50 protein-coding genes and 3 tRNA genes (1 of these 53 running past the window's edge) are annotated in these 56,798 nt (G+C 73.2%); 33 read left to right on the top strand and 20 right to left on the bottom strand.

Annotation, left to right across the window (positions count from 1 at the left end; genetic code table 11):
* From dnaA to ACTWQH_RS09125, 10 genes are all read left to right on the top strand, one after another.
* Positions 1-1,527, top strand: partial view of a chromosomal replication initiator protein DnaA gene (gene dnaA / locus ACTWQH_RS09170; RefSeq protein ID WP_443285892.1) — the 3' portion only. It extends 237 nt beyond the left edge of the window; the window shows 1,527 of its 1,764 coding nt (coding positions 238-1,764); its start codon lies beyond the left edge, outside the window; the stop codon is at positions 1,525-1,527.
* Positions 1,528-2,327: 800 nt separating this feature from the next.
* The gene (gene dnaN, locus ACTWQH_RS09165; protein WP_443285891.1) at positions 2,328-3,467 is read left to right on the top strand and encodes a DNA polymerase III subunit beta; all 1,140 of its coding nucleotides are present in this window, start codon (positions 2,328-2,330) and stop codon (positions 3,465-3,467) included.
* 130 nt (positions 3,468-3,597) lie between these two features.
* Positions 3,598-4,485, top strand: a complete 888-nt coding sequence (gnd, locus tag ACTWQH_RS09160) for a phosphogluconate dehydrogenase (NAD(+)-dependent, decarboxylating) (protein WP_443285890.1) — start codon at positions 3,598-3,600, stop codon at positions 4,483-4,485.
* A 21-nt stretch (positions 4,486-4,506) separates the two neighbouring features.
* Entirely contained in the window at positions 4,507-5,664 is a 1,158-nt protein-coding gene (gene recF, locus ACTWQH_RS09155) for a DNA replication/repair protein RecF (RefSeq protein ID WP_443285889.1), read from the top strand.
* A complete protein-coding gene (locus tag ACTWQH_RS09150; RefSeq protein WP_443285888.1) occupies positions 5,657-6,244 on the top strand; it encodes a DUF721 domain-containing protein in 588 nt (195 codons plus the stop codon). Before recF ends, ACTWQH_RS09150 begins: the two co-directional genes overlap by 8 nt.
* Before the next feature lie 306 nt (positions 6,245-6,550).
* Entirely contained in the window at positions 6,551-8,698 is a 2,148-nt protein-coding gene (gene gyrB, locus ACTWQH_RS09145; protein WP_443285887.1) for a DNA topoisomerase (ATP-hydrolyzing) subunit B, read from the top strand.
* A gap of 45 nt (positions 8,699-8,743) precedes the next feature.
* Positions 8,744-11,368 carry a DNA gyrase subunit A gene (gene gyrA / locus ACTWQH_RS09140; protein ID WP_443285886.1) on the top strand — a complete coding sequence of 875 codons (2,625 nt, stop codon included), beginning with the start codon at positions 8,744-8,746 and terminating at the stop codon, positions 11,366-11,368.
* A 42-nt stretch (positions 11,369-11,410) separates the two neighbouring features.
* Positions 11,411-12,106: a DUF3566 domain-containing protein gene (locus ACTWQH_RS09135; protein WP_443285885.1), complete on the top strand. Its 696-nt coding sequence runs from the start codon at positions 11,411-11,413 to the stop codon at positions 12,104-12,106.
* Positions 12,107-12,175: 69 nt separating this feature from the next.
* Positions 12,176-12,252 (top strand) — tRNA-Ile (locus ACTWQH_RS09130).
* Between the two features lie 127 nt (positions 12,253-12,379).
* Positions 12,380-12,523, top strand: coding sequence for a DLW-39 family protein (locus ACTWQH_RS09125; RefSeq protein ID WP_443285884.1), 144 nt, complete (start codon positions 12,380-12,382; stop codon positions 12,521-12,523).
* Positions 12,524-12,602: 79 nt separating this feature from the next.
* On the opposite strand, the gene ACTWQH_RS09120 is transcribed toward ACTWQH_RS09125, so the two are convergent.
* The gene (locus tag ACTWQH_RS09120) at positions 12,603-13,163 is read right to left on the bottom strand and encodes a helix-turn-helix domain-containing protein (RefSeq protein WP_443285883.1); all 561 of its coding nucleotides are present in this window, start codon (positions 13,161-13,163) and stop codon (positions 12,603-12,605) included.
* A gap of 153 nt (positions 13,164-13,316) precedes the next feature.
* On the opposite strand from ACTWQH_RS09120, the gene ACTWQH_RS09115 reads away from it, so the two are divergent.
* From ACTWQH_RS09115 to ACTWQH_RS09075, 9 genes are all read left to right on the top strand, one after another.
* Positions 13,317-13,389 (top strand) — tRNA-Ala (locus tag ACTWQH_RS09115).
* Between the two features lie 190 nt (positions 13,390-13,579).
* Complete coding sequence (locus ACTWQH_RS09110; protein WP_443285882.1) at positions 13,580-14,260, top strand: Crp/Fnr family transcriptional regulator; 681 nt, start codon at positions 13,580-13,582, stop codon at positions 14,258-14,260.
* A gap of 252 nt (positions 14,261-14,512) precedes the next feature.
* Positions 14,513-16,234 carry a hypothetical protein gene (locus ACTWQH_RS09105; RefSeq protein ID WP_443285881.1) on the top strand — a complete coding sequence of 574 codons (1,722 nt, stop codon included), beginning with the start codon at positions 14,513-14,515 and terminating at the stop codon, positions 16,232-16,234.
* An 82-nt stretch (positions 16,235-16,316) separates the two neighbouring features.
* Positions 16,317-16,712 (top strand): hypothetical protein, encoded by a 396-nt coding sequence (locus tag ACTWQH_RS09100; protein WP_443285880.1) that lies wholly within the window; start codon positions 16,317-16,319, stop codon positions 16,710-16,712.
* Positions 16,690-19,203: an Hsp70 family protein gene (locus tag ACTWQH_RS09095; protein ID WP_443285879.1), complete on the top strand. Its 2,514-nt coding sequence runs from the start codon at positions 16,690-16,692 to the stop codon at positions 19,201-19,203. Before ACTWQH_RS09100 ends, ACTWQH_RS09095 begins: the two co-directional genes overlap by 23 nt.
* A gap of 56 nt (positions 19,204-19,259) precedes the next feature.
* Positions 19,260-20,192 carry a right-handed parallel beta-helix repeat-containing protein gene (locus ACTWQH_RS09090; protein WP_443285878.1) on the top strand — a complete coding sequence of 311 codons (933 nt, stop codon included), beginning with the start codon at positions 19,260-19,262 and terminating at the stop codon, positions 20,190-20,192.
* A 43-nt stretch (positions 20,193-20,235) separates the two neighbouring features.
* A complete protein-coding gene (locus ACTWQH_RS09085; RefSeq protein ID WP_443285877.1) occupies positions 20,236-21,288 on the top strand; it encodes a right-handed parallel beta-helix repeat-containing protein in 1,053 nt (350 codons plus the stop codon).
* Between the two features lie 144 nt (positions 21,289-21,432).
* Positions 21,433-23,415 (top strand): protein kinase domain-containing protein, encoded by a 1,983-nt coding sequence (locus ACTWQH_RS09080; RefSeq protein WP_443285876.1) that lies wholly within the window; start codon positions 21,433-21,435, stop codon positions 23,413-23,415.
* Between the two features lie 98 nt (positions 23,416-23,513).
* A complete protein-coding gene (locus ACTWQH_RS09075) occupies positions 23,514-24,287 on the top strand; it encodes an FHA domain-containing protein (protein ID WP_443285875.1) in 774 nt (257 codons plus the stop codon).
* A gap of 14 nt (positions 24,288-24,301) precedes the next feature.
* On the opposite strand, the gene ACTWQH_RS09070 is transcribed toward ACTWQH_RS09075, so the two are convergent.
* Entirely contained in the window at positions 24,302-24,883 is a 582-nt protein-coding gene (locus ACTWQH_RS09070) for a hypothetical protein (protein ID WP_443285874.1), read from the bottom strand.
* A 90-nt stretch (positions 24,884-24,973) separates the two neighbouring features.
* Here ACTWQH_RS09070 and ACTWQH_RS09065 point away from each other — a divergent pair, with 90 nt between their 5' ends.
* Entirely contained in the window at positions 24,974-25,747 is a 774-nt protein-coding gene (locus ACTWQH_RS09065) for an FHA domain-containing protein (RefSeq protein ID WP_443285873.1), read from the top strand.
* 74 nt (positions 25,748-25,821) lie between these two features.
* Here ACTWQH_RS09065 and ACTWQH_RS09060 read toward each other — a convergent pair whose 3' ends face one another.
* From ACTWQH_RS09060 to ACTWQH_RS09045, 4 genes are read right to left on the bottom strand one after another with little or no spacing between them, the layout of a single operon-like run.
* Entirely contained in the window at positions 25,822-26,595 is a 774-nt protein-coding gene (locus ACTWQH_RS09060) for a class E sortase (protein WP_443285872.1), read from the bottom strand.
* A 35-nt stretch (positions 26,596-26,630) separates the two neighbouring features.
* Positions 26,631-28,442 (bottom strand): class E sortase, encoded by a 1,812-nt coding sequence (locus ACTWQH_RS09055; protein WP_443285871.1) that lies wholly within the window; start codon positions 28,440-28,442, stop codon positions 26,631-26,633.
* Complete coding sequence (locus tag ACTWQH_RS09050; protein ID WP_443285870.1) at positions 28,439-29,119, bottom strand: aminodeoxychorismate/anthranilate synthase component II; 681 nt, start codon at positions 29,117-29,119, stop codon at positions 28,439-28,441. Before ACTWQH_RS09050 ends, ACTWQH_RS09055 begins: the two co-directional genes overlap by 4 nt.
* A 53-nt stretch (positions 29,120-29,172) precedes the next feature.
* Positions 29,173-29,331, bottom strand: coding sequence for a hypothetical protein (locus ACTWQH_RS09045; RefSeq protein ID WP_443285869.1), 159 nt, complete (start codon positions 29,329-29,331; stop codon positions 29,173-29,175).
* Positions 29,332-29,541: 210 nt separating this feature from the next.
* On the opposite strand from ACTWQH_RS09045, the gene crgA reads away from it, so the two are divergent.
* Positions 29,542-29,808: a cell division protein CrgA gene (gene crgA / locus ACTWQH_RS09040; protein WP_443285868.1), complete on the top strand. Its 267-nt coding sequence runs from the start codon at positions 29,542-29,544 to the stop codon at positions 29,806-29,808.
* A 199-nt stretch (positions 29,809-30,007) separates the two neighbouring features.
* Here the strand turns inward: crgA and ACTWQH_RS09035 are convergent, their stop codons facing one another.
* The gene (locus ACTWQH_RS09035; RefSeq protein WP_443285867.1) at positions 30,008-30,892 is read right to left on the bottom strand and encodes a rhomboid family intramembrane serine protease; all 885 of its coding nucleotides are present in this window, start codon (positions 30,890-30,892) and stop codon (positions 30,008-30,010) included.
* Positions 30,893-31,022: 130 nt separating this feature from the next.
* Positions 31,023-31,571 carry a peptidylprolyl isomerase gene (locus ACTWQH_RS09030; RefSeq protein ID WP_443285866.1) on the bottom strand — a complete coding sequence of 183 codons (549 nt, stop codon included), beginning with the start codon at positions 31,569-31,571 and terminating at the stop codon, positions 31,023-31,025.
* 194 nt (positions 31,572-31,765) lie between these two features.
* Between ACTWQH_RS09030 and ACTWQH_RS09025 the strand changes: the two genes are divergently transcribed.
* The gene (locus tag ACTWQH_RS09025) at positions 31,766-32,317 is read left to right on the top strand and encodes a DUF5324 family protein (RefSeq protein WP_443285865.1); all 552 of its coding nucleotides are present in this window, start codon (positions 31,766-31,768) and stop codon (positions 32,315-32,317) included.
* 69 nt (positions 32,318-32,386) lie between these two features.
* Here the strand turns inward: ACTWQH_RS09025 and pknB are convergent, their stop codons facing one another.
* The 6 genes from pknB to ACTWQH_RS08995 form a co-directional block, all read right to left on the bottom strand.
* Entirely contained in the window at positions 32,387-34,435 is a 2,049-nt protein-coding gene (pknB, locus tag ACTWQH_RS09020) for a Stk1 family PASTA domain-containing Ser/Thr kinase (protein ID WP_443285864.1), read from the bottom strand.
* Between the two features lie 273 nt (positions 34,436-34,708).
* Complete coding sequence (locus ACTWQH_RS09015) at positions 34,709-36,199, bottom strand: peptidoglycan D,D-transpeptidase FtsI family protein (RefSeq protein WP_443285863.1); 1,491 nt, start codon at positions 36,197-36,199, stop codon at positions 34,709-34,711.
* A gap of 36 nt (positions 36,200-36,235) precedes the next feature.
* Complete coding sequence (locus ACTWQH_RS09010) at positions 36,236-37,633, bottom strand: FtsW/RodA/SpoVE family cell cycle protein (RefSeq protein WP_443285862.1); 1,398 nt, start codon at positions 37,631-37,633, stop codon at positions 36,236-36,238.
* Between the two features lie 25 nt (positions 37,634-37,658).
* The gene (locus ACTWQH_RS09005) at positions 37,659-39,200 is read right to left on the bottom strand and encodes a PP2C family protein-serine/threonine phosphatase (protein ID WP_443285861.1); all 1,542 of its coding nucleotides are present in this window, start codon (positions 39,198-39,200) and stop codon (positions 37,659-37,661) included.
* A 57-nt stretch (positions 39,201-39,257) separates the two neighbouring features.
* Entirely contained in the window at positions 39,258-39,767 is a 510-nt protein-coding gene (locus ACTWQH_RS09000; RefSeq protein ID WP_443285860.1) for an FHA domain-containing protein FhaB/FipA, read from the bottom strand.
* Between the two features lie 10 nt (positions 39,768-39,777).
* A complete protein-coding gene (locus tag ACTWQH_RS08995) occupies positions 39,778-40,638 on the bottom strand; it encodes an FhaA domain-containing protein (protein ID WP_443285859.1) in 861 nt (286 codons plus the stop codon).
* Between the two features lie 336 nt (positions 40,639-40,974).
* On the opposite strand from ACTWQH_RS08995, the gene ACTWQH_RS08990 reads away from it, so the two are divergent.
* Positions 40,975-41,058: transfer RNA gene (locus ACTWQH_RS08990), tRNA-Leu, on the top strand.
* Positions 41,059-41,235: 177 nt separating this feature from the next.
* Here ACTWQH_RS08990 and ACTWQH_RS08985 read toward each other — a convergent pair.
* Together ACTWQH_RS08985 and ACTWQH_RS08980 are read right to left on the bottom strand one after the other, a co-directional pair.
* Positions 41,236-41,667: an NUDIX hydrolase gene (locus ACTWQH_RS08985; RefSeq protein WP_443285858.1), complete on the bottom strand. Its 432-nt coding sequence runs from the start codon at positions 41,665-41,667 to the stop codon at positions 41,236-41,238.
* Complete coding sequence (locus ACTWQH_RS08980; RefSeq protein WP_443285966.1) at positions 41,646-41,822, bottom strand: DUF397 domain-containing protein; 177 nt, start codon at positions 41,820-41,822, stop codon at positions 41,646-41,648. The genes ACTWQH_RS08985 and ACTWQH_RS08980 overlap by 22 nt, the downstream gene beginning before the upstream one ends.
* A 32-nt stretch (positions 41,823-41,854) precedes the next feature.
* Here ACTWQH_RS08980 and ACTWQH_RS08975 point away from each other — a divergent pair, with 32 nt between their 5' ends.
* Positions 41,855-42,724 carry an alpha/beta fold hydrolase gene (locus ACTWQH_RS08975; protein WP_443285857.1) on the top strand — a complete coding sequence of 290 codons (870 nt, stop codon included), beginning with the start codon at positions 41,855-41,857 and terminating at the stop codon, positions 42,722-42,724.
* 87 nt (positions 42,725-42,811) lie between these two features.
* Here the strand turns inward: ACTWQH_RS08975 and ACTWQH_RS08970 are convergent, their stop codons facing one another.
* The 3 genes from ACTWQH_RS08970 to ACTWQH_RS08960 form a co-directional block, all read right to left on the bottom strand.
* Positions 42,812-43,936: an FAD-dependent oxidoreductase gene (locus ACTWQH_RS08970; RefSeq protein ID WP_443285856.1), complete on the bottom strand. Its 1,125-nt coding sequence runs from the start codon at positions 43,934-43,936 to the stop codon at positions 42,812-42,814.
* Positions 43,933-44,070 carry a hypothetical protein gene (locus ACTWQH_RS08965; protein ID WP_443285855.1) on the bottom strand — a complete coding sequence of 46 codons (138 nt, stop codon included), beginning with the start codon at positions 44,068-44,070 and terminating at the stop codon, positions 43,933-43,935. Before ACTWQH_RS08965 ends, ACTWQH_RS08970 begins: the two co-directional genes overlap by 4 nt.
* 176 nt (positions 44,071-44,246) lie before the next feature.
* Positions 44,247-44,831, bottom strand: coding sequence for a GNAT family N-acetyltransferase (locus ACTWQH_RS08960; protein WP_443285854.1), 585 nt, complete (start codon positions 44,829-44,831; stop codon positions 44,247-44,249).
* Between the two features lie 170 nt (positions 44,832-45,001).
* Between ACTWQH_RS08960 and ACTWQH_RS08955 the strand changes: the two genes are divergently transcribed.
* From ACTWQH_RS08955 to ACTWQH_RS08920, 8 genes are all read left to right on the top strand, one after another.
* Positions 45,002-46,150 carry a DUF3344 domain-containing protein gene (locus ACTWQH_RS08955; RefSeq protein WP_443285853.1) on the top strand — a complete coding sequence of 383 codons (1,149 nt, stop codon included), beginning with the start codon at positions 45,002-45,004 and terminating at the stop codon, positions 46,148-46,150.
* Positions 46,147-47,508, top strand: a complete 1,362-nt coding sequence (locus ACTWQH_RS08950) for a glycosyltransferase (RefSeq protein ID WP_443285852.1) — start codon at positions 46,147-46,149, stop codon at positions 47,506-47,508. Before ACTWQH_RS08955 ends, ACTWQH_RS08950 begins: the two co-directional genes overlap by 4 nt.
* Before the next feature lie 173 nt (positions 47,509-47,681).
* Positions 47,682-49,115 (top strand): exopolysaccharide biosynthesis polyprenyl glycosylphosphotransferase, encoded by a 1,434-nt coding sequence (locus ACTWQH_RS08945; protein ID WP_443285851.1) that lies wholly within the window; start codon positions 47,682-47,684, stop codon positions 49,113-49,115.
* Complete coding sequence (locus tag ACTWQH_RS08940) at positions 49,115-50,545, top strand: O-antigen ligase family protein (protein ID WP_443285850.1); 1,431 nt, start codon at positions 49,115-49,117, stop codon at positions 50,543-50,545. Before ACTWQH_RS08945 ends, ACTWQH_RS08940 begins: the two co-directional genes overlap by 1 nt.
* 164 nt (positions 50,546-50,709) lie before the next feature.
* The gene (gene murJ, locus ACTWQH_RS08935; RefSeq protein WP_443285965.1) at positions 50,710-52,710 is read left to right on the top strand and encodes a murein biosynthesis integral membrane protein MurJ; all 2,001 of its coding nucleotides are present in this window, start codon (positions 50,710-50,712) and stop codon (positions 52,708-52,710) included.
* Positions 52,673-53,515 carry a polysaccharide deacetylase family protein gene (locus ACTWQH_RS08930; protein ID WP_443285849.1) on the top strand — a complete coding sequence of 281 codons (843 nt, stop codon included), beginning with the start codon at positions 52,673-52,675 and terminating at the stop codon, positions 53,513-53,515. The genes murJ and ACTWQH_RS08930 overlap by 38 nt, the downstream gene beginning before the upstream one ends.
* Positions 53,512-54,639: a glycosyltransferase gene (locus tag ACTWQH_RS08925; RefSeq protein WP_443285848.1), complete on the top strand. Its 1,128-nt coding sequence runs from the start codon at positions 53,512-53,514 to the stop codon at positions 54,637-54,639. Before ACTWQH_RS08930 ends, ACTWQH_RS08925 begins: the two co-directional genes overlap by 4 nt.
* A gap of 92 nt (positions 54,640-54,731) precedes the next feature.
* Positions 54,732-55,391: a hypothetical protein gene (locus ACTWQH_RS08920; RefSeq protein WP_443285847.1), complete on the top strand. Its 660-nt coding sequence runs from the start codon at positions 54,732-54,734 to the stop codon at positions 55,389-55,391.
* Between the two features lie 186 nt (positions 55,392-55,577).
* Here ACTWQH_RS08920 and ACTWQH_RS08915 read toward each other — a convergent pair whose 3' ends face one another.
* The gene (locus ACTWQH_RS08915) at positions 55,578-56,399 is read right to left on the bottom strand and encodes a methyltransferase domain-containing protein (RefSeq protein ID WP_443285846.1); all 822 of its coding nucleotides are present in this window, start codon (positions 56,397-56,399) and stop codon (positions 55,578-55,580) included.
* A 28-nt stretch (positions 56,400-56,427) separates the two neighbouring features.
* On the opposite strand from ACTWQH_RS08915, the gene ACTWQH_RS08910 reads away from it, so the two are divergent.
* On the top strand, positions 56,428-56,798 hold a 371-nt coding region (locus tag ACTWQH_RS08910), incomplete at its 3' end, for a GntR family transcriptional regulator (RefSeq protein ID WP_443285845.1).

The raw sequence follows: 56,798 nt of genomic DNA, 5'->3' as shown, positions 1-56,798 counted from the left end.
GTCCGCCTGGCCATCACCGTCACCGCGCCCCCCGCCCCGGCGCCGCCCGAGCCGGCCCCCGCCCCCGCCGAGCAGCGGCGGCCCGGCGACGACGCCCGGGACGAGCCCGGCGCGCACGGCTCCCACGGCTCCCACGGCAGCCATGGCGCGCACCCCCGGCACAACGGCCACGAGCTGCCCACCGCCCGGCCCGCCTACCCCGACCACCCCCGCGCCCCGGCCCCCGTGCCGCCCATGAGCTGGCAGCAGCCGGCGTACGACCAGCAGCACTACGAGCAGCCCTCGTACGAACCGTCCTCGTACGAACAGCAGGGGTACGAACAGCAAGGTTATGAGCAGCAGGGCTATGAGCAGCGGTACGAGCAGCCCTACGAGCCTCCCCCCTACCGCCGGCAGCCCTACGGCCGCCAGGACGGCGCGCAGCTCCCCGTCCCCAGCGGCGCCCCGGGCCCGCTCGCCGCCCAGCCCGCGCCCGCCACCGGCCCCGGCGAGCCCACCGCCCGCCTCAACCCCAAGTACCTCTTCGACACCTTCGTCATCGGCGCCTCCAACCGCTTCGCCCACGCCGCCGCCGTGGCCGTCGCCGAGGCCCCCGCCAAGGCGTACAACCCCCTCTTCATCTACGGCGAGTCCGGCCTCGGCAAGACGCACCTGCTGCACGCCATCGGCCACTACGCGCGCAGCCTCTACCCCGGCACCCGGGTGCGGTACGTGAGCTCCGAGGAGTTCACCAACGAGTTCATCAACTCCATCCGCGACGGCAAGGCCGACGCGTTCCGCAAGCGCTACCGCGACATGGACATCCTCCTCGTCGACGACGTCCAGTTCCTGGCCAGCAAGGAGTCGACGCAGGAGGAGTTCTTCCACACCTTCAACACGCTCCACAACGCCAACAAGCAGATCGTGCTCTCCTCCGACCGGCCGCCCAAGCAGCTGATCACCCTGGAGGACCGGCTGCGCAACCGCTTCGAGTGGGGCCTGATCACCGACGTCCAGCCGCCGGAGCTGGAGACGCGCATCGCGATCCTTCGCAAGAAGGCCGTGCAGGAGCAGCTCAACGCCCCTCCCGAGGTGCTGGAGTTCATCGCCTCCCGCATCTCGCGCAACATCCGGGAGCTGGAGGGCGCCCTCATCCGGGTCACGGCGTTCGCCAGCCTCAACCGGCAGCCCGTCGACCTCGGGCTCACCGAGATCGTGCTGAAGGACCTCATCCCCGGCGGCCAGGAGACGGCGCCGGAGATCACCGCGGAGGCCATCAGCGCCGCCGTCGCCGACTACTTCGGGCTCACCGTGGAGGACCTCCAGGGCGCCTCCCGCAGCCGGATCCTCGTCACCGCCCGGCAGATCGCCATGTACCTGTGCCGGGAGCTCACGGACCTCTCCCTGCCCAAGATCGGCCAGCACTTCGGCGGCCGCGACCACACCACCGTCATGCACGCCGACCGCAAGGTCCGCGCGATGATGGCCGAGCGCAGGTCCATCTACAACCAGGTCACCGAGCTCACCAACCGCATCAAGAACGGCTGAGCCGACCGGACCCGCCGCACGCCGCCCACAGCGCCCCCGAGCCAGGATCGGGGGCGCTGTTCGATTTCCGGGTGGAAACGGCAGCTTGTCCACAGATCCGGCCGGGTTTCCTCGTCCACACCCTGTGGGCGGCTCACGCAACGCACAATTCTGTCCACAGCTTCGGCCGGGAAACGCCGCTCCCCCAGGTCAGGGGCTTGTGGAATTGGGGATTCGCTGCGTCCACAGCCTGTGGACACCGCGTCGCCGGGCGGCGGGGCACGCTGCGCTGTCCACCGGATACCGCAAGGTACCCACAGGGAAAGGCATGTTGTGCACATGCGGTCCACAGCGTTGTCCACCGTTCGACAACACAACGCGCCGTCTCACCGTCGCGAGTGAATCAGGTCACACGACGCCGCACCGGGGCCTGTTGAGAACTCGGCCGAACCTGTGGGTGGAGCTGTTGAGAAGTCGGCTCGCCCTGGGGATGGGGTGTGGAAGCAGCGGCGGCGTCCACAGGGACCCCCTGTTCGTCCACCGGTCCGCCCACAGGGGCCGTGGATAAAAAAGGGTGGGTGAGCTGGGCAAACTCGCTTATCCACCGTTTCCACAGGCCCTACTACTACGACTACAGATATAGACCGGCGAACTCGTTTGGAAGTGGGTGCTGTGCACAACGGGGGCCGTGCTCGGTCTACCCCGCCCAGGTCGATTTGACTCACACCAGCCTCTAGTGTCAGTGCCGTGCGTCAGACTGGTCTCCCCGTAGGACCCGTTGGCGAAGCGACGCAGGACGCAAGACGCAGGAGGCGGCTGAAGTGAAGATCCGGGTGGAACGCGATGTGCTCGCGGAGGCGGTGGCATGGGCCGCCCGTAGCCTGCCGGCCCGACCGCCGGTGCCGGTTCTCGCGGGCCTGTTGCTGAAGGCGGAGGAGGGCGAGGAGGGGACGCTGAGCCTCTCCGGCTTCGACTACGAGGTCTCGGCCCGCGTCGCCGTCGAGGTCGACGTGGAGGAGGAGGGCACGGTCCTGGTCTCGGGGCGGCTGCTCGCCGACATCTGCCGTTCGCTGCCGAACCGGCCGGTGGAGATCTCCTCGGACGGCGTGCGCGTCAGCGTCCTGTGCGGCTCCTCGCGATTCACACTCCACACCCTGCCTGTGGAGGAGTATCCGGCGTTGCCCGAGATGCCGACGGCGACGGGCACGGTGTCGGCGGAGGTGTTCGCGGCCGCCGTCGCCCAGGTCGCCATCGCCGCCGGGCGCGACGACACGCTGCCGGTGCTGACGGGCGTGCGGATCGAGATCGAGGGCGACCTGGTGACGCTGGCCTCGACCGACCGGTACCGGTTCGCGGTGCGGGAGTTCCTGTGGAAGCCGGAGGCGGCGGACGCCAAGGCGGTGGCGCTGGTGCCGGCGAAGACGCTGCTGGACACGGCGAAGTCGCTCAGCGGCGGGGACACGGTGGCGCTGGCGCTGTCCGGGTCGGGCGCGGGCGAGGGCCTGATCGGCTTCGAGGGCGCGGGGCGGCGTACGACGACCCGGCTGCTGGAGGGCGACCTGCCGAAGTACCGGACGCTGTTCCCGACGGAGTTCAACTCCGTTGCGGTGATCGAGACGGCGCCGTTCGTGGAGGCGGTCAAGCGCGTGGCGCTGGTGGCCGAGCGGAACACGCCGGTGCGGCTGAGCTTCGAGCAGGGGGTGGTGACGCTGGAGGCGGGGTCGAGCGACGATGCACAGGCTGTGGAGCGGGTGGACGCGCGGCTGGAGGGGGACGACATCTCGATCGCGTTCAACCCGGGCTTCCTGCTGGAGGGGCTGAGCGCCATCGACTCGCCGTGGGCGCAGCTGTCGTTCACGACCTCGACCAAGCCCGCGCTGCTGAGCGGCAGGGCGGCGTCGGACGCGGAGGCGGACGAGGCGTACAAGTACCTGATCATGCCGGTGCGGCTGAGCGGCTGAGCGGCTCGGCCGCTGAGGCCTCGACCGCTGAGGGCCCCGGGCGCCGGGGACTCGGCGGGAGGCGCGGGACTTCCCGGCGTAGGCTCGGGTTTCAGGTCATAACGCGATCAAACGCGATGAAGGAGTCCTGATGGAGCTCGGTCTCGTCGGCCTCGGCAAGATGGGTAGGAACATGCGGGAGCGTCTCCGCCGTGCCGGGCATACGGTGGTGGGGTATTCGCTCGAGCCGGCGGTCTCCGATGTCCACAGCCTGAAGGAGATGGTGGACAGGCTGGCCGCGCCCCGGGTGGTGTGGGTGATGGTCCCGGCGGGCGCGGCGACGCAGTCGACGATCGACCAGCTGGCGGAGCTGCTGTCGCCCGGCGACATCGTGGTGGACGGCGGGAACTCGCGGTGGACCGACGATCAGCGGCATGCCGAGGAGCTGGGGGCGAAGGGGATCGGCTTCCTGGACTGCGGGGTCTCCGGCGGCGTGTGGGGGCTCGAGGAGGGCTACGCGCTGATGTACGGCGGGGAAGCGGAGCTGGTGGCGCGGGTGCAGCCGGTCTTCGACGCGCTGAAGCCGGAGGGGTCCTCGGGCGCGGTGCACGCGGGGAAGGTGGGCGCGGGGCACTTCGCGAAGATGGTGCACAACGGCATCGAGTACGGGATGATGCAGGCTTTCGCCGAGGGGTGGGAGCTGCTGGAGAGCGTCGATGCGGTGACGGACGTGCGGGAGGTGTTCCGGTCCTGGCAGCGGGGGACGGTGATCCGGTCGTGGCTGCTGGACCTGGCGGTGCGGGCGCTGGAGGAGGACGAGCACCTGGACCGGCTGCGGGGGTATGCGGAGGATTCGGGCGAGGGCCGGTGGACGGTGGAGGCGGCGGTGGAGCACGGGGTTCCGTTGCCGGTGATCACGGCGTCGCTGTTCGCGCGGTTCTCCTCGCGTCAGGAGGATTCGCCGCAGATGAAGATGGTGGCCGCGTTGCGCAACCAGTTCGGCGGGCACGCGGTGGAGGCCGTGGAGGCCAAGGAGTGAGGCGGGGACGGGGGTTGCTCGGTGCATGTGACGCATCTGTCGCTGGCTGACTTCCGGTCGTACGCCCGGGCCGAGGTGCCGCTCGGTCCGGGCGTTTCGACCTTCGTCGGGCCGAATGGCCAGGGCAAGACGAACCTGGTGGAGGCGGTGGGCTATCTGGCGACGCTGGGGAGTCACCGGGTGGCCTCCGACGCGCCGCTGGTGCGGGTGGGTGCGGATCGTGCGGTGGTGCGGGCGGCGGTGACGGAGGGGGATCGGAGTCAGCTGGTGGAGCTGGAGCTGAATCCGGGGCGGGCGAATCGGGCGCGGCTGAACCGGTCGGGGCCGGTGCGGCCGCGTGAGGTGCTGGGGGTGGTGCGGTCGGTGTCGTTCGCGCCGGAGGATCTGGAGCTGGTGAAGGGGGATCCGGGGGGCCGGAGGCGTTTTCTGGATGAGCTGGTGGTGGCGCGGGTGCCGCGGCTGGCGGGGGTGCGGTCGGACTACGAGCGGGTGCTGAAGCAGCGGAACTCGCTGCTGAAGTCGGCGGCGATGGCGCGGCGGCATGGGGGGCGCGGGGCGGATCTGTCGACGCTGGATGTGTGGGATCAGCATCTGGCGCGGGTGGGTGCGGAGTTGCTGCGGGAGCGGCTGGCGCTGGTGGTGGCGTTGCGTCCGCTGGCGGACAAGGCGTATGAGCAGGTGGCGCCGGGGGGTGGGCCGGTGGGGCTTGAGTATCGGTGCTCGCTGCCGGAAGGGGTGCCGGAGGGGGTGTCGGTGCCGGGGGATGGGGGTGTGGCGTCGCGGGACGAGTTGTTCGGGGCGTTGCTGGAGGCGTTGGGCGGGGTGCGGGGGTCGGAGATCGAGCGGGGGGTGACGCTGGTGGGGCCGCATCGGGATGACCTGGTGCTGCGGCTGGGGGAGTTGCCGGCGCGGGGGTTCGCGAGTCATGGGGAGTCGTGGTCGTTGGCGTTGGCGTTGCGGCTGGCGTCGTACGGGTTGCTGAAGGAGGAGGGGCCGGAGCCGGTGCTGGTGCTGGATGACGTGTTCGCGGAGTTGGACGCGCGGCGGCGGGAGCGGCTGGCGGAGCTGGTGGCGCCGGGGGAGCAGGTGCTGGTGACGGCGGCGGTGTCGGAGGATGTGCCGGAGGTGCTGGCGGGGGTGCGGTTCGCGGTGTCGGAGGGGAGGGTGGGCCGTGAGTGAGGATGCGAACGCCGTGGGTGACGGCGGTGACGGCGGTGACGGGGATGCTGTGAGGGGCGTCACGGGGGCGGCTGCCGCGGGGGTGTCGGGAGTGGATCTGGCGCGGGTGGCGTTGCGGGCGGCGAAGGAGCGGGCGCGGGAGCGGGGTGCGGTGTCGCAGCAGCGTCGGCAGGCGCGGCGTGGAGGGCTGCGGTCGGGTGCGCGGCCGGGGGGGCGTGATCCGCTGCCGTTGGGGGCGGCGGTGGAGCGGTTGTCGGCGGAGCGGGGGTGGGAGATGCCGTTGGCGGTGGGGGGTGTGCTGGGGCGGTGGCGGGAGTTGGTGGGGGTGGATGTGGCGCAGCACTGTGTGCCGGAGGGGTATGACGAGGGGGAGCGGGTGTTGACGGTGCGGTGTGATTCGACGGCGTGGGCGACGCAGTTGCGGTTGTTGTCGTCGCAGTTGGTGGCGCGGGTGAACGCGGAGGTGGGGGCGGGGTCGGTGCGGATGATCCGGGTGCTGGGTCCGGCGGGGGCGTCGGGTGGTGGCCGGGGTGGGTGGCGGGTGCCGGGGAGCCGGGGTCCTGGGGATACGTACGGCTGAGTGCGGCTGAGCGCGGCTGAGTGCGGTCTGCGGGTGCGGGGGCCTGGGTGTGCGGGAGTGACGTGGGTCACGTCGCGGAAGGTTGACGGCTGGAAGCGCTGAGCGGCGCTGTGAGCCTGTTGAGGGCCTGGCCCGCATATAGGGAGTCACCGGATGCGGGTTGAGGGCGGCACATGACGCCTGGCGGCCCGGGAAACGCCCATTACGGTGGGCGCTGCGGGTAGACTGAAGCCACCCGCCCCGTTGCGGGCCATGTCGAATGATCGCAGCCGCTCTCCTGTACTTGGTGTACTCGAAGGCTGGCTCGTGCTGTGCCAGAAAGGGCGCTTCGTGGCCGATTCCGGCGATTCCAAGAAGAACACACCGGTTCCCGAGGGGGCTCCTCGCGAGGAGGCTGAGGAGTCTCCCGCTGTGCTGCCCGAGGGGGCCGCGGAAGCCGCAGAAGCAGCGGAGACCGCGGATGCCGGGGCACCGGAGGGCGTGCCGTCGTATGACGCGAGCGCGATCACGGTGCTGGAGGGTCTGGACGCGGTTCGTAAGCGGCCGGGTATGTACATCGGGTCGACGGGCGAGCGTGGTCTGCATCACCTCGTGACCGAGGTGGTGGACAACTCGGTCGACGAGGCGCTGGCGGGCCATGCGGACCGGATCGACGTGACGCTGCTGGCGGACGGCGGGGTCCGGGTCGTGGACAACGGGCGTGGCATCCCGGTGGACGTGATCCCGTCGGAGGGCAAGCCGGCGCTGGAGGTCGTGATGACCGTGCTGCACGCCGGCGGGAAGTTCGGCGGCGGCGGGTACGCGGTCTCCGGTGGTCTGCACGGCGTGGGCGTCTCGGTGGTGAACGCGCTGTCGACGAAGGTGGCCGTGGAGGTGCGCCGGGACGGGTACCGGTGGACGCAGGACTACAAGCTGGGGGTGCCGACGGCGCCGTTGGCGCGTCTGGAGCCGACCGAGGAGACGGGGACGTCGACGACGTTCTGGGCGGACGGCGACATCTTCGAGACGACGGACTACTCCTTCGAGACGCTGTCGCGCCGCTTCCAGGAGATGGCGTTCCTGAACAAGGGGCTGACGATCTCGCTGACGGACGAGCGGGCGGCGGCGATCCAGACGGCGGGTGCGGACACGGCGTCCGCGGATGGTGACTACGAGCCGCGCTCGGTGACGTACCACTACGACGGCGGCATCGCGGACTTCGTGCGGCATCTGAACTCGCGCAAGGGCGAGCCGGTGCATCCGTCGGTGATCGGGTTCGAGTCGGAGGACGTCGAGCGGCGGATCTCCCTCGAGATCGCGATGCAGTGGAACACCCAGTACAGCGAGGGCGTGTACTCCTTCGCGAACACGATCCACACGCACGAGGGCGGCACGCACGAGGAGGGCTTCCGGGCGGCGTTGACGAACCTGGTCAACCGGTACGCGCGGGACAAGAAGCTGCTGCGGGAGAAGGACGACAACCTCGCCGGTGAGGACATCCGAGAGGGCCTGACGGCGATCATCTCGGTGAAGCTGGGCGAGCCGCAGTTCGAGGGCCAGACGAAGACGAAGCTGGGCAACACCGAGGCGAAGACGTTCGTCCAGAAGGTGGCGTACGAGCAGCTGGCGGACTGGCTGGACCGGAACCCGAACGAGGCGGCCGACATCATCCGCAAGGCGATCCAGGCGGCGACGGCGCGGGTGGCGGCGCGGAAGGCGCGGGACCTGACCCGCCGCAAGGGACTGCTGGAGACGGCGTCGCTGCCGGGCAAGCTCAGCGACTGCCAGTCCAACGACGCCGCCAAGTGCGAGATCTTCATCGTGGAGGGCGACTCGGCCGGCGGCAGCGCCAAGTCCGGCCGTGACCCGCAGTACCAGGCGATCCTCCCGATCCGCGGCAAGATCCTGAACGTCGAGAAGGCCCGGATCGACAAGGTGCTGCAGAACACCGAGGTGCAGGCGTTGATCTCGGCGTTCGGCACCGGCATCCACGAGGACTTCGACATCTCCAGGCTCCGCTACCACAAGATCATCCTGATGGCGGACGCGGACGTGGACGGGCAGCACATCAACACGCTGCTGCTGACGCTGCTGTTCCGCTTCATGCGCCCGCTGGTGGAGGCGGGGCACGTGTTCCTCTCCCAGCCGCCGCTGTACAAGATCAAGTGGGGGCGGGACGAGTTCGAGTACGCCTACTCGGACCGGGAGCGCGACAGCCTGATCACGCTGGGCCGGGAGCAGGGCCGCCGCATCCGGGAGGACGCCATCCAGCGGTTCAAGGGCCTGGGCGAGATGAACGCCGAGGAGCTGCGGGTGACGACGATGGACATCGCCCACCGGGTGCTGCGCCAGGTGACGCTGGACGACGCGGCGGCGGCCGACGACCTGTTCTCGATCCTGATGGGCGAGGACGTGGAGGCGCGGCGGTCGTTCATCCAGCGCAACGCCAAGGACGTCCGTTTCCTGGACATCTGATCCCCCCAGCCCTGAATGGCGTGAAAGGAATGCGGACGAAGACCGATGGCTGACGACATCACTCCCCCCACCACCAACTCCTCAGGCCAGCTGCGCATCGAGCCGGTCACGCTCGAGACGGAGATGCAGCGCTCGTATCTCGACTACGCGATGAGCGTGATCGTCTCCCGGGCGCTGCCCGACGTGCGGGACGGGCTGAAGCCGGTGCATCGCCGCGTGCTGTACGCGATGTACGACGGCGGGTACCGCCCGGAGCGGGGCTACTACAAGTGCGCGCGCGTCGTCGGTGACGTGATGGGCACCTACCACCCGCACGGCGACACGTCGATCTACGACGCGCTGGTGCGGCTGGCGCAGCCGTGGTCGATGCGGATGCCGCTGGTGGACTCCAACGGCAACTTCGGCTCTCCGGGCAACGACCCGGCGGCGGCCATGCGGTACACGGAGTGCCGGATGGCGCCGCTGGCGATGGAGATGCTGCGGGACATCGACGAGGAGACCGTCGACTTCCAGGACAACTACGACGGCCGCAACCAGGAGCCGACGGTCCTGCCGTCCCGCTTCCCGAACCTGCTGATCAACGGGTCGGCGGGCATCGCGGTGGGCATGGCGACGAACATCCCGCCGCACAACCTGCGGGAGGTGGCGGCCGGGGCGCAGTGGTTCCTGGAGCACCCGGACGCCAGCAGCGAGGAGCTGCTGCAGGCGCTGATCGAGCGGATCAAGGGCCCCGACTTCCCGACCGGGGCGCTGATCGTGGGCCGCAAGGGCATCGAGGAGGCGTACCGCACGGGGCGCGGCTCGATCCCGATGCGGGCGGTGGTGGAGGTCGAGGAGATCCAGGGGCGGCAGTGCCTGGTGGTGACCGAGCTGCCGTACCAGGTGAATCCGGACAATCTCGCGCTGAAGATCGCGGAGCTGGTGAAGGACGGCCGGGTCTCGGGGATCGCGGACGTGCGGGACGAGACGTCCTCGCGGACCGGTCAGCGCCTGGTGATCGTGCTGAAGCGGGACGCGGTCGCGAAGGTGGTGCTGAACAACCTCTACAAGCACACCGATCTGCAGACGAACTTCGGCGCGAACATGCTGGCGCTGGTGGACGGGGTGCCGCGCACGCTGTCGCTGGACGCGTTCATCCGGAATTGGGTGGGCCACCAGATCGACGTGGTGGTGCGGCGTACGCGCTACCGGCTGCGGAAGGCGGAGGAGCGGGCGCACATCCTGCGGGGCCTGCTGGCGGCGCTGGACGCGATCGACGAGGTGATCGCGCTGATCCGGCGGAGCGCCACGGTGGAGGTGGCGCGCCAGGGCCTGATCGGGCTGCTGTCGATCGACGAGATCCAGGCGAACGCGATCCTGGAGATGCAGCTGCGGCGGCTGGCGGCGCTGGAGCGGCAGAAGATCACCGCGGAGCACGACGAGCTGCAGGCGAAGATCACGGAGTACGAGGCGATCCTGGCCTCGCCGGTGCGGCAGCGCGGCATCATCAGCGCCGAGCTGGCGGCGATCGTGGAGAAGTTCGGCGACGACCGGCGCACGGCGCTGGTGCCCTACGACGGCGACATGTCGATCGAGGACCTGATCGCCGAGGAGGACATCGTCGTCACGATCACGCGCGGCGGCTATGTGAAGCGGACCAAGACCGACGACTACCGGGCGCAGAAGCGCGGCGGGAAGGGCGTGCGGGGCACGAAGCTGCGCGAGGACGACATCGTCGACCACTTCTTCGTCTCCACCACGCACCACTGGCTGCTGTTCTTCACCAACAAGGGCCGGGTGTACCGGGCGAAGGCGTACGAGCTGCCGGACGGCGGCCGGGACTCGCGCGGGCAGCACGTGGCGAACCTGCTGGCGTTCCAGCCGGACGAGCGGATCGCGGAGATCCTGGCGATCCGGGACTACGAGGCCGCGCCGTACCTGGTGCTGGCGACGAAGTCGGGGCTGGTGAAGAAGACGCCGCTGAAGGACTACGACTCGCCGCGCTCGGGCGGGGTGATCGCGATCAACCTGCGGCAGATGGAGGACGGCCGGGACGACGAGCTGATCGGGGCGGAGCTGGTGAGCCCGGCGGACGACCTGCTGCTGATCAGCCGGAAGGCGCAGTCGATCCGGTTCACGGCGACGGACGAGGCGCTGCGGCCGATGGGGCGGGCGACATCGGGCGTGAAGGGCATGAGCTTCCGCGAGGGCGACGAGCTGCTGTCGATGAACGTGGTCCGGGAGGGCACGTTCGTGTTCACGGCGACGGACGGCGGGTACGCCAAGCGGACGCCGGTGGACGAGTACCGGGTGCAGGGGCGCGGCGGCCTGGGCATCAAGGCGGCGAAGATCGTGGAGGACCGCGGCTCGCTGGTGGGGGCGCTGGTGGTGGAGTCTGGGGATGAGATCCTGGCCATCACCCTGGGCGGCGGGGTGATCCGCACGCGGGTCAACGAGGTCCGCGAGACCGGCCGTGACACCATGGGCGTTCAGCTGATCAACCTGGGGAAGCGGGATGCCGTCGTGGGCATCGCCCGCAACGCCGAGGCGGGTCGGGAGGCCGAGGAGGTTGAGGCCGATGCCACCACTGCCGACGAAGGCGCCGGTGAGGACGCCGGTGAGAGGTCCGAGGGCGGTTCCGCCGGACAGATTCCTGCCACGGGTTCGGGCCAGAGCGACGACGAGGAGTAGCGTGGGCACGTCGGGCCGCCGCTGTCTGCCTAGGGGACCACGATGACCAGTGCCAGATCCGTGGATCCGTCCGGGCAGGGCGCGGGCTACGCGCAGCAGGACGCCCGGTACCACCCGCCGCAGGCGTACCCGGCGCCGCCGTCGTCGCCGCCGCCCACGCCGCCCACGCCCACGCCGGCCGCGTCCACGCCGTCTGCGCCGACGCCGCCGCCCGGGGCCGAGGGCGGGGCCACGCCTCCGCCGGGCCGTGGCGGCGGGGGGCATCGGTCGTCCGGGCAGGGCCCCAGACGCGGGCAGGGCCAGGGACAGAGCCAAGGGCCGGGGCAGGCGGTGCGGCGGCCGCGTACGGGCGCCCGCACGGTGCCGCGGACGCGGAAGGCGCGGCTGCGGGTGGCGAAGGCCGACCCGTGGTCGGTGATGAAGGTCAGCTTCCTGCTGTCGATAGCGCTGGGTATCTGCACGATCATCGCGGTGGCCCTGCTGTGGATGGTGATGGACGCGATGGGCGTGTTCTCCACCATCGGGGAGACGATCAGCGAGGCCACGGAGACGGACAACGAGAGCGGCTTCGACCTGGAGGCGTTCCTGTCGCTGCCGAGGGTGATGATCTTCACCAGTGTGATCGCCGTGATCGACGTGGTGCTGGCGACGGCGCTGGCCACGCTGGGGGCGTTCATGTACAACCTGTCGGCGGGCTTCGTCGGCGGCATCGAGGTGACGCTGGCGGAGGACGAATAGCCTCGCTGGGACCTCGTCCAAACGATTTGGGCGGGGGCGCGACGATGCGCTAGCCTTTCCCCTGCGTACGGGGCTATAGCTCAGATGGTTAGAGCGCATCCCTGATAAGGATGAGGCCACAGGTTCAAGTCCTGTTAGCCCCACCAGCGCATGGACGCCCCCCGGCCGATCCGCGGCCGGGGGGCGTTCTGCGAAGGAAACGTTTGGGTATCATCGGGCGCCAGATGTTCCCATCACCTTGCACATAACGCTGAAGAAGGACGAGGTAGCGCGGTGAAGAAGCTCCTCCTGCTCGCACTGGCCGTCATCGGCGGCCTGCTCGTCTACCGCCAGATCCAGGCGGACAAGGCCGAGCAGGACCTGTGGACGGAGGCGACCGACTCCGTGCCGTCCGGTACTCCCGCCACGGGTGCCTGAGAACGAACGAGACGACCCCGCTGTGGGCCCTGGGCCGCCGAGCTTCCGGTGGCCGGGGCCCACACGTGTGTGATCGGGGTCAGCCCTGGTGGCTCTCGTAGTGCTCGATCGCCTCGCGGGTGCGGGCCACGCCGTAGATCCGCAGGAACTCGGCCAGCTCGGGGTGGCTGTCGGCCAGCAGCCGGGAGGCGCTCTGGATCTCGGTGGCGTCGGCGACGGCGCGCAGCAGCGCCTGGATCTCGCGCACCACGCGCTTGCTGGGGTTGGCCGGGACGCCCAGCGGACTCGACCTGGGAGTGCTGGAGTTCGGGTTGAGGACGTTGCCGCCGGCGGTGCGGCGGATCTCGTCCATGGCGGCGGTGGCCTCGGCGGCGCTGACGCGGCCCGCGCGGACCTCGCCGGCCAGGTCCTGCAGGGAGCGGACGCGCTGCACCACGGCCGGGTTGCCGATCTTGGCGCGCTGCCCGCTCATGAGCTGCGACAGCATGGGGGCGGACAGGCCGAGGACGACGGCGAGGCGGGCCTGGTTGAGGCCCAGGTCGGCGATGAGTCTGCGAAAGAGAGCCCCCAGGGGTTCCCCGTACCACGTGGTCTGCTGCTCCCGGGCCTTCTCGGTGGCCTCCTGGTGGCTAACGTCCATGGTTTCTCCCCTGTTCTCCCCTGCTTCCCCTGGCAGCTTCACGTGAGCGAAGTTGCGCGTCATCCTACGGACGGGGCGCCTGCCGCGGCGATACCCGGTCGGAATCCGGCCTGAAGATTGGGTACCCTGGGCCGCGGCCCACACCGGGCCGACGGGCCCTTAGCTCAGTTGGTAGAGCGCCGTCTTTGCATGGCGGATGTCAGGAGTTCGACTCTCCTAGGGTCCACTCCCCCATTTTCCTGGGCCCCTGGGCCTGCCCGCGCGGGTCGGCGCGGGCGGCGTGGGCCGGTTGCGCCGCGCTTGAGTGCGGCCTGTGAAAAATCCTCGTCTGCTGGGCCGAACCCGGGACGGGCCCCCGACGCCGACCATACGTTGGATAGCCGTCCAGAAGATTGGCTGAGGGGGGCGGCTTTGCCATGTCCGTCGGGGACTTCGGGCCGGAGCAGATGCGGCTGCTGCGCGAGCACGGGCGCGAGCAGACCTGGGAGCGCGGCCGCGTACTGATGCGGCAGGGGGAGACGGCCGACCGGGCGGTGCTGCTGGAGGGGGGCCTGGTGAAGGTCTCCGCGGACGCCCGGGTCGGCTACACGGGGGTGCTGGCGTTCCGCGGCGCGGGGGAACTCGTCGGCGAGCTGGGCTGCATCGACCGCAGGCCGCGCTCGGCGACGGTCACCGTGATGCGCGACGCCCGGGGCGTCGCCCTCACGGCGGAACGGTTCCTCCAGCTCCTGGAGCGGGAGCCGTCGCTGGCCTCGCAGGTGCTGCGCAGCGTCTCGCTGCGGCAGCGGGACTCCGACGAGCGGCGGCTGCGGATGGCGGCGCTGACGACCGAGGCACGGCTGGTCGCGGAGCTGCTGGACCTGGTCGTGCGGCACGGCCGGCCGGTGGGCGGGCGGCGCGCGGACGCCTGCCGGGTGGTGGAGGTGACGCAGCAGGAGCTGGCCAGCGCGTGCGGGGTGTCGCGGGAGTCGGCGGTGCGGACGCTGCGGGTGCTGCAGCGGGAGAGCCTGGTGGAGCGGGGGCGCGGCGAGATGCGGGTGCCGAGCCTGCCGCTGCTGGCGGAGCGGGCGCGGCGCATGGAGCGGGAGGGGGCGTAGCGTGCCGCTCTCGCCGCCGCCCCGGGCGGCGGCGGGACGGCGGCTGGCCGGCGCCGCCCGGCCCGGCGGAGGCCGCCGGGAGACGGGACCCCTCCCGACGGTCTGGGGCTACGGTTTCGCACATGAGGGAGCCGGACGCGGACGCGACCCAGGGCTGGGGCAAGCTCATTCTGTACGGGGTCGGCGCCCATGGGACCCGAGCGACGCCGGGCGCGGCCTGAACTCCGGCTGAGGGAGGGGAGTGACGGGTGGATGGTGCGTGAGGGGTTCGGGGTGCCGCCGTGGCTGGCCGGGGTCGTGGAGGCCGATCCGGAGCTGTACCGGCGTAACGCCTTCCGTGTCGGCGGGCTGCCGGTGACGGCGACGGCGCGTCAGGTGCGGCGGCGCGGCGAGGAGGTGCGGGCCGCGGAGGCGCTGGGGGTGGAGGTGCCGGCGGGGGCGGCGCCGTGGCTGCCGCTGCGCCCGCCGCCGGACCACGCGGCGGTGCGGGAGGCGTTGCGGCGGCTGGACGACCCGGTGGCGCGGGTGGTGGACGAGTTCTTCTGGATCTGGCCGCTGCCCGACGCCCCCGGGGACGGCGAGGGCGACCCGGTGCTGTGGGAGCGGCTGGCGCACTCCCCCGCCGACGAGCGGTGCGGCATCGCCGTCCACAACCTCGCCGTGCTGCGCCACGCCGAGCTGCTGGACGGCCGCCGCCCCGTCGTCGGCTCGGCGCAGCGGCACCGGCAGTGGCGCCGAGCGTACCGCCACTGGCGGGGGGTGCTGCGCGACGACGGCTGCTGGCGCTGGCTCGAGCGGCGGATCGCGGCGCTGGGCGACCCGCGGCTGCGTGCGGTGAGCGCGTCGGCGCTGCGCGCGGCGTTGCCGGCGCTGCTGCTGGCGGTCCACGCGCGGCTGGCGGTCGGCGCGGCCGAGGGCGGCGCCGAGACGGTGGCGCGGCAGCACGTGGCGCTGATGCGGGAGTTCGACCCGGACGGCGGCGCCGGCGCGGACGCGGCGCTGCGCGAGGCCACCGCGCCGATCGCCACCCGGATCCGGCTGCGCACCGAGGCCGGGGCGCGCCCCCCCGACGCCGCCCCCGCGGCGCTGGACCGGGCGGGGGCCACGCTGCTGGCCGAGTCCGCCCCCGAGCTGCGGCTGCTGGGCGCCGTGCTGGGCGAGACGCACCCCGTCGCCGCGGGCGCGGCCGACGCCGTCGCCGCCACCGCGCTGTCCTGCGTCGTCACCGCCGCGAACGCGCCCCGGCCCGCCGACGCCGAGCCGCCCGCGCCGCGGCTGAGGGAGCTGACCGGCCAGCTGCGCGCCGCCCGCGAGATCGCCGCCACGCCGCACGCCCGCGCGCCCATCGAGCGGAACCTGGCGGTGCTGCTGGCGAACGTCGTGGGCCTGAGCTGCCAGCAGGTGATCGAGGAGGGCGAGCGCGCCCCGGCCGGCGGCGCGGCGAACGCCGAACGCATGCTGGAGGAGGCCGCGCCGCTGCTGCGCGAGCTGCGCGGCCTGGACGTGCCCGAGCCGGGCGCGGCGGAGATCGACGAGATCCACGACGCGGTGGCCGCGGCGGCCTGCCAGCTGCTGACGGTCTACTTCAACGCCACGCACGACACCCCGCGAACCCTCGCCGGGTTCCGGAAGACGCTGCCGGTAGCGGTCGGCGCGGAGGGACGGTCGGTGATCCAGCAGAACATCGACGTCCTCGCCGAGATCGCGACCGGACCGGGACCGGGGCCGGGCCGAGTGCCGGGGCACCCGGCTGCCCCGCCCCCGCACTCGCCCCCGCCCCCTTACCCGCACTCGCCCTCGGCGCCCGCGCCGACGCCTTCCGCCGCGGCCCGGCCGGTCCGGGTCTCGCGGGTGCGCGGCACGGCGGCGCGCCGCACGCCGCGCTCCCCCTCGCCCCGCGGGACCGAACCCGGCTCGGAGCCGAGCCCCGGGGACCCCCACCGGCGGCGGCCGGCACCGCTGAGGGCCGGCTGATGGCATGCGAGCCGCGCTCATGAACCCGTTGAACGCGATGAACCCAATGAACCCAATGAACCCTGCGAACCCCCTGAATCCAATGGACCGAACGAACCAGAACACCCACCCCGCCGCCCTCGACCCCGCCGCGCTCGCCGAGGTCGCCACCGCCGTGTGGCGGCTCGCCGCCCGCGTCGAGGCGCACGCCGACGCGACCCCCGCCGCCGTGCGGCGGCACGCGCAGGGCGTGGCGGACGCGCTCGCCGAGGCGGGGTTCACCATGCGCGGCTTCGAGGGCACGGCGTTCGACCCCGGGATGCGGCTGCGCGTGCTGGCGTACCAGCCGACGCCGGGGCTCGCCCGCGAGGAGGTCATCGAGACCGTCCGCCCGGCGGTCTACCTGCACGGCGAGGCCCTGGCCAGGGGCGAGGTCATCGTCGGCATACCCCTTGACGAGGAGAAGGACAAGGACAGTGAGAAGCAGGACGACGATTGACGTCGGGATCGACCTCGGCACCACCAACAGCGCCGTCGCCGTCCTGAACGGCGTCAGCACCGAGGTGATCAAGAACAACGAGGGGCAGGAGACGACGCCGTCGGCCGTGTGGATCGACCGCCGCGAGCGGCTGTTCGTCGGCGCCCCCGCGCGCGAACGCGGCGAGTCCGACCCGGGCAACGCCTGCACCGAGTTCAAGCTGCGCATGGGCACCGCCGGGCAGGACAAGCGCTTCGCCGACTCCGGCCGCACCATGACCCCCGAGGAACTGTCCGCCGAGGTGCTCAAGTCGCTGCGCGCGGACGCCGCCGCCCGCCTCGGCGAGGAGGTCCGCGCCGCCGTGATCACCGTGCCGGCGGCGTTCGACCTCAGCGCCTGCGAGGCGACCGAGCGCGCCGCGCGCCTGGCGGGCCTGGACCACACCCCGCTGCTCCAGGAGCCCGCCGCCGCCGCGCACGCCTACGGCTTCCAGGCCACCGAGGAGAACGCCACCTGGCTGGTGTACGACCTGGGCGGCGGCACCTTCGACGCCGCCGTGATCCGGCTGCGCGACGGCGAGTTCTCCGTCGTCGGCCACGGCGGCGACAACTACCTGGGCGGCAAGCTCATCGACTGGCAGATCGTGGAGGAGCTGCTGATCCCCGCCGCCGTCCGCCAGGTGCCCCAGCTGGCAGGGCTCGCGCGCGGCAACCCGCGCTGGAACGCGGCCGTCGCCAAGCTCAAGCAGGCCGCCGAGACCGCCAAGATCCGGCTCTCCCGCGCCGAGACCGCCGACGTCTTCGTCGAACTGCCCGACGCAGAACGCCGCCGCTACGACGTCGACGTCGAGCTGCGCCGCTCGGACGTCGAACGCCTCGCCGAGCCGCTCGTCACCCGCTCCGTCAACCTCTGCCGCGCCGCCCTGGGCGAGCTGGGCATCGGCCCGGACGACGTCGAGAAGGTGCTGATGGCCGGCGGCCAGACCGCCATGCCCTACCTGCGCCAGCGGCTGGCCGACCCCCGCGAGGGCCTGGGCATCCCGCTGGACTTCGCCCACGACCCCATGACGGTCGTGGCGCGCGGCGCCGCGATCTTCGCCGGGGCGCAGGCCCTGCCCGAACGGCACGCGGCGGCGGGCGCCCCGGCCGCGCCCCCGGGGGCGTACGCCGTGCGCTGCGAGTACCCGCGCGTGAGCCCCGACCTGGACCCGGTGGTGGTCGGCAGGGTGCGCACCGCCGAGCGGCAGGACCCTCCGCCCGGCATGTCGGTCGAGCTGGTCTCCCAGGAGTGGCGCTCGGGCCGCATCGCGCTCACCGAGCGCGGGGCGTTCACCTGCACGCTGCGCGCCGAGCCCGGCCGCCGCAACGTCTACGACATCCACCTCACCGACGCCACCGGCACCCGGCAGCCCATCACGCCCGGCCACCTCACCTACACCGTCGGCTCGGTGGAGACCGACCCGATGCTCACCCACGCCATCGGCGTCGGCCTCGCGGGGAACGCCGTCCGCCCGCTCGTCGAACGCGGCGCCCGCCTCCCGGTGCGCCGCACCGCGCCGCTGCGCACCACCGTCAGCGTGGACCGGGGCAGCGGCGGCGGCCTGATCCGCATCCCGGTGCTGGAGGGCGAACGCCCGCGCGCCGACCGCAACCGCGTGATCGGCCGCATCGAGGTCGGCGCCGACCTGGTGCACCGCACCGTGCCGGCCGGCAGCGAGGTGAAGCTCACCATCGAGATCGACGCCTCCCGTCTCGTGAAGGTCAGCGCCTTCGTGCCGCTGCTGGACGAGGCGTTCGAGACCACCCTGAGCCTGCTGAGCGAGCCCGTCATCGACCACGAGCGGCTGGCGGCGGACGCGGACGCCGAACGCGCCCGCCTCGCCGCGCTGCGCGCCCGCCACCGCGCGGCGCCCTCCGACAGCCCCGTCGCCGACATGCAGCTGGCGCGCGTGGAGGACGAGGACCTGGTCGGCGAGCTGGACCGGGCCGTGGCGGCGGCCCGCGCCGACGCGGGCGAGGCGGCGCGGGCCCACGCCTGCCTGCTGACGCTGTGCCTGGCGCTGGACGAGGTGGAGGACGAGCTGGCCTGGCCTGCGCTGGTGCGCGAGGCCGAGTCGGTGATGACCGAGGCCCGCGACCTGGTCATCGCCCACGGCAGCGCGCGCGACCGCGAGGATCTGCCGATCTACGAGCGGGAGATCGCCGAGGCGATCGAGGCGCGCGATCCGGACCTGCTGCGGCAGCGCACGGGGCGGCTGCGCGAGCACGCCATGCGGGTGCTGGACCGGGCGGGCGTGCTCCAGCCGCTCGTCTTCGACAGCCTGGCGCGCAGCCGGGACCAGATGCGGCACCCGGCCCGCGCCGACCGCCTCATCGCCGAGGGCCGCCGGGCGCGGGACGCCGACCAGCAGGAGCGGCTGCGTTCGATCAACATGGAGCTCCAGGGCATGATGCCCGAGCCCCTGCCGCCGCCCGACCTCGGCGACATCAGCACGGTCCAGTCGGCGGGCTAGCCTGCGGGCCCCGGGGCATGGGAAGGGTCCCGCCCCGCGCGGCTAGCGTCGGTGCCATGCACGCGACACGAAGCATCGTCCTCGGCTGCGCCGCCCTCGCGGGCGTACTCGCCTGCGCCTGGCAGGCGTTAGGCGCGTCCAGCGCGGCCAGCGCCGCGGAGGCCGCGGACACCCAGGACGCGGCAGCAGCGTCCGGCGCCCCGGACTGCACCCTCCTCGTCGACACACCGGACGAGGCGTCCGCCGCCGCCCCCGGCGACGTCGTCTGCTTCGCGGGCGACCTCGCCGGCGAACGCCTCGTCATCACCCACGGCGGCACCGCCGCCGATCCCGTCACCTACCGCGGCCGCAACGGCGCCGTCCGCGGCATCGACATCGAGGCCGACCACGTCGTCGTCCGCGGCTTCGTCCTCGACGAACCCGAGGCGCCCGGCGTATGGATGGAGGGCACCGGCATCACCCTGCGGGACACCACCATCACCAGCCCTCAGGGCGGCGACGGCGACGGCATCCGCTTCTTCGGCAGCGACCTGACGATCCTCAACAACACCATCACCGGCACCGACAACAGCACCGGCGCCCACGCCGACTGCATGCAGACCTACGCCAGCGACTCCCCGCCCAGCCGCGACGTCCTCATCCAGGGCAACCGTTGCGAGGAGATCGACAACATGGGCCTGATGGCCGAGGGCCCCAACGACGGCGAGGGCGACGGCGAGGGCACCACCTCCGACCTCACCATCCGCGACAACTACTTCGAGACGCTCGACGCCTCCCAGGCCCTGATGTTCGAGGACGTGCGGAACGTCACCATCAGCGGCAACACCTTCGCCGCCCCCACACACCACGCCATCGGCCTGGCCATCGGCTCCACCGGCGCCCGCGTGACGGACGACAACGCCTACGACCCGGGCATCGGCTACTGGGTCGGCATCGACGACTCCTCCCTCCCCGGCTACGAGGGCCCCGAGCCCGGCGGCCAGCCCTGAGACACCCACAAGGACCACACACCCACAAGGACCAAGGAGCAGCGTGACCACGCGCACCCACCGACCCGTCATCCTCCTCGCCGCCGTCGCGGCGGCCACCGCCGGCACCGCCGCGCTCGCGGCCCCGTTCGCGACGGGCGCCGAGGCGGCGCGCACCATCGAGGTCGGCACCGCCGACGAGCTGTCCCAGGCCCTGGACGACGCCGAGCCCGGCGACACGATCAGCCTCGCCCCCGGCGACTACGAGGGCGACGAGCGAGACTTCGCCCCCACCGCCTCCGGCACCGCCGACGCGCCCCTCACCCTCACCGGCCCCCGCGACGCCGTCCTGTCCAACGGCGACGGCTACGGCCTCCACCTCGACGGCGCCGACCACTGGAACCTCACCGGCTTCACCGTCGCCGACGCCTCCAAGGGCATCGTGCTCGACGAGGCCGACCACGTCACCATCGACGACGTCGAGGTGTACGACGTGGCCGCCGAGGCGGTCCACTTCCGCACCTCCAGCTCCGACAACGTCATCCAGAACTCCGTCATCCACGACACCGGCCTCGAACAGCCCCAGTACGGCGAGGGCATCTACTTCGGCTCCGCGGAGAGCAACTGGGAGGACTTCGGCGAGAACGGCGGCGAGGGCCCCGACCGCAGCGACCGCAACCAGGCGTTGAACAACACCATCGGCCCGAACGTCACCGCCGAGCACATCGACATCAAGGAGGGCACCGAGGACGGCGTCGTCAGCGGCAACACCTTCGACGGCGACGGCATATCCGGCGAGAACTACGCCGACTCCTGGATGGACGTCAAGGGCCTCCACTACCTCATCGAGGGCAACACCGGCACCTTCGGCGGCGACGGCGAGCTGAAGGACGGCTTCCAGACGCACATCATCGTCGAGGGCTACGGCTGCGGCAACGTCTTCCGCGCCAACGACTCCGACCTCGGCGGCGCCGAGGGCTACGCCATCAACATCGAGGACCCCGAGGACTGCGGCGACAACCCGAACCTCGTCCACGCCGACAACACGGTCAGCAACGCCGGCAGCGGCCTGACGAACGTCGAACCGACGCGGGAGGCGGAGGCAGCAGGGCGGTAGGGCCTCCACACGTCGCCCACGCGCGTGGGCCTGATGTAAATGGACGCCTCCGCAGGTGCTTATTCCTCCCCGCAAGCCCGCGTCGATCCCCTCACCCACTATGTTCCTGCCATCAACGGTGAGTGAGGGGAAGGGGCCAGGCCGGTGCGACCTGGAGAAGTCGTCGAGGGCCGGTACGACCGGTACGAACTCATCCGAGTCGTCGGCGAGGGCCGCAGCGGGGAGGTGTGGCTCGCCCACCAGAAGGCCAAGGGACGCCAGGTGGTCCTCAAGCCCACCCCGGACGTCGGCGCCGAGTCGCGGGCCGTGGCCGGGATCGACAGCCCGCACGTGGTCACCCTCTTCCACGACGAGGCGTTCGGCGGATCCGACTGGCTCGTCCTCGAGTTCGTCAGGGGCGGCAGCCTCGACCAGCGCACGATGCCCCCGGGACGGGCCGCGCGCGTCGGCGCGCAGATAGCGGACGCGCTGACCACCCTCCACAAGGCGGGCCTGGTCCATTGCGACGTCAAGCCCGCCAACATCGGTCTCACCGAGCGGGGCGACGCCAAGCTGCTCGACTTCGGCGCCGCGTTCCGCATGGAGAGCCGGGACACCCGGAACGGGCCGCTGAGCTTCACCGTCCCGTTCGCGCCCCCCGAACTCCTCCTCGGCCGCGCGCCGTTGCCCGCCTCGGACATCTTCACCCTGGGAACGACGCTCCACGCGCTGGTCACCGGATCGCCCCCGCGCGACCCCGTCGAGCGCGACGACGGCGACGACGGCGACGACGGCAGCGACGGTAGCGACGGCAGCGACGGCAGCGACGGTGGGGAAGACAGCGGCGAGGAGCCGGACGGGGAGCGCGCGGAGCGCTTCGCGGCCTGGCGGGCCGAGCACGGCGTCGTCCACATCGACGACAGGGTCGGGCCGCTGCGCCAGGCGCTCGACGCGATGCTGCGGCCCGACCCGGCGCGGCGGCCCGACGCCGCCGCGGCCAAGGCACTCCTGGAGGCCATCGCGGACCGCACGGCGCCGCCGCCACGCCGCTCCGCCCTCCCCGCCCGAACGCCACAGGCGCCGGAGTCGCCACGGGCGCCGGAGTCGCCGAAGCCGCCGGAGGAGGACCCCGGCCACGACTCCCCCGCCAACGCGCCCGCGGGCGAACGCCGCCCCTGGTGGCGCCGCCGCCGGACGCACCTGACTGCCGCAGCCCTGGCCCTGGTGCTCGTCGCCGCGGGGGCCGCGGCCCTCAAGCTCCGCGACGACGACCCCGGGACGCCCGTCTCCGTCCTCGGCGACCCGCACACGGCCGACCCCTGCTCCCTCCTCGACGCCGTCCCGCTCGCCCGCTTCGGCAGCACCCAGATCGACCCGGCGTACGGCCAGTTCGAGCGGTGCGACCTCCTCGTCTACCCGGAGGGCAACGAGGACGACACCTCCATCGACCTCCAGGCCTACTTCGACGAGGGCTCGCTCGGGGAGGGGCCAGCACAGGCACGCACCCTCCACGGCATCGACGTGGTGGCGCACCCGGAGGAGGCGGAGGAGTGCGTCCGGGGGCTGACGCTGCCGAGCCCGGTCCGCGACACCGTGGTCTGGATCGTCGCCGACGCGAGCGAGCCGGAGCCCGCGCTGTGCGACATCGCCGACACCGCGACCGAGTCGGCCGCCGCCGCCATCGCCGAGGCCCGGGACGCCGGGCGCGAGCTCGACCGGCGTTCCCTCGCGCCGGACTCGCTGGCCAGACGGGACGCCTGCACGCTGCTCACCGGCCGGGACCTGGCCGCCGTCATCCCCGGCGTCGACGTGACCGACCCCGAGGTCGGCTACGGCAACTGGGAGTGCGAATGGGGAAGCACCAGCCACGATCTGCTGGTGAACCTCCGGTTCGACCAGGGGGGCTCGCTGTACTACGGCGAGGGCACGCCCACCCGCCTCGCCGGCCGCGACGCCGTCGTCATGCCGGAGGGGGACGGCCCGGGAACGTGCATGGTGCGGGTGGAACACCGTTCCTACGAGAGCTCGGGGGGCCACGACGTCGTCGAGATGGTGCAGCTGGTGGTGGACGGCGAGGAGCCGGCAAGCCGCCTGTGCGAGACGGCCTCCACCCTCGCCGCGGCCGCCAGCGCGGCGGCGTCATCGTAACGGAGCGTGGCGGGAAGCGTACAAGAGAGGGATCCCCGCGGCCACGGCGCAGTCTGGAGCGACCGCGACGAGGAACCGCGAACGTTGGGAGAACAGCGATGACACGCAGCCTGGCCCACCTCACCGACGCCGAGTACGGGCCGCCCGGCACGCTCCACGCGCGGTCGCTGGCCGGGGGCCTGAAGGTCCCGCCCATCCCCGGCCGGACCGTACGCTTCGGGCGCGCCGAGGAGACCCGCGCGGACTTCGTGCCCGTCTGCCGCGACGACCTGGGGGTCAGCCGCGCCCACGGCGCCGTCCGCTACGACGCCCGCAGCTGGTGGCTGCGCAACGACGGAGACCGGCTGCTGCGACTGCCCTCCGGCCGCAAGATGCACGCCACCACGGACCCCATACCGCTCTCCCCCGGCTACACGGCCGTCTTCGTCCAGGGCACCGGCTACCGGGAGCACGTCCTGGAGCTGTACGTCACCGACCACGAGCACGACGGCCCCGGATCCCGGGCCGGGGCCCCGACCATCAAGCCGAGCCGGTGGCACCTCGAGGAGGAGGAACGCCATGTCCTCGTCGTCCTCGGCCAGGACTACATCCGCTACGAGCCGGACGCGCGCCCGCTGCCGCGACGGCGCGTGGTGGAGCAGCTGAACATCCTCTTCCCCGACGCGGAGCGGCCGTGGACCACACGCCGGGTCGACGACATCCTCTACGCGGTGCGCAAGCGCCTCCACGAGAGCGGCAGGGTGCGCCGCCCGCTGGTGCCGGACACGGACAACGGCCGCGCCTACGACAACACCCTCATGCACAACCTCCTGACCGAACTGGTCGATTCCACCACCCTCGTCCCGCCGGACCTCGCGGAACTCGACCTGTGACGGCGGGCTGATACTCAGGGAGTGAAGGACAGGGCTACCCTGTCGGCGCCGATCACCTCGAAGTCGACCTGGACGCCGTTCATTCCGCAGCTTCCGGGCGACGAGCCCCCGCATCCCAGGCCGATGCCGGGACCGGTGGCCTCGATGGTCACGTCCTCCGGGCTGACGCTCGCGACGGTGACCAGCGTGATCCCGTACGTGCCGTCGGCGGGAATGTCCGTGCCCTCCGTCACGGTGATCTCGCAGTCCAGGTCATAGCAGGCATCTACGCCCCCGCCGCCCCCGCCGCCCCCGCCGCCGCCGTCGTTGGACGGCTCCGGCTCCGGCTCGGGTTCGGGCTCCTCCTCGGGCGGCGGCTCCTCGGAGGTCTCCTCCTCGGACGGCGACGGCGGCTGTTTCGCCGGCTCCCGCGCCTCGTCCCCCTCTGCCTCCGTCTCTTCCGGCCCGGCCGCGCCGTTCCCCGACCCGTCCCGCGACCCGTCCCCCGACCCGTCCTCGGAGCCGCAGCCGGACAGCGCCAGCGCCAGCGCCAGCCCCACGCCCGCGGCGGCGGCCAGCCTCGTCCCCGTCGTCCTCTGCTTCGCAGTCGTCTTCATGACGCCGTTGTATCCGGGGCGTCCGGTGAGGGGTCCCGAGAACGCCCGGGAGAGTGGGGTGGGAACGACCCATCCGGAAGGAGACCGGCGATGAGACGACGCGACAGCCTGGCCCACGGTGCCCCACCCTCGCGGCCCGGCACGCTCCACGCGCGCTCCCTGTCGGGCGGCATCAGGATCGCCCCCCAGCACGGCCGCGTCATCCGCTTCGGCCGCGGCGAGCAGCCCGAGGTGGACCTCCCCGTCGGCGAGGACGACCTGCGCGTCAGCCGCCGCCACGGCGAGCTGGCGTACCGCGACAGCCACTGGTGGCTGCGGAACACCGGGCAGCAGCTCGTCCGCCTGCCGCGCGGCCAGATGATGCACGCCGCCACCGAGCCGATCCCCCTCGACGCCGGCTACACGCCCGTCTTCGTGCGCGGCTCCGGCTACCGCGAGCACCTGGTCGAGCTGTACGTCACCGACCACGACGAGCCCGGCCCCGGCTCGCGTCGCAGCGCCCGCACCGTGCCGCCCAAGCGGTGGCACCTGGAGGACGACGAACGCCTCCTCCTGGTCGTCCTCGGCCAGCACTACCTGCTGTACGAGGCGCAGCCCCGCCCGCTGTCGTACCGCCAGGCCGCCGAGCAGCTCCGCTACCTCCAGCCGGAGGGCCGGTGGACCGAACCGAGGATCGCCCACCGGATCGAGGACGTCCGCAACCGCCTGGAGCGAAGCGGGGACTTTCCCTACGACCTGCGCGAGAACCACCCGCGCGGCGCCTCCGACAACACCCTCAAGCACAACCTCCTGAAGGGACTCGTCGAGTCGACGACCCTCGTGCCGCCCGACCTCGCGCTGCTCGATGACGACCTGGACGCCTGACCGCCCGCGACGCCGCGTCAACATGCCGCTGCTGAGGCGTTACGCCGAAGACGGCCCGCCGCCCGTCGCGCAGGTCACTCCTCCCCGCGCAGCTCCGGCGGCGGCGTGCGCTTGGGGCCCATCGGCTCGACGCGCTCCAGCTCCCCCCAGACCACGTACCGGTAGTCGGAGCTCAGGATCGGCGTGCAGGTGGTGAGGGTGATGTAGTTGCCCGCCTCGGTGCGGCCGGACTCCTCGGGGACGGGGGCCAGCACGCCGGTGTTGTACTTCGAGGTCTCCGGGAGGATGGCGTAGACGCGGTAGACGTACCAGTTGTTCCGCGTCTCGAAGACGATCGGGTCGCCCTCCTCGACGTGGTGGATGTTGTGGAACTTCGCCCCGTGCCCGTCCCGGTGCGCGGCGAGCGAGAAGTTGCCCTCCTCCTCCCACGGCATCGCGGACTCCACGGGCGTGTCGTAGTACCCGGCGACGCCGCCGTTGAGGGTGTCGAGGTCCACGCCCTCCTTGACGAGGATGTCGTCGCCGGTCATCGACGGCGCGTGCAGGAAGCCGATGCCGTCCTCCGGGTCGAACGCCGGCACCTCGGTCGCGTCGTCCCCGTCGTCCGGGGCCGCCTCCCACGACTCGCGGACGGCGTCGCTGTCGCGCTCGGCCTCCTGGTTGGCGACGATGTTCGTCCACCAGAGGGAGTAGGCGACGAAGAGCCCTATGAGGACGCCGCCGGTGATCATCAGCTCGCCGATGACCCCGACCACGGCGGCGATCCGCCGCCGCCCGCGTCGCGATGGTGGTGTTGTCGGCGTCGTGGTGCCGTGCGGCTCCTCGTGCTCCGTGCTCTCCTCCGGCACCGCCGGTGTCCTCCGCTCTCGTTCAGCGTCTCGGGTCAGTTGACGAGGGCATCCGGCATGCCTTCCGCGCGCGGACGCTCCTCGACCATCTGCCCCCAGACAATAAGACGGTACGTGGAGGTGAATTCCGGCGTACAGGTGGTGAGAGTGATGTAACGCCCGGGCTCGTCGAATCCGCCCTGGGTCGGGATCGGGTCGAGGACGTCGGTGTTGGAGGGGTCCGTCTGGTCGAGACGGCTGGCCATCTCGTAGGTGTAGTAGGCGTCTTGCGTCTCGATGATGATCGGGTCGCCGGGGTCGAGCTGGTTGATGTAGCGGAACGGTTCGCCGTGGGTGTTGCGGTGCCCGGCGAGGCCGACGTTGCCCTCGTCGTCCCAGGGCATGGCGGTCGGCAGGCCGTCCTCCTCCGCGTAGTGGCCGACCATGCCCTCGTCGAGGACGTCGTTCTCGTCGGTCGTCTCGGCGATGGGGACGGCCACGTCGAGGGTGGGCATGTAGAGGATGGCGAACTCCTCGCCCGGCGAGAAGGGGCCGAGGGCGCCGCCGGGGCCGTCGGGGCCGCTCCCGCCGCCGCCGTTGCCGTCGCCGCCGCCGTTCTCCCACTGCTCCTGGAGCTGCTCGCGCTCGCGGTTGGCGTTCGCCTTGGCCTCGTAGTTGGTCCACCAGAGCTGGTAGACGACGAAGAGGAGGAGCAGCACGCCGGTGGTGATGAACAGCTCGCCGATGACGTTGGAGATCGCCGTCCCGGTCTGACGGGCGGCCTTGGCCGCGGCCTTCGCGGCCTTGCGCCTGGCGGCGCGGCCGGCGTCGGGAGGGGGCTCGACCGGCGGGGCCGCGGCCGGGCCCCGAGCGGCCCGTCGCCGCGCGGCCCTGCCGCCGCCGGGTGGCGGCGGCGTGGCCCCGCCGCCGGGCCGGCGCAGACCGACGGTCTCCGGGTCGCCGCCGTCCCGGCCGGCGCCCGCCGCGGCGCGGCGGCGCGCGGCCCGGCCCTCGCCGACGGGTGTTTCCGTTGGGCTCCCGGCTGGACTCCCGGCTGGACTCCCGGCCGTGTCGCCCCAGGCGTCCGGCTCCGCCCCGGCCGCCGCGCGGCGGCGCGCGGCCCGGCCGCCCGGGGGTGGCGCGGCGGCTGCGCCATCGGCCGCGGCCGCCCTGCGCCGGGCGGCCCGGCCGCCGGTGGGCGTCGGGGGTGGGACGGCCTCGGTGGTGGTGCCCCAGGCGTCCGGTTCGCCGCCGGCGTCCGCCGCGGAGGCCTCCGCCGCTGCCGCCGCGCGGCGGCGCGCGGCGCGTCCGCCGCCGGTCGGTCCCGGGAGGGCGTCCGGCTGCGCCGTGCCGCCTCCCGTCGTGCCCCAGGCGTCCGCTTCGCCCGGTGGTGGCGGCGTTTCCTCGGTCCCGGTCGTGCCGTCCCAGGCGGGGGCGTACCCGGCGCCGTCCGGCGAGGGGTAGGCGTCCGCCGCCGCCGGGTTGCCCCAGGCCGCCGGTTCGCCGCCATGTCCCGGCGGCGGGTAGGCGCCCTCCTCGGCCGTGCCGCCCCAGGAGGGCTGGCCGCCGTCCGTGGGCGGCGTGTACGCCTCCTGCCAGTCCGCCGGGTCGTACGGCTGCTGCTGCGCCCCGTACGCCGCCTCGGACCCGTAGGCCTGCGGGTCATACGGGCCCTGCGGGCCGTACGGGTCGTGCGGGCCGTACGAGTCGTAGTCCCCGCCGTGCCCGGCCCCCGGCAGGGGGTCCGTGAGGGGGTCCGTAAGGGGGTCGTAGCCGCCGTACGCGGTGCTGGGCTCACCCGGCTGCGCGGCGTAGGGGTCGTCCTCCGGCCCCCACCCCCGCCCCCCTCCCGGGTGCCCCGTGGTCACGCCACCGGCTCCTGGTGGCCCACGCGGCCCACGACGGGGGCCAGCCCGTGGGAGCGGGCGACGGCGCCGGGGTCGCCGCAGGTGGTGAGCCAGTTGGCGAGCATCCGGTGGCCGCCCTGGGTGAGGACCGACTCGGGATGGAACTGCACGCCCTCCACGGGGAGTTCGCGGTGGCGCAGGCCCATGATGACGCCGCGGCCCGCCGTTCTGGCCGTGACCTCGAACTCCTCCGGCACCGTGCCCTCGGCCACGGCCAGCGAGTGGTACCGGGTGACGGTCAGCGGGCTCGGCAGCCCGTCGAAGACGCCGGAGGAGACATGGGTCACCTCGGAGGTCTTGCCGTGCAGCAGTTCGGGCGCGCGGCTGACGACGCCGCCGTAGGCGACGGCCATGGCCTGCAGGCCCAGGCAGACGCCGAAGACGGGCGTACGCGCCGCCGCGCAGTGGCGGACCATGTCGATGCAGACGCCCGCCTGCTCGGGCGTTCCCGGCCCCGGGGAGAGCAGTACGCCGTCGAAGCCGCCCTCGGCCACGTGCCGGGTGGTGACGGCGTCGTTGCGCAGCACCTGGCATTCGGCGCCGAGTTGGTAGAGGTACTGGACGAGGTTGTAGACGAAGCTGTCGTAGTTGTCGACGACGAGGATGCGGCGCGGTGCGGGGGCGGTGTCGCTTCTCATGATCGGCTGCGCTTCCTCGTCGTTGATCGGGTCGCGGGGTCGCCCGCGTCGGCTCAGTCCTCGATGGCGGACTCGCCGAAGGGCAGGATTGGCTCCGCCCAGGGAAAGACGTACTGGAAGAGGAGGTAGATGACCCCGAGGACCAAGCCGATTGAGATCAGCGATCGCACCAGGACGTTGCCCGGCAGGTGCCGCCAGATCCAGCCGTACATGGTTCCTTACCTTCCTCCGTCCCACGTGTGACCCAAGCGTACGACGAGAGGCCAAAACACCAGAGTGGTTCGGGTCATTGGAGCACCGTCGGTGCCCGTACCCGCCCCTGGGCTGCTTTATCGGCTCCGGACGCACTACGCTAACCGACGATCCCCCAGCTACGCGTTGCTCGGTGCGCCCGTAAAGCGCGATCGACAGGAGTACCTCTCGTGCCGAAGTCACGGATCAGGAAGAAGAAGTCGGACACCTACTCTCCGCCGGAGAGGCGGCAGCCCACGAAGATCGACATGAGGGCAGGCGGCCGCCGGTGGGTGGCTCCGCTGATGCTGGCGATGTTCGTGATCGGGCTCGCCTGGATCGTGGTGTTCTATGTCACGCAGGGCGACCTGCCGGTCGATGCCATCGGCAACTGGAACATCGTGGTCGGCTTCGGCTTCATCGCCGTCGGGTTCGTCGTCTCCACGCAGTGGAAGTGACCTCCGTCACCGATGTTTTCCACATGGTCACACGAACTGTGTGGATAACTCGGTGTGGCCGCGGGCTGCCAAGGCGCGGCGACTCGGCTCAGGGGGCCGTTTCACCTGCGGTAACGCCCCGACGGACCCCCTGTGATCCCTGCGTTCCACCCCATGCACAAGATCGGGCACGGGCTGTGGAAAACTTGGGGCGGCCGTCTTAGATCAGCGCGGCGGTCCGCACGGCGCACGCGACGGCGATGATCAGCAGGAGTGCGGCGCAGGCGAGGGCCTGAACCAGAGTGCGCCGCTCGCGCGGTGCGTGAACCATAGCGTAGGCGATCGCCGTTCCCGCGATCAGCCCTCCGATGTGGGCCTGCCAGGAGATGTTGCTCCAGGTGAAGCTCAGCACCAGGTTGATGGCGAGCAGCACCACGATGGGCCGCATGTCGTGGTTGAGGCGGCGCATGAGGACGGCGGTGGCGCCGAAGAGGCCGTAGATCGCGCCAGAGGCGCCGAGCGAGCCCTGGTCGGCGGGGGTGAGGAGGTAGGCGAGGGTGCTGCCGGCGAGGGCGGAGATCAGGTAGAGCGCCACATACCGGGTGCGGCCGAGGGCGGCCTCCAGGGGCGGGCCGAGGAACCACAGGGCCAGCATGTTGAGGCCGATGTGCCAGATCCGGTCGTGGAGGAACGCCGAGGTGAGCATCCGGTACCACTCGCCGTCGGCCACGCCCTCGGAGCCCCAGGGGGTCGAGAAGTACCCGACGAGGTCGAGGTCGGTGACGAACCGGTCGCCGGCGGCGAGCGCCATCAGGAAGACGGCCACGTTGAGGCCGATGATGATCTTCGTGACGAGGCCGGGTGCGGCCGCCACGGGGGCGCCGGCGACGGTGCGGGGCCGGGCGGCGCGCGCCGCGCGGGCGGCGTCGGAGCCGTGGACGCACTCGGGGCACTGGTAGCCGACGGGGGCGGCGATCATGCAGGCGGGGCAGATCGGGCGGTCGCAGCGGGCGCAGCGGATGCCGGTCTCCTGGTCGGGGTGCCGGTAGCAGCTGGCGACGCCGGGCTGGGGCTGCTGGGGCTGCGGCCCCTGCTGCTGCGCCATCGTGTCCCTTCCGCGGGTCTCCGCGAGGCGGCGGTACTGGCGGTGCCGGGAACCGTTCCGCGCCCTCGCCCTCGGGTTCGTACCTCGATCGTACGGTCGAGGCCGCGGAATAGTTCCCGGCGCCGGCGGGTCACTCCTCGCGGGTGTCGATCGTGACGCTCTCGATCACCACGTCCTGCACGGGACGGTCCGTGCGCGCGTCGGTGGGGGCGTTGACGATGGCGTCGACGACCTGCTGGCCCGCCGGGTTGCTGACCTCGCCGAAGATGGTGTGCTTGCCGGTGAGCCAGGTGGTGGGGGCCACGGTGATGAAGAACTGCGAGCCGTTGGTGCCGGTGCGGTTCGGGCCGGGGCCGGCGTTGGCCATGGCGAGCAGGTAGGGGCGTGTGAAGGCGAGGTCGGGGTGGATCTCGTCCTCGAACTGGTAGCCCGGGCCGCCGGTGCCGTTGCCGAGGGGGTCGCCGCCCTGGATCATGAAGCCGCTGATGACGCGGTGGAAGATGGTGCCGTCGTAGAGCCTGTTGGTGGACTTCTCGCCGGTCTCGGGGTGGACCCACTCGCGGGTGCCCTCGGCGAGTTCGACGAAGTTCTTCACCGTCTTCGGCGCGTGGTTCGGAAAGAGGCGGACCTCGATGTCGCCGCGGTTCGTCTTCAGGGTGGCGTAGAGCTGCTGAGCCACGATGTGCCTTCCGTCTACTTCAGTGACGGTCCCCGATCCTGCCACGAGATCGCGACACGCCAGGGCGCAGGTTGGGCGTTTCACGTGTGTGGCGCCCCGGGAACCGGCATGATTTGCGCACGAGTGGACAAGAGGAATAGCTAGTACAAAGCATCACCAAGGAATCGCTAGCGGAACGTAAGGAGGCGGGATCCGTGAAGCGCGACACGAAGGCGCTGTCGAACGGGAGGCCGGGGCAGGGGGTCCGGCATGCCGTCCAGACGGCGAAGCCGTACGTGGCGAGCGCGGGCGAGGGGGCCGCGCGCGGGGCCCGGCAGGCCGGGGCGTACGTGGCGCCGCGGGCCCGGCGGGCGGCCGTGGCCGCGCGCGAGGGATACGACGAGCGGCTGGCGCCCCGGCTGCGGCAGGCGGCGGCGGCCGCGGGCCCGGCGGGCCGGGAGGCGCGGGTGCGCTCCGGGGTGGCCATGGCGGCGCTGCGCGGCGACCTCACGCCGCGGGATCTGCGGTGCGCGGTGCGGCGGCGGGAACGCCGGGCGCGGGCGCGCCGGACGGCGCGGCGGCTGACCGTGCTGGGGCTGGTCGCGGGCGGGGCGTTCCTGGCCTGGAAGTGGTGGGAGCGGCAGTCGAGCCCGGAGTGGCTGATGGAGCCGTCCCCGGCGACGGAGGTGCCGCCGGAGGAGATGCAGGCGGAGGCGGAGCAGATGCAGGCGGAGATGGACGCCGACGCCCAGCGCGAAGCCGGCTAGCCGCGGCGTCCGCCCGCTTCCGCCGGGCCCCGGCCTCCCGCCGGAGGTCCGGCGGGAGGCCCTCAGGGCCTACCCGACGCCGAAGATCGTGCCGGTGTCGCCGCCGGTGCCGCCGCCCGGGTCGCCGGTCGTACCGCCACCGGGATCACCGGTGGTGCCGCCGGCGCTGGTGTCCTCGTAGCAGTAGACGTTCACCGTGCTGCCCTCGTCGACGAGGGTGCCGGCGCCGGGGTCGGTGTACTGCACGATGACCGTGCCCGTGCTCTGCGTGCACTGGAGCACCGGGGTGAGGCCGGCGTCGGTGATCGCCGCCTCGGCGTACTCGTAGTACGGCTGGTTGGTGACGTCCGGCACCGAGACCTGCGCGGGCTCCGTCGTCTCGGGGGGAACGGCGTAGATGAGGTGGACGGTGCTGTTCTCCTCGGCCCGGTCGCCGGCGTTCGGCTCCTGGTCGATGACCTCGTTCTCGGCGCGCGAGTCGTCGACCTGGGCCTCCGTGGTGACCGTGAACCCCTGGCCCTCCAGCTCGGCCTGGGCGTCGGCGAGCTGCCAGCCGACGACGTCCGTCACCTCGATGCCCTCCGGCTCGACGGCGACCGTGAGGGTGATGGTGGACTCGGGCGCGACCTCCTCGCCGCCCGCCGGGTCCTGCTCCAGGACGGTCTCGGGCTCGTCGGTCTCGCTCTCCTGCTCCTCACGCTTCACGGAGAAGCCCTCGTCCTCCAGCTCGCCCTTGGCGTCGTCGAAGCTGTCGCCGATGACGTCGGGGACCTCCACGGCCTCGGGACCCGAGGACATGATGAGGGTGACGGTCCCGCCCTCGGATATCTTCGAGTTCGCGGGCGGGTCGGTCTCGCAGACCAGGTTCTCCTCGATGTCGCCGCAGGGGCGGCTGTCGCCCTCCACGACCTCGAAGCGGCCGTTGTCGGCCTTTTCCTGGGCCTCCTCCAGGGTGAGACCGCGCATGTCGGGCACGGTGGGGCTGTTCGCGGGCGGGTCGCCGCCGAAGAGGGCGCGGCCGACGAAGATGGCGCCGACGAGCACGAGGATGGCGGCGAGGACGAGCAGGATGGTGGAGGTGTTGCGGCGGCGCTGCCGCCGGTCGCCCCGGCCGTCGTACCCGTCGTAGTCGTCGTCGTAGCCGTTGTACCCGCCGTTGTTGGGGTCGGTGGCGGGCGGCAGCAGCTGGGTCTGGGGGTCGGCGCGCCGCAGGGCGGTGGTGGGCTGGTCGTCGTAGCCGTAGGGGGCGGCGCCCATGGCCGCCGCGGCGGCGATGGGTCTGCCGTCGAGGGTCGCCTCGATGTCGGCGCGCATCTCGTCGGCGCTCTGGTAGCGGTAGTCGGGGTCCTTGACCAGCGCCTTCAGCACGATGGCGTCGGTGTCGGCCGGGACCTCGGGGTCGTAGACGCTGGGCGGCTGCGGCTCCTCGCGCACGTGCTGGTAGGCGACGGCGACCGGGGAGTCGCCGACGAACGGCGGCCGGTTGGCCAGCAGCTCGTACAGCAGGCAGCCGGTGGAGTACAGGTCCGAGCGGGCGTCGACGGTCTCGCCCCTGGCCTGCTCGGGGGAGAGGTACTGCGCGGTGCCGATGACGGCGGCCGTCTGCGTCATGGTCATGCCGGCGTCGCCCATGGCGCGGGCGATGCCGAAGTCCATCACCTTCACCTGGCCGGTGCGGGTGAGCATGACGTTGGCGGGCTTGATGTCGCGGTGGACGATGCCGTTGCGGTGGGAGTACTCCAGCGCCTGGAGGATGCCGATGCACATCTCCAGGGCGCGCTCGGGGAGCAGCTTGCGGCCGGAGTGCAGCAGCTCGCGCAGGGTGGAGCCGTCGACGTACTCCATCACGATGTAGGGGATGGAGATGCCGTCGACGTAGTCCTCGCCGGTGTCGTAGACCGCGACGATGGCCGGGTGGTTCAGGGAGGCGGCGGACTGGGCCTCGCGGCGGAAGCGGGCCTGGAAGGTGGGGTCGCGCGCCAGGTCGACCCGGAGCGTCTTGACGGCGACGGTACGGCCAAGGCGCGTGTCGTGGGCGAGATAGACCTCGGCCATCCCCCCGCGGCCCAGTACCTGGCCGAGTTCGTACCGCCCGCCGAGGCGACGCGGCTCTTCCATGTTTCCAGCCCTCTCGGTGTCGGTCCCGGCCCTGGCTTACGGTACCTGCCGGTCGTGGGTGAGCCGGTCGTGGGTGGCAGGCCGATATCCAACCGGTATCGCGTGTGACCTGGTCCGGCGGCATGTCCGGGGGTTGCCGTCACTCGTGTGTATGACGTGTGTTCACCGGGCCCGGTTGCGGCGTTCCGGGTGAACGCCGGGGTGAACGCCGGGGTGAAGACGGTGGTCAGGGCCGCGCGCGGGCCGGGCCGTGGCGAACGTCACGTCGGCGTCTCACTCCTCGCTGTTGAGGACGGCCTCCATGACGCTCTTGGCGATGGGGCCGGCCAGGGCGCCGCCGCCGATCTCGTCGCGGTCTTCCGAGCCGTTCTCGACGACGACGGCCACGGCCACGGGGGACCCGTCGTCGGTCATGGCGTAGGAGATGAACCAGGCGTAGGGCAGCGCCTCGTTGCCGACGCCGTGCTGGGCGGTGCCGGTCTTGCCGCCGACGGTGACGCCGTCGATCTGGGCGGTTTCGCCGGTGCCGTCCTCGACGACGGTCTCCATGGCGTCCTGGAGCGCGGTGGCTGTCTCGCCGGAGATCGCGCGGCCGAGCTCGTCGGGCTCGGTCTGCTCTATGACGTCGAGGTTGGGGGCCTCCAGGCGGTCGACCATGTAGGGCTGCATGAGCACCCCGTCGTTGGCGACGGCGGCGGCGACCATGGCCATCTGGAGGGGGGTGGCGCGGTTGGAGGCCTGGCCGATGCCGGCCATGGCGTTCTGCGGCCGGTTGTCCTCCGGGAAGACGCTCGCTTCGGCCCGCACCGGGACGAACTGCTCCTCGTTGAACCCGAACCCCTCGGCGGTCTCCTTCATCTGCTCGTTGCCGATCTGGTCGGAGAGATTGGCGAAGACCGTGTTGCAGGACCACTGGAGCGCGACGCGGAGGGTGGCGTTCTCGCACTCGGCGGTGGGGATGGGGTTGGGGATGTAGTTCTGCGGGAGATCCTGGGTCTCGGGCAGGCGGTACGGGTCGGGGGTCTGGGTGCCCTCGTCGATGCCCTCGACGAGGCCGCTCTCCAGGGCGGCGGCGGCGGTGACGACCTTGAAGGTGGAGCCGGGCGGGTAGGTCTCGCGCAGCGCGCGGTTGAGCATGGGCAGGTCGGGGTTGTCCGGGTCGGACAGCTCCTGCCACGCCTCCTCGTCGTCCGCGCCGTACCCGGCGAACCGGGAGGGGTCGTAGGACGGGTAGGACGCCAGGGCCAGGATCTCGCCGGTCCGCGGGTCGATGGCGGCGACCGAGCCCTTGGCGTCGCCCTCCAGCGCCTCCAGGCCCTCGTACGCGGCGCGCTGGGCGTCGACGTTGAGGGTGGTGTGGACGTTGCCGCCGCGCTGCTCCTCGCCGGTGAGCATGTCGATGGTGTTGTTGAAGAACAGCCGGTCGTCGTCGCCGGAGAGGACGGAGTCGTAGATGCTCTCCAGCTGGTTGGTGCCGTACGCCTGGGAGGCGTAGCCGGTGACCGGGGCCCACATCTCGCCGTCGACCCAGGTCCGCTGGTACCGGAAGTCGGGGTCGTCGGTCTCCTCGGAGCCGGTGATGGGCTCGCCGTCGACGATGATGTTGCCGCGCGGGTGGGAGTAGCGCTCGATGGCGACGCGGCGGTTGTTCTCGTCGGACTGCAGGTCGTCGGCCTGGACGAACTGCACCCAGTTCACGCGCACCAGCAGGGCCAGTATCAGCAGGCCGCAGAAGATGGCGACGCGGCGCATCGGCTTGTTCATGCTGTGACTCCGACTCCGACCTTCATGCTCCGACCTTCATGCTCGGACGACCTGTGTCTCTTCGGCGGCCAGGGGGGAGGCCGGTGCGGGCGCGGGACGGCGAGCAGTGTCGCTGATGCGCAGTAGGAGCCCGATAAGGGCCCAGTTGGCGATGACCGAGGAGCCGCCCTGCGCGAGGAAGGGCATCGTCATGCCGGTCAGCGGGATGAGGCCGGTGACGCCGCCGGCGACGACGAAGATCTGGATGGCGAAGACGCCGGTGAGGCCGATGGCCAGCAGCTTCCCGAACGGGTCGCGGGTGGCCAGCGCCGTGCGCAGGCCGCGCTCGATGAGGAGGCCGTAGAGGAGGATGATGGCCATCAGGCCGACCAGGCCGAGCTCTTCGCCGACGGTGGCGAGGATGTAGTCGCTCTTGGTGGCGATGCCGCCGATGAGGCGGGAGTACCCCTGGCCGAGGCCCGAGCCCAGCAGGCCGCCGGAGCCGAAGGCGTACATGGACTGGGCGGTCTCGGTGACGCCGCCGTTCTCCAGGGCGAGGGGGTTGAGCCAGTTGTCGACGCGGCCCTGGACGTTGGCGTTGGTCGAGGCGACGGCGAAGGCGCCGGAGGCGGACAGCAGCAGGCCGAAGACGATCCAGCTGGTGCGCTCGGTGGCGACGTAGAGCATGACCACGAAGATGCCGAAGAACAGCAGGGACATGCCGAGGTCGGTCTCGAAGACCAGGATCATCAGGCTCAGGCCCCAGATCATCAGGATGGGGCCGAGGTCGCGGCCGCGCGGCCAGTACAGGCCGGCGAAGCGGCGGCTCGCCAGGGCGAGGGCGTCGCGCTTGACCATCAGGTACCCGGCGAAGAAGACCGCGATGATGATCTTGGCGAACTCGCCGGGCTGGAGGGAGCCGACGCCGGGGATGTCGACCCAGATGCGGGCGCCGTTGACCTCCTGGCCGAGGGGGGAGATCGGGGCGACGAGCAGGATGAGCGCGACGACCATCGAGATGTAGGTGTAGCGCTGAAGGATGCGGTGGTCCTTGAGGAAGACGAGGACGCCGAGGAAGAGGGCGACGCCGATGGTGGACCACATGAGCTGGTCGGCGGCCATGGGCCCGCCCAGGGCGGGCGTGGTGATGGTGGGTTCCTGGTCCAGGCGCCAGATGAGGACGAGGCCCATGCCGTTGAGGAGGGTGGCGATGGGCAGCATCAGCGGGTCGGCGTAGGGGGCCCAGCGGCGGACGACGAGGTGGGCGACCCCGGCGATGAGGGCGAGGCCCAGGCCGTAGCCGAGCATGCCGGCGGGCAGCTCCTCGTCCTTGGCGAGGCCGACGTTGGCGTAGGCCAGGACGGGGATGAGCACGGCGAAGACGAGCAGGGCGAGCTCGGTGTTGCGGCGGCTGGGGAGGCCGCCGGTGGAGACGGTGGTGTTACCGGTGCTCATGCCTTGGCGTCTCTCGGGGCGGGGTCTAGATGTCGCACTCTTTGGCGAGATCCTGCTGGTCCGGGCTCAGCGGCGGGAGGGCGGGCGGCGTGGTGGCGTCGTCCGTCGGGCCGTCGGCGGAGGGGCTTGTGGAGCCGTCGGGGGTGGCGTTCTCGCCGGGATTCTGCTGATCGCTGCCTGAGCTCTCCTCGGGTGGGCTGGTCTGGCTGGGGTCGGGGTCCCGCTGCCGGGTGTCCGGTTGGTTCTGCTCCGTCCCGGACTCTTCCTGCACCGCGTCGCGCTCGCGCAGGAGGCGGCAGGTTTCGGCCTGGGCGTTGAGGGTGCCGATGCGCTGCTCGGCGTCCTCCAGGCTGTCGTAGGAGATCGTCTCCTCGACGCGGGTGCGCTGGGAGGTGGGCAGGTCGTCCAGCAGGATGCCGGGAAAGTCCTCCTCCAGGCTGGAGAGGCTTATCGGGCCGAGGTCCTGGCTCAGGCCCCGGTAGAGCGCGACGTGGTCGCCGTTGGCGGCGATGTAGTACTGGCTCTGGGTCACGCGGTACGCCACGTACAGGCCGCTGACCAGCACGGCGAGGGCGAGGGCGATCAGGCCGACCGTCTTCCAGGGGCGGCGGCGCGGCGTCAGGGGCACGTAGTCGCCGTCGGTGAAGGCGGCGCCGAAGCCCTCGGGCGGGACGCCGGGCGGCGGGGGCGGCGGGCCGGCCGGCCGGCCGAGGACGGCGGCGCGGGACGCCGGGGTCTGGGCGTGGCTGTCGTCCCCGTTGCGCTGGGCCTGGGACTCGGCGACGGCGCCGACGACCTGGGGGCGGTCGTGGAGCTGGTGGGCGAGGGTGTCGCCCTCCTGGGTGTCGGTGTCGACGACGTCGGCGACGATGACGGTCACGTTGTCCGGGCCGCCGCCGCGCAGCGCCAGCTCGATCAGCTCGCGGACGGTGTCGGCGGGCGGGTGGAAGGCGGCGAGGGTGTCGCGGAGGGTTTCCTGGCTGACGACGCCGGACAGGCCGTCGGAGCACAGCAGGTACCGGTCGTGGACGTGGACCTCGCGGATCGACAGGTCGGCGTCGATGTGGTCGGCGCTGCCGAGGGCCCGCATGAGGAGGGAGCGCTGCGGGTGGGTGGTGGCCTCCTCCTCGGTGATGCGGCCCTCGTCGACCAGGCGCTGCACCCAGGTGTGGTCCTGGGTGATCTGCGTGAGCTCGCCGTCGCGCAGCAGGTACGCTCGGGAGTCGCCGACGTGGACCAGGCCCAGGCGCGTGCCGGTCCACAGCAGGGCGGTGAGGGTGGTGCCCATGCCGTCCAGGCGCGGGTCCTCGACGACCATCGAGCGCAGCTGCTCGTTGGCGCGCTGCACGGACTCGTCGAGCGAGGTGAGGATGTCGGGGCCGGGGATGTCGTCGTCGAGCTGGACGAGGGTGGAGATCACCTCGGAGCTGGCGACCTCGCCGGCGGCCTGGCCGCCCATGCCGTCCGCGATGGCCAGCAGGCGGGGCCCGGCGTACCCGGAGTCCTCGTTGTGGTCGCGGATCATCCCCGTGTGGGAGCCGGCGGCGAATCTCAGTGACAGGCTCATGGGCGCTGCTCCCGCCCTCCGGTCACGCGGCCACGTCCGCTCGTCATGGGTTCGGACCTACTTCCGCAGCTCGATGACGGTCTTGCCGATGCGGATCGGCGTGCCGGGTGGGATGGGTGTGGGGACGGTGAGGCGCATGCGGTCCAGGTAGGTGCCGTTGGTGGAGCGGAGGTCCTCGACGATCCACTGGCCGTCCTGGTCGGGGTAGATCCGGGCATGGTGGCCGGAGGCGTAGTCGTCGTCGAGGACGATGGTCGAGTCGTGTGCCCGGCCGAGCGTAATGGTCTGGCCCGCCAGCGCGACAGTGGTTCCGGCGAGGGATCCCTCGCTGATGACGAGCTTGGTGGGGGCGCCCCGGCGCTGACGGCCGCCGCGCCCGCCGGACGGCTGCTGGCGGGGCTGGCGGCGTGGCTGGGCGGCCTGCGGCTCCGGGCGGCGGACGGCGGCGCGCTGGGTGACGCGGGTGCCGAAGAGGTCGCTGCGGATGACCTGCACGGCCACGATGACGAACAGCCACAGGACGGCCAGAAAGCCGAGTCTCATGACCGTGAGGGTCAGCTCTGACATTGCCCCCCGCTTACCCTTCGGCTTGGCGGTAGATGACGGTGGTGCTCCCCACGACGATCCGGGAGCCGTCGCGGAGCGTAGCGCGTTTGGTGTGCTGTCCGTCTACCACGATCCCGTTGGTGGATCCAAGGTCCCGCACGGTCGCGGGCTGGGTGGCGTGGATCTCGCAGTGCCGGCGGGAGACGCCGGGGTCGTCGATGCGCACGTCGGCCTCGGTGGATCGCCCGATGACGAGGGTGGGGCGGGAGATCTGGTGGCGGGTGCCGTTGATCTCGATCCAGCGGCGGACGCGGGAGGTCTGGCGCTGTCCGTACGGCCCGCCCGGCGGGGGGTACCCGGGGGAGGCGGCGTGCGGCGCGGGCGGCTGGCCCGGGGCGCCCGGCGGCGGGCCGGCCGGGGGGCGCTGGGGGTAGCCGTACCCGGGGGCGGGCGGCCGGGCGGGCGGCGGCGTGCGGCCGTACGTCGGGGCGGCAGGGCCGGGGCCGACGCCGGGGGAGCTGGCGGCGAGGGTGCGGCTGCGGACCCGGTACAGGCCGGTGTCGAGGGAGTCGGCCTGCTCCAGGTGCACCTTGATCTCGCCCATGAAGGTGTACCGCTGCTGCTTGGCGTACTCCTTGACCATGCCGGCGAGCTCGTCGCCGAGCTGGGCGGCGTACGGGGCGAGGCGCTGGTAGTCGCTGGGGCTGAGCTCGACGATGAAGTCGTTGGGGACGACGGTGCGTTCGCGGTTCCAGATGGTGGCGTTGTTGTCGCATTCGCGCTGGAGCGCGCCCGCGATCTCGACCGGCTGCACCTCGGACTTGAAGACCTTGGCGAAGGTGCCGTTGACGAGGCCCTCCAGCCGCTGTTCGAAGCGCTTCAGTACTCCCATGGTGCACCTCCCTCTCCGTGCTCTCCGACGTCCCTGCGCTGCCCGGCGCGATCGTGCTTACTGATCGTATCCACGCGCGGGACGATCAGGTGGTTCCCTTCCTGCGGGCCCCCTCCGGATCCTGTCCCGGCGCCGTGCCGGCCCAACCGGGATGGTAGGGGGGAGCTGCCAACAGTGTCCCGCATGTGGGGAGGGAATGGGCGCGGGAGGGGGTGAGGTTGCGGAGGGGCGGCGGAGGCGGGGTGCGCCGGGAACGCAGGTGAGGGAGGTGCCCGGACCGTGTTAGCCTTCTGGGCGTCGGGTCATCCCACCGCGGTGTGGGGTTGCTCACGGCAGGCGCGAGTGGCGGAATAGGCAGACGCGCTGGATTCAGGTTCCAGTGCCCGAAAGGGCGTGGGGGTTCAACTCCCCCCTCGCGCACCCAGGAAGACCCCTGTTGATCAGGGGTTTTTCGCTTTTCTGGGATCGTGCGTGATCAACCGCGGGGCCCGGCCTGCGCAGGGTGGCAAACCGGCAGTCACCCACTCACCGAGCGTGATGTCCGACCGGGCCACGAGGGCGCGGCTCCGCCTGGTGGTTGGCGTTCCGTGAGATGGATCAGTCAAACATGCGGCCGATCATGGCCGCCTGCCCCGCGGCGACGACATGCGCCTGGTCCAGTGGGAGCCAGTACAGCTCGAACTTGATCGGCTCAATCTCGCCGTCACCGCGTTCGTATGCGTGCCAGCGCTCCGGTACGTCGTTGCCGTCCAAGGAGAGCTGGAAGTAGTGGCGCACGTGGATCTCGTCGCGGTAGGGCCGTGCGTCGTATTCGCCCGAGCCGAGGTACCGCTCGATCCGGAGTCCCTTGAGACCTGTCTCTTCCTCGGCTTCCCGTAGGACCGCGTCCTGAGGGAGCTCACGCTCCTTGACCGTTCCGGCGGGAACTTGCAGCCCGGACTGGTCGAAATGGGAGTCCTCGGCGTGCGTGAACACCACGAGCTTGCCGTCGCGGACGATGTAGGCAACTACCTTCTGCACGCATCGCATGGCGCGAGCCTACGGGCTCGCGAGACCTGGGAGCGGGCCGCCGGCGGGCCGCTGGGGTTCTTGCTGTCGCGGACGGGCACGATGCCTGACTCCGCGAAGCTGGGGGAGAACGCCACGCACTGGCCGCCATCGGAGGAGGTACCCGCCGCGCCGATGAGTTTCCGGGGCGTGGCCGGTCTGCACGGTTATGGATACATACACACTTGAGACAGCCGACGCGGACCTTGTCTACGACGTTCGCGGGCCGCTGCCGACCACAGACGGGCGCCCGCCGTTGCTCATGATCGGGCAGCCCATGGACGCTACTGGTTTCGCCGCGCTCGCGGCGCGCTTCCCCGAGCGGACCGTTGCCACCTATGACCCGCGCGGGCTCGGTCGCAGCGCCCGTAAGGACGGGCGGGTCGACCACACGCCGGAGAGCCAAGCCGACGACGTGCACGCCGTCATCGAGGCGCTCGGCGCCGGGCCGGTCGAGATGTTCGCAAGCAGTGGTGGCGCGATCACCGCGCTCGCGGTCGTGGCGACGTACCCCGCGGACGTGACCACCCTGGTCGCGCACGAGCCGCCGCTCGTCACCCTCACGCCGGACGGCCCGGCGGCCGTGCGTGCGCGGGCCGGTGTCCGGGAGGCGTACGAGAAGCGGGGGTGGGGGGCCGGGATGGCTGCGTTCATCGTCATGACCTCGTGGGAGGGCGAGTTCACCGACGCGTACTTCGCACAGCCCGAGGCCGATCCCGCCGCGTTCGGGATGCCCGCGGAGGACGACGGCTCGCGTGACGATCCGCTGCTGTCCGACCGGTCATGGGCGGTCAGCAGCTATCGGCCGGACGTCGACGCGATCGCCGCGGCTCCGACCCGCGTGGTGATCGCTGTGGGCGAGGAGTCCGTGGACGTGCAGACCGGACGCACCTCCGCCGCGACCGCCGAGCTGCTCGGGCAGCGGGTGACCGTCTTCCCGAGCCATCACGGCGGCTTCCTCGACGGGGAGTTCGGATATCCGGGGAAGCCGGACGAGTTCGCGCAGCGGCTGAGGGAGGTGCTTGACGGCGCCTCGTGAGCGACTCCACCACCGCAGCCCTGTGCCGCCTCCGCCCTTCCCGCCCCGGGCCGGGCGGGCCGGGGGCGGGAAGCTCTGACGGGTTGGTCAGCCCGGAGCCGCCGTGCGGATGGGGCGGCCCAGGGCGAAGCGGGGATGTAGCTCGGCCCGGCCGAGGGCCAGGTCGGCGGCGATGCGGCCGATGAGCGGCGTGAACTTGGCGCCGTGGCCCGAGCAGGGGGAGGCGATGACGACGGGCCCGACGCGGTCGAGGATGAAGTCCTCGTCGGGGGTGAGGGTGTAGAGGCAGCTGGCCTCGGCGACGGGCGCCGGTTCGAGTCCGGGGAGGGTGCGGGCGACCCAGGCGGTGACCACGTCGCGTGAGACCGGGTCGACCACGCCGCTGCGCGTGCGGGCGGTGGTGGGGGTGCCGGCGTTGTGCTGGGCGACCTTGACGGCCGGGGCCGGGCCGCCGTCGGCGCCGGAGGGCAGGCCGTAGAGGCTGAGCCGTTCCTGGTGGACGAAGACGGGCCAGCGCGCGGCCGGGTCGCGCTGCCGGAAGTGGAAGACCTGCTGCTGGGTCACGCGCAGCGGCGGGAGGGGGACGGGGACGCCGAGACGGGCGGCGAGGTCGGGCAGCCACGGCCCGGCCGCGACGACGACGGCGTCGGCGCGCACCTCGGGGGTCTCGGGGTCGTCGGTGCGGACCACGACGCCGCCCTGCGGCAGCACGTCGGCGCCGGTGACGCGTACGCCGGACAGCACGCGGGCGCCCAGCTCGGCGGCGCGGCGGGTGGCGGCGGCGACGGTGGCGTCGGCGTTGACGGTGCCGGCGTCGGGGTGGTGGAGGACCGGGCCGGTGAAGCGGAACTGCGGCCAGCGCTCGGACGCCTGGGAGGCGGTCATCAGCTCGTGCGGCACGCCGGCCTCGGCGAGGTTGGCGGCGATGCCCTGCGGGTCGCGGCCCGCGCCGAAGTCCAGGGCGCCGGTGAGGCGTAGCAGATGGGCGCCGGTGTCGTCCTCCAGCTCGTGCCACAGCTGGCGGGCCTGGCCGGCGAGGCGGGTGTAGAGGGGGTCGGCGTAGGCGCGGCGGTAGATGCGGGAGGTGCCGTGGGAGCTGCCGCGCCTGTGGCCGATGGCGAACGCCTCGATGAGGGTGGTCTCGTGGCCGTCCCGGGCGAGCCGCCAGGCGGTGGCGGCGCCCATGAGTCCGGCGCCGATGACGGCGATCACTGGCCATCACCGGGGATCCAGTTGGTTCCGCCGTCGCCGGCGGTGGTGGAGGTGCCGGCGGCGCGCTGGATGGCGTGGATGGTGGCGCGGTCGAAGGTGGCGGACTCGCGCAGGCCGTGCGAAGCAGGGTCCATGATCGGTCCTTCGGGTCCCTAGGAGCCTAGTAGGAGGCGGCGTTTCCGGTCCGGAAGTGGACGCGCTCTCGTAGAGGGAGTCGCCGACGGCGTCGCCGACGTTGCCGCGAACAACGAGGCGGCCGGCCTGGGCCGTGAAGGCGCTGGCGTGGCCGACGTCGCCGACGCCGTGGTTCTCAACAGGAAACAGCGGGGTGTTGCGCCGGGATGCCGGGTGCGCAGGGACCCTGTTGCGCGGGGCCGGCCTTCCGCTGGTAGAGGCTCGTCGGCCACCGTGCGCGGGGCGGGTCGGCGACGTGCTCGAAGCCCGCCCTCGCGTAGTAGCGCCGCAGGGCCGGATTGTTGGCGGCGGTGGCCAGCCGCACATGCCGCCGGCCGCGCTCGGCGGCCTGGCCGGCGACCCAGTCGAGGAGCCGGTAGCCGAGGCCGGCGCCGCTCGCGCGGCGGGCGACCGCGAGTCCGGAGACGTAGTAGGCCGGTTCGGCGTCCGCTCCCCAGAGCTCCGTGTCGGCTTCGGTGACCGCGAGGGTGGCGATGGGCGGCGGGGCGTCGTCGGCCTCCACCAGGAGCACCTCGCCCGCGGCGATCTGCCCTCTGACGGAGCTGGCCGGGAAGCGCGGTGGCCACTGTTCGATGCCTCGGCCACGGAGCCACGCGGCCGCCTCCGCCAGCAGGTCGAGCACGACGTCTTCCTCGCCGGGCCGGGCGGGGCGGACAACGACATCGCTGGCCAGGGGCTCGGCGCGGCGGACGATGGCCATGGAGTCATGCTAGTGGCCGAGGTAAAGCAGTAAATAGTATTTGTACTTCCATCGCGGAATGGCCTGCGAATAGGCCTTCGGAGCGAGCACCGCGCGTTTTACGTGATTTCCGCTTTTTCGTCTGTCATGGTTTTCACCGCCTGCCGGAAATGGGTTGTGAAAGGTGAGCCATGCGTTCTATTCGCGCCGCGCTGTGCGTGGCGGTCCTGGTGCTGTGCGGGGCCGCGTTGCCGCACCACGCCAACGCCTATCCCGATGTCTACGCCCAGCCCGACGCCGACGCCGACGCCGAGCCGAGGTACCGGGAGACCGTGCACGGCGGCGTCGCCGTCGCGGCCAACTCCGTCATCACCTGCGGGGACCCGGCCGTCCCCGACGCCGCGCCCTGCGCCGACACCCAGGCCGGGGGCGTCGGGCGCGGCGGCGAGTACGCCATGGACTACATCGACGTCGACGACGACCGGAACACCTACAACTCCAGCCGCGCGGAGCTGCGGCTGCCGGCCGGGGCGGAGGTGGCGTACGCCCGCCTGTACTGGGGCGCCAACATCCGCGTCGGCGAGCAGAAGCCGCCCGAGGACAACGCGCGGGTGCTCATCGCCGAGCCGGGCGGGGCGTACAAGGAGGTGGTCGCCGAATCCGCGGAGGTGCACGCGATCGAGGCGCCCGGCTACCAGAGCTTCGTCGCCTCGGCGGAGGTGACGGACCTGGTGCGGTACAGCAGCCCGGGCGCGTACACCGTGGGGCAGGTCAACGTGGCGATGGGCCACTCGGAGACCGGCGGCTGGGGCGGCTGGGCGCTGGTGGTGGCGTACGAGGACGCCGACGAGCCGCTGCGCGAACTCGCCATCCTCGACGGCCTCCCGGCGCTGGACGGCTCGGGCCGGGCCGCCGAGGTCACCGTGGACGGGCTGCGGATCGCGCCCGACGCGGCCGGCGGCCTGGGGGTGGTGGCGTTCGGCGGCGACCGTGGCCAGGCCGGGGACGGCGTCACGGTGCGGCCGGACGGGGGCGAGGACGTTGAGCTGGGGGACGCGGCCAACCCGGCGTACGACGTCATGAACTCCACGATCAGCGGCGGCGGCGAGCCGGTGGCGGAGGGGCGCGAGCCCGCCCACGCCAACACGCTCGGCTTCGACGCCGACGTGCTCGACCTCGGCGCGGCGCTGACCGGAGGGCCCGAGGAGCTGCGGCTGCGCTTCACCAGCGGGCGGGACGCCTACCAGCTGGGGGCCGTCTTCCTGCAGGCGGACGCGAGAACCGGGACGCGGACGCAGGCCGGGGCGGACGCCGGGGCCGACGCCGGGAGACGCCGATGAGCGGGGCACAGGTGCCGCGTCAGACGGGGCAGCGCGCGTTGACCGTGGTGCACGTGGCGCAGCCCACGACGGGCGGCGTGGCCCGGGTCGTCGCCGACCTCGTGCGCGAGCAGACCATCCTCGGGCTGCGCACCGTCGTGATCTGCCCGCCCGACGGGTCGCTGCGGCGGGCGGCGGCCGCCGCCGGGGCCGAGGTGATCGACTGGCTCGCCGGCCGGGAGGCGGGGCTCAACCTGCCCTGGGAGGCCGCCTTCGCCGCCCGCGCCATCCGCCGCGCCGAGCCCGACGTCGTGCACCTGCACAGCTCCAAGGCCGGGCTCGCCGGGCGGCTGGCGGTGCGCGGGCGGCTGCCGACCGTCTTCCAGCCGCACGCCTGGTCCTTCGAGGCGGCCGAGGGCCTGCGAGCCCGCCTCGCCCTCGGCTGGGAGCGGCGGGCGGCAGGCTGGGCCGACCGCGTGCTGTGCGTCAGCGAGGCGGAACGCGCGCGCGGCGAGCGTGCCGGGATCGACGCGCGCTGGTCGGTGATCCGCAATGGCGTCGACCTGGACCGTTTCCCCTTCGCCGACAGCGTGACCCGGCGTCAGGCGCGCGCCGGGCTCGCCGCCGTGCTCGCCGCCGCGCACCCCCTGCCGCAGCGGGCGCCGCTGGTGGTCTGCGTCGGGCGGCTGTGCCGCCAGAAGGGCCAGGACGTGCTGCTGCGGGCCTGGCCCGAGGTGGCGGCCCGGGTGCCCGGGGCGCGGCTGGCGCTGGTCGGCGACGGGCCGGACGAGCGGCGGCTGCGCTCGATGGTCGAACGCTGGCGGCCGGAGGGCCTTGAGGGGGTGTTCTTCGCCGGGCACAGCGACGACATCGTGCCCTGGTACGCGGCGGCCGACCTGGTGGTGCTGCCCTCGCGCTGGGAGGGCATGGCGCTCGCGCCGCTGGAGGCGATGGCCGTGGGGCGGCCTGTGGTGCTCACCGAGGTTGGCGGCGCCCGCGAGAGCCTGCCGGCCGGGCACGCCGACGACTGCCTGGTGCCGCCCGGCGACCCGGAGGCGCTGGCCGGGGCGCTGGCCGGGCTGCTGCTGGACGCGGCGCGGCGGCGGGTGCTGGCGCGGCAGGCCAGGGAGCACGCGCGGGGCGCGCACGACATCAGGCGCGCCGCCGCCGAGACCGTACGCCTCTACGGGGACCTGCTGGCCCCCGGCCGGCTCCTTCCCAGGCCGGGGTCGGGGTCGGGGCCGGTGCCGGGGCGGGGGACTGGGGCCGACGCCGTGGCCGGGGACGCGCCTGGCGGGCGCGCCGCCGCGCCGAGCGGGCCGAGGGGGCCGAGAGGGCCGAGGGGGCCGAGAGGGCCGAGGGGGTTGACGCCGTCATGAGCACGGAGAGGACGGCTCACCAGGTGGCGGCGGCGCAGGCCCTTCGGGCACCCGAGGCCCCCGAGGTACGCGAGGCCCCGGAGTCTCGGGAGTCTCCGCGGCCTCCGGGATCTCCGGGATCTCCGGGATCTCCGGGGTCTCCTGAGGCGGCCCGGGAGGCCCCGGAAGCTCCCGTGGCGCTGCGCGTCATCCCCCCTCGCGCGCCGATGCGCGCGCCGGTGCCGCCCCGTGCCCGGCGCGCCCCGCGCGGGCGTACCGTCGCCGCGCTGCTCGCCGCCGCGGACGCCGCCGCCCTGCTCGCGGTCTGCGCCGCGCTGGCGCGAGCCCTCGCCCTCCCCTCCGGCCCGCTGCTCACGCTGCTGCCGCTCGCGGCCGCCGTCTTCGCGCTCAACGCCGCCGCGGGCCTGTACCGCCCCGGCCCGACCGCCGCCGCCCTCGACGAACTCCCCCGGCTGCTCGGCCACGCCGCCATCGCCTGGTGCCTGGCCGCCGCCCTCACCCCCGCCTCGCCGCCCTGGACCTGGCTGGCCGCGGCCGCGGCGGGCCAGGCCGCGACCGCCTGCGCCGCACGTGCCGCCGTGTACCACGCCCGCCGCCGCGCCGCCCGCCGCCGCCCCCGCGCAACCCTGGTCGTCGGCACGGGCCCGGCGGGCGAGCGCGTGGCCGCCGCCCTCGCCGAGCACCTGGAGTACGGCATGCGGCCGGTCGGCCTCGTCGGCCCCGTCCCCGCCCGCCTCCCCGAGATCGCCCCGCTGCCCGTCCTCACCTCGACCCGCGACATCGGCCGGGCCGTGGCCCACCACGCCGTGCGCGACGCCGTCTTCGCCTGCCCGCCGCAGGAACGCCTCGTGCGGCTGTTCTGGGAACGCGGCTGCCGCGTGTGGTTCGTCGACGCCGAGCGGCACCTGCCCGCGGCCGAGCGGACCGGGGCGCCCGGCACCAGCGCCGTCGCCGCCCCCGCCACCGGCCACCTGTGGGGCTTCGCCTGCCACCGCCTCGATCCCCCCGACGCCCGCCGCGCCGCCTGGTGGGGCCGCGCGGGCAAGCGGGCACTGGACATCGCCGTCGCCGCGACCGCCCTGCTGCTCGCGTCGCCGGTGCTGACCGGCTGCGCGCTGGCCGTCCGGCTCGCCGACGGCCCCGGCGTGATCTTCCGTCAGGAGCGCGTCGGCAAGGACGGGCGGCCCTTCACGATCCTGAAGTTCCGCACCCTGCGCCCGGCCGACGACCGCGAGGCCGCCACCCGCTGGAACATCGCCCACGACGGCCGCATGTCGCACGTCGGCCGGCTGCTGCGCCGCACCTCGCTGGACGAGCTGCCGCAGCTGTGGAACGTGCTGCGCGGCGACATGAGCCTGGTCGGCCCGCGACCGGAGCGCCCGCACTTCGTCGAGCGCTTCTCCAAGGCGTACCCCGGCTACTCCGAACGCCACCGGGTGCCGGTCGGCCTCACCGGCCTGGCGCAGATCAGCGGCCTGCGCGGCGACACCTCCATCGAGGACCGCACCCGCTTCGACAACCACTACATCGACACCTGGTCGCTGTGGCAGGACGTGCGGATCATGCTGCGCACCACCGCCGCCTGCTTCCGCCTCGGGGGGAGCTGATGGGGACGGGACTGCCGAGACTGCCGACGGTGCTGGGGTCGCTGTGGTCCCTGGCGTCCGTGTGGCCCGCGCTGCCCGCCGCCGCGACGGTGGCGCTGCTGTGCCTGCCGGTGGGCGCCGCGGGCACGGCCGCCGACCTTGCCTCGCTCGCGCTGGTGGCGGTCTGCGTCGTGGCCGTTGCCGTGACCGGGGCACGGGAATCCCGGTCACGGCAACGGCCGGGCGGCCCGGCGCTCGGCGTGCGGGCGGCCGTGCTGCTGGGCGCGCCCGCCGTGGCGTTCGCCGTGGCCACCGCCGCATCCGGCGACCCGGCCGCCAGCGTGTCCGGCTTCGCCCGCTGCCTCCAGGTGTTCGTGCTGGTGCCGCTGTCGCTGGTGCTGCTGCTGCGCGCGCGCCGCGAGGCGTGGCTGGTCGCGGGCTGCGTGGTGGCGGCGGCCGTGGTGGAGGGGGCGGTCGGCACGGTGCAGTACGCCACCGGCACCGGCGCCTCGTACATGGGCGAGAACATCCGGGCCGTCGGCACCTTCGGGCCGCAGAACGTCATGGGCATGGCCACCGTGGTGTCGTACGGCCTGGTCATCGCGGTGTGCCTGGGCCTGGCCCCGCCCGCCCGCGCGCCGCGCTGGTGCCGCCCGGCGGCGTTCGGCTGCGCGGCGCTGCTGGCGGTGCCGCTGGCGGTGTCGTTCAGCCGCGGCGCGTGGCTGGCCACGGCCGCGGCGGTCGCGGTCGTCGTGCTGGCCGTGGTCGGGGGCGCCCTGGCCGTCGCACGGCGGCGACGGCTGGTGCTGGCGTTCTGCGCCGGGGGCTTGCTGCTGGCCGGCGGCGCGGTGGGCGTGGGTGCGGCCGCCTCCGGGATGGTCGGCGACCGCCTGAGCAGCATCGGCCAGGCCGTCGGCCTCGGAGAGGAGGACGCCGCCCCCGACCAGTCGGTGACGGACCGGTACGCCATGTGGTCGGCGGCGCTGGAGATGTGGTGGAAGGAGCCGCTGACCGGCGTGGGGCCGAGAGGCTTCGCCGCCCACCGCGACAGCCACGCCTCGCTCGCGCTCTCCTCCGGCAGCGACACGGGCGGCGCGGGCGCGGCGTTCGCGCGGCAGGAGCTGCTGTCGCCGCACAACATGTACCTGCTGCTCCTCGGCGAGCAGGGCCTGCTCGGCGCGGCGACGGTCGTCGGCTGCTGGGCGGGCGTGGGCGCGGCGTGCGCGGCCCGGCTGCGGCGCGCGCGGCACGCCGGGCGGGACCTGGGGCTCGGGCTCGCCGCCATCGGGCTGCTGACCTGGCAGGCCGTCAACTTCCTGTACGCCGACATCGGCGGCCCGACGACGGTGCTGACCGCGATGGCGCTGGGCCTGGCCGCGTGGTGGGGCCTCGCGCCGGCGGCCGCGCCGGCCGCGGGGGCCGCGGCGGCCGGACGGCAGGCGCCGCCGTGACCGGCTCGGCCCGGAGGCTGGCAGCGCGCGTACGCCAGGGCCAGGACCAGGATCAGGACCAGGACCTGAGCCAGCACCAGCACCAGCACCAGCGCCTGAGCCTGAGCAAGCGCCTGAGCCAGCGCCTGCGCCGCGGCGAGGGATTCGTGGTGCGGGTCGCCGGGGTGACGGCCATCCTCACGGCGGGCGGCGCGGTGTGCGGGCTGGCGCGCGACCAGCTACTCGCGCGCCTCTTCGGCGCCGACGGCGACACCGACGCCTTCCTCGTGGCCTGGACGATCCCGGAGGTGGCGTCCACGCTCCTCATCGAGGACGCCATGGCGCTGGTGCTGGTCCCCGCCTTCAGCCTGGCCCTGGCCGGCGGCCAAGCCGAGGTCCGCCGCCTGGCCGCGGCCACCTTCCCCCGCCTCCTCCTCGCCCTGGCCGTGGGCGCGGCGGCCCTCGCCGCCGCGGCCGACCCCCTGGTGCGGGCCCTCGCCCCCGGCCTGGCCGACCCCGCGCTGGCGGTGGACTGCACCCGCCTGACCGCCGTGACCGTGCTCACCTTCGGCGTCGCCGGATACCTCAGCGCCCTGCTGCGCGCCCACCGCAGCTTCATGCCGCCCGCCGCGATCTACATCGCGTACAACGCCGGCATCATCGCGCTGGCGCTGGCCCTCGGCGAGACCTGGGGCATCCGCGCGGCGGCGGCCGGCGTGGCGGCGGGCGGCCTGCTGATGGTGCTGCTGCAACTCCCCTTCGCCCTGCGCAAACTGAGGGCCGAGCCCGACTGGCGCGGGCCCTGGCGGCCCTGGTTGCGGATTCCGCTGCCGCAGACGAGGACCCCGGCGGACGACGCGCCCCGGCCCCCGGGCGGGGCCGGGCCGGGCGACGGGGCCATCGCGCCGCCGCGATGCCGTGTGAACGGCGGTTGCGGCGAGGGCAGCGAGGGCAGCGTGGGCGCCGAGCACGCCGAGCGCGGCGGAGATGCCACCGCGGCGGACGGCGTTGGCGGCAGGGCACGCCTGCCAGCGGCCGCGGCCGGCCGGCCGCCGGTGCCGGGCGTTGCATCGACGTCCGCCGGTGAGCGCGGTGAGCGCGGTGAGAGCGGTGAGCGCGGCGTCCGCTCCGGGCGCGGCCAGGAGGGCGCCGCCCCGCCACGCGCAAGCGTGGCCGTCACCGGGCTCGCCGTCGTCGCGCCGGTGGCGTGCTTCGCGCTCCTGCGGCAGTCGCAGGTGCTGGTCGAGCGCTTCCTCGGCTCCTCCCTCTCCCCCGGTGTCATCTCCTACCTCAACTTCGCCCAGAAGGTCGCCCAGATCCCCATGGTGCTGTCGATGATGATCTGCACCGTCACCCTGCCGATCGTCGCCCGCGCCCTCGCCGAGGGCGACACCGAGCGGGCGCGGCAGCGCGTCGAGCGGGACCTGACGCTGGCGGCCGCCGTCGTGCTCGCGGGCGCGGCGTACGTCGTCGCCTGCGCGCCCCACATCATCGAGGTCCTCTTCCAGCGCGGTGAGTTCGGCGCCGACGCCACGGCCGCGACCGCCGGCGTGATGCGGGTGTACGCGCTGGGGCTGCTCGGCCACACCCTCGTCGGCACCCTCGTGCGGCCCTTCTTCTCCGGCGCCTGCGCCGCGCACCGCCCCACCTGGTTCCCGATGGCCGCGATGGGCGGCGGGCTGGCGCTGACCGCCGTCGCCGGGCTGGTCGCCGTACGCCTCGCGGGGTGGGGTGCGCCCGGTATCGCCGCCGCCAACGCCGCCGGGATCAGCCTCACGGCGTACCTGCTGCTGCGCGGCCTGCGCGCCCGCGTCGTCCCCGTCGGCCTCCGCGCGGTGCTGCCGCGCCTGGCCTGCCTGGTCCTGGCGGCCGGGCTCGCCACCGCCTCCGGCTGGTACGCCGCCGGGCTGCCGGGGCCGGGCTCGCCCGTCGCCGCCTGCGTGCTGGGCGCGGTCGCCGTCCCCGCCGTCTTCGCGGCCGTCCTCGCCGCCGTCGCCGCGCGCCAACGGCTCCTACCCGAACGACCCCAGACAGGAAGCGAGATCCCCACCCATGACGACGACCACGTCGAAGACGACCGCGTCGAAGACCGCGTCGAAGACCACATCGACGACGACGCCGACGATGACATCGCCGACGACATCGAAGATGACGACATCGACGACGTCGGCCGCGCCCGCGCCTGACACGCGCGGCGCGCCCGAGTCCGCAAAGTCCCGCCTGTGGCTGCTGATGTACCACTCCGTGCTGCCCGCCCCGCAGGCCACCCCCGACCCGTACAACGTCACCGTCTCCACCGACCGCCTCGACCGCCAGCTCCGCTGGCTGCGGCGGCGCGGCCTGCGCGGCGTCTCCGTCGGCGAGCTGCTGCGGGCGGCGGCGACCGGCCCCGGCGGGGCGCGCGGGCTGGTCGGGCTCACCTTCGACGACGGCTACACCGACTTCCTCCACCACGCCCTGCCGGTGCTGCTACGCCACGGCTGCACGGCAACGGCGTTCGTGCTGCCCGGCCGGCTCGGCGGCGTCAACACCTGGGACATGCCCGGGCCGCGCAAGCCGCTGCTGACGGCGGACGGCATCAGGGCCGTGGCCCGGGCCGGGATCGAGATCGGCTCGCACGGGCTCACCCACGTCTCGCTGCCCCGCCTCGCCGACGCCGACCCCGACGCGCTGCGCGCGGAGGCCGCCGACAGCCGCGCACTGCTGCGCGAGATCACGGGGCGGGAGGTGGCGGGGTTCTGTTACCCCTACGGCACGGTCGACGCCCGCGCCATCGACGCGGTCCGCGCCGCCGGGTACGACTACGCCTGCGCCATCGACCCGGGCCCGCTCACCTGCCGTCACGCCCTGCCGCGCGTCCACGTCGGCGCGGACGACACCGCGCCCCGCCTGACCGCGAAGCGCCTGCTGCACCCGCTGCGCCGCCGGGGCGTCGCCCTGCCGCCGCCCCGCCCGCACGCATGGGGCACGCCCACGGGAGGCGCGGCGTGAAAGTGCTGCACGTCATCACCGGTCTCGGCGTCGGCGGCGCGGAACGCCAACTGCGCGCCCTCCTCGCCCGCCTACGCCCGGCCGGCGCCGCCTGCGACGTCGTCACCCTCACCAACCCCGGGCCGCTGGCGCGCGAGCTCGCCGCCGACGGCGTCAGCGTCACCCACCTCGGCATGACGGGCAACCGCGACCTGAGCGCCCTTCCCCGCCTCACCCGCCACATCAGGCGCGGGCGTTACGACGTGGTCCACACCCACCTCTACCGCGCCTGCGTCTACGGCCGCGCCGCCGCCCGGCTCGCCGGCGTGCGGGCGGTGGTGGCGACCGAGCACTCGCTGGGCGAACGCCTCATCGAGGGCCGCCCGCTGACCCGCGCCAACCGGGCGCTCTACCTGGCCACCGAACGCATGGGCTCGGCCACCGTGGCCGTCTCCGCCGCCGTGGCGCGGCGGCTGCGCGCCTGGGGCGTGCCGGAGGACCGCATCCGGCTGGTGCCCAACGGCATCGAGCCGGACCGCTTCCGCTTCGACCCGGCGGCGCGGCAGGCGGAGCGGGCGCGCCTCGAGCTGCCGCAGGACGCGCTGGTCGTCGGCGGGGTGGGGCGGCTGGTGCCGGGCAAGGGCTTCGACCTGCTGCTGCGCGCGATCGCGCGGCTGCCGGACCGGCTGCCGGAGCCGGAGGCCGGGGCGGTACGGGTGGTGGTGGCGGGGGAGGGCCCGGAGCGGGAACCGCTGCGGCGGCTGGCGCGGCGCCTGGGCATCGCGGGGCGCGTGGCGTTCCCCGGCGAGTGCGGCGAGCTACAGGTGCCCCGGCTGCTGTCGGCGTTCGACGTCTTCGTCTCCTGCTCGACGGAGGAGACCTTCGGCCTGGCCGTGCTGGAGGCGCTGGCCGCCGGGCTGCCGGTGGTGCACGTGACCTGCCCGGCCGTGGACGATCTGCCACGCCATGAGGCGCCCGGCGCGCGGCGGATCACGTCCAGCGTGGGGGAGTTGGCGCACGCCCTGCGCGCGGAGCTCGCTGGGGGCGCGCGGCGGCTGCCGGTGCCGGCGGCCGTTCACCGCTACACCATCGCCCGCGCCGCCGACCGGCTGATGGGCGTCTACGAGGAGGTCAGCGCCCGATGAAACGCCTGATGAAGCGGCTGATGAGACGCCCCATGAAACGCCCCGTCACACAGGCCATCTCACGCCCGATCTCACGCCCCATGAAACTCAGAGTGCCGTCCCTGCGATCCCTGCGATCCCTGCGGTCCCTGCGGTCCCTGCTGGCCCGTTACGCCTGGTGGCCGCTGCCGGTCTGCCTGCTGGCGGGCCTGCTGGGCGGTGGGGCCCACGCGGTGCTCGCGGAGCGGCGTTACGAGGCCAGCGGGCAGGTGCTGGTCAGCGGCCCCGACCGGGAGGCGGCGATCGGCTACGCCCAGGCGTATGGCCGCCTCGCCACCGACGGCGCCGTGCTCACCACGGCCCATACCGACGCGGGCGTGCCAGTGGCGCGGCTGCGGGAGCGGGTGCGGGCGGTCACCTCGCCGGACGCGCCGCTGATCGAGATCACCGGCACGGCCCCGAGCGGGACGGACGCCGCCCGCGCGGCCAACGCCGTGGCCCGCGCCGTCGCCGCGTACGCCAACGACGCCGCCGACCGCACCGGCGCCGAGCTCTCCCTCGTCACACCGGCCAGCCCGCACGCGACACCCGTATCCCCCTCCCCCCTCGTCTCCCTCGCCACCGGCGCCTGCACCGGCGCCATCCTCGGCTGCCTGGCCCTCCTCACCCGTGGCCCACGGCCGCGCCCGGCGGGCAGGCCGTCCTCGGGCGTTCCGTCCCAGTCAGAGGCGGCGGAGGCAGCCGGGGCGAGGGAGGCGGCGCGGGCCGGCTGACCCCGGCCGCCGCCGCCCGCAGGTCCGCCACCACGCGTTCCGAGTCGCGCTCGGCCACGTTGCCGGTCAGGCCCGCGCCGCCCGCCAGCCGGGGCCACGGTGCGGTGGACGGCGGCTGGCGGCGGTGGTTGCGCTCCAACGCCCAGGCCAGCAGCGCCAGCAGGCCCAGGCCGAAGACGAGCGCCGTCACCTCCCGGCCCCCGCCCCGGCCTCTGCACCGGCCCGCGCGCTCGCCTTGAAGAACACGTAGTGGAACGCGCCGTCCCCGGCCGCCGTCCGGTGCAGGTCGGCGACGCCCCGGTCGAAGTCGTCCGGCGTCGCGAACCCGGCGGCCAGCGCCTCCTCCCGCACGCCCTCGATCGCCGCCGTGAACGTCTCCCGGGTGAAGCCCTCCGCCAGCGCCGGCCGGGCGGCGTCGGCCCAGACCGTGCGCGGCTCGACCGCCACCTCCTCGAACCCGGCCCCGGCCAGCAGCGGCCCGAGCCGGCGCCCGATCAGCCCGTCGCCGCCACCGGCGGCCTGGAGCCGCACCAGGCAGTCGACCGCCGCGCGGGCGTGAGGGCTGTCGGGGTGGAAGAACGCCGAGCCGTGGTCGCCCTCGATCACGGTGATGCTGCCCCCGGGTCGCAGCACCCGCCGCAGCTCTGCCAGCACCCCGGCGGGCTCCTTCAGGTGCTCCAGCACGAAGCAGACGAAGACGTGGTCGAACGACGCCCCGGCGAAGGGCAGCTCGTACAGGTCGGCCCGCTGCCACTCCACGCCCGGAGCGTGCACGCGGGCGCGTGCCAGCGCCAGGGACTCCTCGGAGTGGTCCACCGACACGATGCGCGCCCCCGGGCTGCGGGCCGCCAGATGCGTGGTCTGCGCCCCCACCCCGCAGCCGGCCTCCAGCACCCGGCTCCCGTCCGGGTACGCCGTGCCCGCGTGCAGCAACCCCGCGAGCACGTCCGCCTGATCCGCCAGCCGGCGCGCCTCGCGCGACGAATAGCCATGAACGTACGTGGTCATGCCGCAAGCCTGCTGGCACTATGGACTAATGAACAGGTCCAATGGTGACCTTCTCCACAGGTCCAAAACGCAGGGCGGGTCGGACTTCCTCCAGCTCGACGTCGACCAGGCCCCGCCCGGCGGCCTCGCCGACTGGCTCTCCGCCCAGCTCCGGCTCGCCATCTCCGACGGCCGCCTCCCGGTCGGCAGCCGTCTGCCCGCCACCCGCCTCCTCGCCGCCGAACTCGGCGTCTCGCGCGGCGTTGTCACCGAGGCGTACCGGTGCCTCGGCGAGGACGGGCACGTGGCCGGGCAGGGGCGGCGCGGCACCGTCGTGGTCGCCGCCCCCGTGACCGCCCCGCCGCCCAGCGCCCCGGCGTCCGCCGCGCCCCCCGACGCCCCGGCTCCGGCCCCGGGTCC

The organism is Streptomyces sp. 6N223 (genome assembly GCF_052246635.1).
GTDB lineage: Bacteria > Actinomycetota > Actinomycetes > Streptomycetales > Streptomycetaceae > Streptomyces.
The sequence above is the reverse complement of the archived record's forward strand: the minus strand, read 5'-3'. Positions and strand labels throughout refer to the sequence as shown.

Excerpts from the sequence above, each read along its gene's own strand:
- gnd (WP_443285890.1), top strand. The coding sequence starts at position 3,598 with ATGGAGCTCGGTCTCGTCGGCCTCGGCAAGATGGGTAGGAACATGCGG.
- gyrA (WP_443285886.1), top strand. The coding sequence starts at position 8,744 with ATGGCTGACGACATCACTCCCCCCACCACCAACTCCTCAGGCCAGCTG.
- ACTWQH_RS09135 (WP_443285885.1), top strand. The coding sequence starts at position 11,411 with ATGACCAGTGCCAGATCCGTGGATCCGTCCGGGCAGGGCGCGGGCTAC.
- ACTWQH_RS09120 (WP_443285883.1), bottom strand. The coding sequence starts at position 13,163 with ATGGACGTTAGCCACCAGGAGGCCACCGAGAAGGCCCGGGAGCAGCAG.
- ACTWQH_RS09110 (WP_443285882.1), top strand. The coding sequence starts at position 13,580 with ATGTCCGTCGGGGACTTCGGGCCGGAGCAGATGCGGCTGCTGCGCGAG.
- ACTWQH_RS09105 (WP_443285881.1), top strand. The coding sequence starts at position 14,513 with ATGGTGCGTGAGGGGTTCGGGGTGCCGCCGTGGCTGGCCGGGGTCGTG.
- ACTWQH_RS09100 (WP_443285880.1), top strand. The coding sequence starts at position 16,317 with ATGGACCGAACGAACCAGAACACCCACCCCGCCGCCCTCGACCCCGCC.
- ACTWQH_RS09090 (WP_443285878.1), top strand. The coding sequence starts at position 19,260 with ATGCACGCGACACGAAGCATCGTCCTCGGCTGCGCCGCCCTCGCGGGC.
- ACTWQH_RS09075 (WP_443285875.1), top strand. The coding sequence starts at position 23,514 with ATGACACGCAGCCTGGCCCACCTCACCGACGCCGAGTACGGGCCGCCC.
- ACTWQH_RS09070 (WP_443285874.1), bottom strand. The coding sequence starts at position 24,883 with ATGAAGACGACTGCGAAGCAGAGGACGACGGGGACGAGGCTGGCCGCC.
- ACTWQH_RS09065 (WP_443285873.1), top strand. The coding sequence starts at position 24,974 with ATGAGACGACGCGACAGCCTGGCCCACGGTGCCCCACCCTCGCGGCCC.
- ACTWQH_RS09050 (WP_443285870.1), bottom strand. The coding sequence starts at position 29,119 with ATGAGAAGCGACACCGCCCCCGCACCGCGCCGCATCCTCGTCGTCGAC.
- ACTWQH_RS09045 (WP_443285869.1), bottom strand. The coding sequence starts at position 29,331 with ATGTACGGCTGGATCTGGCGGCACCTGCCGGGCAACGTCCTGGTGCGA.
- ACTWQH_RS09035 (WP_443285867.1), bottom strand. The coding sequence starts at position 30,892 with ATGGCGCAGCAGCAGGGGCCGCAGCCCCAGCAGCCCCAGCCCGGCGTC.
- pknB (WP_443285864.1), bottom strand. The coding sequence starts at position 34,435 with ATGGAAGAGCCGCGTCGCCTCGGCGGGCGGTACGAACTCGGCCAGGTA.
- ACTWQH_RS09015 (WP_443285863.1), bottom strand. The coding sequence starts at position 36,199 with ATGAACAAGCCGATGCGCCGCGTCGCCATCTTCTGCGGCCTGCTGATA.
- ACTWQH_RS09010 (WP_443285862.1), bottom strand. The coding sequence starts at position 37,633 with ATGAGCACCGGTAACACCACCGTCTCCACCGGCGGCCTCCCCAGCCGC.
- ACTWQH_RS09005 (WP_443285861.1), bottom strand. The coding sequence starts at position 39,200 with ATGAGCCTGTCACTGAGATTCGCCGCCGGCTCCCACACGGGGATGATC.
- ACTWQH_RS09000 (WP_443285860.1), bottom strand. The coding sequence starts at position 39,767 with ATGTCAGAGCTGACCCTCACGGTCATGAGACTCGGCTTTCTGGCCGTC.
- ACTWQH_RS08995 (WP_443285859.1), bottom strand. The coding sequence starts at position 40,638 with ATGGGAGTACTGAAGCGCTTCGAACAGCGGCTGGAGGGCCTCGTCAAC.
- ACTWQH_RS08985 (WP_443285858.1), bottom strand. The coding sequence starts at position 41,667 with ATGCGATGCGTGCAGAAGGTAGTTGCCTACATCGTCCGCGACGGCAAG.
- ACTWQH_RS08975 (WP_443285857.1), top strand. The coding sequence starts at position 41,855 with ATGGATACATACACACTTGAGACAGCCGACGCGGACCTTGTCTACGAC.
- ACTWQH_RS08965 (WP_443285855.1), bottom strand. The coding sequence starts at position 44,070 with ATGGACCCTGCTTCGCACGGCCTGCGCGAGTCCGCCACCTTCGACCGC.
- ACTWQH_RS08960 (WP_443285854.1), bottom strand. The coding sequence starts at position 44,831 with ATGGCCATCGTCCGCCGCGCCGAGCCCCTGGCCAGCGATGTCGTTGTC.
- ACTWQH_RS08955 (WP_443285853.1), top strand. The coding sequence starts at position 45,002 with ATGCGTTCTATTCGCGCCGCGCTGTGCGTGGCGGTCCTGGTGCTGTGC.
- ACTWQH_RS08950 (WP_443285852.1), top strand. The coding sequence starts at position 46,147 with ATGAGCGGGGCACAGGTGCCGCGTCAGACGGGGCAGCGCGCGTTGACC.
- ACTWQH_RS08940 (WP_443285850.1), top strand. The coding sequence starts at position 49,115 with ATGGGGACGGGACTGCCGAGACTGCCGACGGTGCTGGGGTCGCTGTGG.
- ACTWQH_RS08930 (WP_443285849.1), top strand. The coding sequence starts at position 52,673 with ATGACGACATCGACGACGTCGGCCGCGCCCGCGCCTGACACGCGCGGC.
- ACTWQH_RS08915 (WP_443285846.1), bottom strand. The coding sequence starts at position 56,399 with ATGACCACGTACGTTCATGGCTATTCGTCGCGCGAGGCGCGCCGGCTG.